General features: G+C 62.4%; 42 protein-coding genes, 1 tRNA gene, 2 rRNA genes and 3 pseudogenes (2 of these 48 running past the window's edge). 19 read left to right on the top strand and 29 right to left on the bottom strand.

Going from position 1 to position 57,671, the window contains the following annotated elements; all coding sequences use genetic code 11:
- The 3 genes in view from AC3ANX_RS02175 to AC3ANX_RS02165 are tightly spaced (each overlapping or abutting the next) and all read right to left on the bottom strand, a layout consistent with a single transcriptional unit that may run on beyond the window.
- On the bottom strand, positions 1-749 hold the 5' portion of the coding sequence (locus AC3ANX_RS02175) for a HupE/UreJ family protein (RefSeq protein ID WP_488335400.1). It extends 448 nt beyond the left edge of the window; 749 of the gene's 1,197 nt are visible here — the first part of the coding sequence; the start codon lies at positions 747-749; its stop codon lies off the left edge, out of view.
- Entirely contained in the window at positions 746-1,615 is an 870-nt protein-coding gene (locus AC3ANX_RS02170; protein WP_488335399.1) for a peptidylprolyl isomerase, read from the bottom strand. The genes AC3ANX_RS02175 and AC3ANX_RS02170 overlap by 4 nt, the downstream gene beginning before the upstream one ends.
- Positions 1,612-2,385, bottom strand: a complete 774-nt coding sequence (locus AC3ANX_RS02165) for a c-type cytochrome (protein WP_488335398.1) — start codon at positions 2,383-2,385, stop codon at positions 1,612-1,614. The genes AC3ANX_RS02170 and AC3ANX_RS02165 overlap by 4 nt, the downstream gene beginning before the upstream one ends.
- A gap of 277 nt (positions 2,386-2,662) precedes the next feature.
- Between AC3ANX_RS02165 and AC3ANX_RS02160 the strand changes: the two genes are divergently transcribed.
- Both AC3ANX_RS02160 and AC3ANX_RS02155 read left to right on the top strand, forming a co-directional pair.
- The gene (locus AC3ANX_RS02160) at positions 2,663-3,142 is read left to right on the top strand and encodes a DUF6644 family protein (RefSeq protein ID WP_488336864.1); all 480 of its coding nucleotides are present in this window, start codon (positions 2,663-2,665) and stop codon (positions 3,140-3,142) included.
- Positions 3,143-3,180: 38 nt separating this feature from the next.
- Positions 3,181-3,669, top strand: a complete 489-nt coding sequence (locus AC3ANX_RS02155; protein ID WP_488335397.1) for a DUF6644 family protein — start codon at positions 3,181-3,183, stop codon at positions 3,667-3,669.
- A gap of 3 nt (positions 3,670-3,672) precedes the next feature.
- Here AC3ANX_RS02155 and AC3ANX_RS02150 read toward each other — a convergent pair whose 3' ends face one another.
- The gene (locus AC3ANX_RS02150; RefSeq protein WP_488335396.1) at positions 3,673-5,064 is read right to left on the bottom strand and encodes a helix-turn-helix domain-containing protein; all 1,392 of its coding nucleotides are present in this window, start codon (positions 5,062-5,064) and stop codon (positions 3,673-3,675) included.
- Positions 5,065-5,084: 20 nt separating this feature from the next.
- On the opposite strand from AC3ANX_RS02150, the gene AC3ANX_RS02145 reads away from it, so the two are divergent.
- Entirely contained in the window at positions 5,085-5,978 is an 894-nt protein-coding gene (locus AC3ANX_RS02145; protein ID WP_488335395.1) for an alpha/beta fold hydrolase, read from the top strand.
- Between the two features lie 9 nt (positions 5,979-5,987).
- Here the strand turns inward: AC3ANX_RS02145 and AC3ANX_RS02140 are convergent, their stop codons facing one another.
- The 4 genes from AC3ANX_RS02140 to AC3ANX_RS02125 all read right to left on the bottom strand — a co-directional run bounded on the left by AC3ANX_RS02140 (position 5,988) and on the right by AC3ANX_RS02125 (position 9,004).
- Positions 5,988-6,686 carry a hypothetical protein gene (locus tag AC3ANX_RS02140; protein ID WP_488335394.1) on the bottom strand — a complete coding sequence of 233 codons (699 nt, stop codon included), beginning with the start codon at positions 6,684-6,686 and terminating at the stop codon, positions 5,988-5,990.
- A gap of 14 nt (positions 6,687-6,700) precedes the next feature.
- A complete protein-coding gene (locus tag AC3ANX_RS02135) occupies positions 6,701-7,507 on the bottom strand; it encodes a hypothetical protein (protein ID WP_488335393.1) in 807 nt (268 codons plus the stop codon).
- A gap of 67 nt (positions 7,508-7,574) precedes the next feature.
- Positions 7,575-7,955, bottom strand: coding sequence for a DUF6152 family protein (locus AC3ANX_RS02130; RefSeq protein WP_488335392.1), 381 nt, complete (start codon positions 7,953-7,955; stop codon positions 7,575-7,577).
- 290 nt (positions 7,956-8,245) lie between these two features.
- Positions 8,246-9,004 carry a nuclear transport factor 2 family protein gene (locus AC3ANX_RS02125; protein ID WP_488335391.1) on the bottom strand — a complete coding sequence of 253 codons (759 nt, stop codon included), beginning with the start codon at positions 9,002-9,004 and terminating at the stop codon, positions 8,246-8,248.
- 418 nt (positions 9,005-9,422) lie between these two features.
- On the opposite strand from AC3ANX_RS02125, the gene AC3ANX_RS02120 reads away from it, so the two are divergent.
- Entirely contained in the window at positions 9,423-10,061 is a 639-nt protein-coding gene (locus AC3ANX_RS02120; RefSeq protein WP_488335390.1) for a phosphatase PAP2 family protein, read from the top strand.
- Positions 10,062-10,073: 12 nt separating this feature from the next.
- Here the strand turns inward: AC3ANX_RS02120 and AC3ANX_RS02115 are convergent, their stop codons facing one another.
- Positions 10,074-10,538, bottom strand: coding sequence for a nuclear transport factor 2 family protein (locus tag AC3ANX_RS02115; protein WP_488335389.1), 465 nt, complete (start codon positions 10,536-10,538; stop codon positions 10,074-10,076).
- A 207-nt stretch (positions 10,539-10,745) separates the two neighbouring features.
- Here AC3ANX_RS02115 and AC3ANX_RS02110 point away from each other — a divergent pair, with 207 nt between their 5' ends.
- Positions 10,746-13,655, top strand: coding sequence for a TonB-dependent receptor domain-containing protein (locus tag AC3ANX_RS02110; protein WP_488335388.1), 2,910 nt, complete (start codon positions 10,746-10,748; stop codon positions 13,653-13,655).
- Between the two features lie 224 nt (positions 13,656-13,879).
- Complete coding sequence (locus AC3ANX_RS02105; protein ID WP_488335387.1) at positions 13,880-15,850, top strand: TonB-dependent receptor; 1,971 nt, start codon at positions 13,880-13,882, stop codon at positions 15,848-15,850.
- Between the two features lie 10 nt (positions 15,851-15,860).
- Here the strand turns inward: AC3ANX_RS02105 and AC3ANX_RS02100 are convergent, their stop codons facing one another.
- Positions 15,861-16,256, bottom strand: coding sequence for a c-type cytochrome (locus AC3ANX_RS02100; RefSeq protein WP_488335386.1), 396 nt, complete (start codon positions 16,254-16,256; stop codon positions 15,861-15,863).
- A gap of 130 nt (positions 16,257-16,386) precedes the next feature.
- Between AC3ANX_RS02100 and AC3ANX_RS02095 the strand changes: the two genes are divergently transcribed.
- Entirely contained in the window at positions 16,387-17,886 is a 1,500-nt protein-coding gene (locus AC3ANX_RS02095) for an FAD-binding oxidoreductase (protein ID WP_488335385.1), read from the top strand.
- A 15-nt stretch (positions 17,887-17,901) separates the two neighbouring features.
- Here the strand turns inward: AC3ANX_RS02095 and AC3ANX_RS02090 are convergent, their stop codons facing one another.
- The 6 genes from AC3ANX_RS02090 to AC3ANX_RS02065 all read right to left on the bottom strand — a co-directional run bounded on the left by AC3ANX_RS02090 (position 17,902) and on the right by AC3ANX_RS02065 (position 23,984).
- On the bottom strand, positions 17,902-19,098 hold the full coding sequence (locus AC3ANX_RS02090; protein WP_488335384.1) for a multidrug effflux MFS transporter: 1,197 nt from the start codon (positions 19,096-19,098) through the stop codon (positions 17,902-17,904).
- Positions 19,099-19,402: 304 nt separating this feature from the next.
- On the bottom strand, positions 19,403-20,611 hold the full coding sequence (gene pcaF, locus AC3ANX_RS02085; protein WP_488335383.1) for a 3-oxoadipyl-CoA thiolase: 1,209 nt from the start codon (positions 20,609-20,611) through the stop codon (positions 19,403-19,405).
- A complete protein-coding gene (locus AC3ANX_RS02080) occupies positions 20,608-21,261 on the bottom strand; it encodes a 3-oxoacid CoA-transferase subunit B (RefSeq protein ID WP_488336863.1) in 654 nt (217 codons plus the stop codon). Before AC3ANX_RS02080 ends, pcaF begins: the two co-directional genes overlap by 4 nt.
- 11 nt (positions 21,262-21,272) lie before the next feature.
- Positions 21,273-21,968, bottom strand: coding sequence for a 3-oxoacid CoA-transferase subunit A (locus AC3ANX_RS02075; RefSeq protein WP_488335382.1), 696 nt, complete (start codon positions 21,966-21,968; stop codon positions 21,273-21,275).
- Positions 21,969-22,079: 111 nt separating this feature from the next.
- Positions 22,080-22,868 (bottom strand): hypothetical protein, encoded by a 789-nt coding sequence (locus AC3ANX_RS02070; protein WP_488335381.1) that lies wholly within the window; start codon positions 22,866-22,868, stop codon positions 22,080-22,082.
- 171 nt (positions 22,869-23,039) lie between these two features.
- Positions 23,040-23,984 carry a LysR family transcriptional regulator gene (locus AC3ANX_RS02065; protein ID WP_488335380.1) on the bottom strand — a complete coding sequence of 315 codons (945 nt, stop codon included), beginning with the start codon at positions 23,982-23,984 and terminating at the stop codon, positions 23,040-23,042.
- Positions 23,985-24,080: 96 nt separating this feature from the next.
- Here AC3ANX_RS02065 and AC3ANX_RS02060 point away from each other — a divergent pair, with 96 nt between their 5' ends.
- On the top strand, positions 24,081-25,091 hold the full coding sequence (locus AC3ANX_RS02060; protein ID WP_488335379.1) for an amidohydrolase family protein: 1,011 nt from the start codon (positions 24,081-24,083) through the stop codon (positions 25,089-25,091).
- Positions 25,092-25,132: 41 nt separating this feature from the next.
- On the opposite strand, the pseudogene AC3ANX_RS02055 reads toward AC3ANX_RS02060, so the two are convergent.
- A pseudogene (locus AC3ANX_RS02055) lies at positions 25,133-25,207 on the bottom strand (hypothetical protein); the annotation flags it as partial.
- A gap of 579 nt (positions 25,208-25,786) precedes the next feature.
- On the opposite strand from AC3ANX_RS02055, the gene AC3ANX_RS02050 reads away from it, so the two are divergent.
- The 3 genes from AC3ANX_RS02050 to AC3ANX_RS02040 all read left to right on the top strand — a co-directional run bounded on the left by AC3ANX_RS02050 (position 25,787) and on the right by AC3ANX_RS02040 (position 28,140).
- Positions 25,787-26,377, top strand: coding sequence for a hypothetical protein (locus AC3ANX_RS02050; RefSeq protein WP_488335378.1), 591 nt, complete (start codon positions 25,787-25,789; stop codon positions 26,375-26,377).
- Positions 26,378-26,500: 123 nt separating this feature from the next.
- On the top strand, positions 26,501-27,529 hold the full coding sequence (locus AC3ANX_RS02045) for an IS110 family RNA-guided transposase (RefSeq protein WP_488335377.1): 1,029 nt from the start codon (positions 26,501-26,503) through the stop codon (positions 27,527-27,529).
- Between the two features lie 323 nt (positions 27,530-27,852).
- Positions 27,853-28,140, top strand: coding sequence for a hypothetical protein (locus AC3ANX_RS02040; RefSeq protein WP_488335376.1), 288 nt, complete (start codon positions 27,853-27,855; stop codon positions 28,138-28,140).
- Here the strand turns inward: AC3ANX_RS02040 and AC3ANX_RS02035 are convergent.
- The 4 genes and pseudogenes from AC3ANX_RS02035 to AC3ANX_RS02020 form a co-directional block, all read right to left on the bottom strand.
- Positions 28,099-28,850: pseudogene (locus AC3ANX_RS02035) on the bottom strand (IS5 family transposase). The gene AC3ANX_RS02040 and the pseudogene AC3ANX_RS02035 sit on opposite strands and share 42 nt — an antisense overlap.
- Before the next feature lie 287 nt (positions 28,851-29,137).
- Positions 29,138-30,084, bottom strand: a protein-coding gene (locus AC3ANX_RS02030) for an IS630 family transposase (protein WP_488334225.1) whose coding sequence is annotated in 2 segments (ribosomal slippage) — positions 29,138-29,748 and positions 29,748-30,084 — 948 coding nt in all. Because the reading frame shifts where the segments join, the coding sequence is not laid out codon by codon here.
- Between the two features lie 370 nt (positions 30,085-30,454).
- Positions 30,455-31,603 carry an AAA family ATPase gene (locus tag AC3ANX_RS02025; RefSeq protein WP_488335375.1) on the bottom strand — a complete coding sequence of 383 codons (1,149 nt, stop codon included), beginning with the start codon at positions 31,601-31,603 and terminating at the stop codon, positions 30,455-30,457.
- The gene (locus AC3ANX_RS02020) at positions 31,600-32,082 is read right to left on the bottom strand and encodes a low molecular weight protein tyrosine phosphatase family protein (protein ID WP_488335374.1); all 483 of its coding nucleotides are present in this window, start codon (positions 32,080-32,082) and stop codon (positions 31,600-31,602) included. The genes AC3ANX_RS02025 and AC3ANX_RS02020 overlap by 4 nt, the downstream gene beginning before the upstream one ends.
- Positions 32,083-32,576: 494 nt before the next feature.
- Here AC3ANX_RS02020 and AC3ANX_RS02015 point away from each other — a divergent pair, with 494 nt between their 5' ends.
- Positions 32,577-35,381 (top strand): type I restriction enzyme HsdR N-terminal domain-containing protein, encoded by a 2,805-nt coding sequence (locus AC3ANX_RS02015; protein ID WP_488335373.1) that lies wholly within the window; start codon positions 32,577-32,579, stop codon positions 35,379-35,381.
- A 1,425-nt stretch (positions 35,382-36,806) separates the two neighbouring features.
- On the opposite strand, the gene AC3ANX_RS02010 is transcribed toward AC3ANX_RS02015, so the two are convergent.
- Together AC3ANX_RS02010 and AC3ANX_RS02005 are read right to left on the bottom strand one after the other, a co-directional pair.
- Positions 36,807-37,472, bottom strand: coding sequence for a hypothetical protein (locus tag AC3ANX_RS02010; protein WP_488335372.1), 666 nt, complete (start codon positions 37,470-37,472; stop codon positions 36,807-36,809).
- A gap of 972 nt (positions 37,473-38,444) precedes the next feature.
- A protein-coding gene (locus AC3ANX_RS02005) for an IS630 family transposase (protein WP_488334225.1) occupies positions 38,445-39,391 on the bottom strand; the annotation gives its coding sequence in 2 pieces (ribosomal slippage) (positions 38,445-39,055 and positions 39,055-39,391; 948 coding nt in all).
- A 564-nt stretch (positions 39,392-39,955) separates the two neighbouring features.
- On the opposite strand from AC3ANX_RS02005, the pseudogene AC3ANX_RS02000 reads away from it, so the two are divergent.
- Positions 39,956-41,419: pseudogene (locus AC3ANX_RS02000) on the top strand (hypothetical protein); the annotation flags it as partial.
- Positions 41,420-41,894: 475 nt separating this feature from the next.
- On the opposite strand, the gene AC3ANX_RS01995 reads toward AC3ANX_RS02000, so the two are convergent.
- Positions 41,895-42,841, bottom strand: a protein-coding gene (locus AC3ANX_RS01995; RefSeq protein ID WP_488334225.1) for an IS630 family transposase whose coding sequence is annotated in 2 segments (ribosomal slippage) — positions 41,895-42,505 and positions 42,505-42,841 — 948 coding nt in all. Because the reading frame shifts where the segments join, the coding sequence is not laid out codon by codon here.
- A gap of 93 nt (positions 42,842-42,934) precedes the next feature.
- Between AC3ANX_RS01995 and AC3ANX_RS01990 the strand changes: the two genes are divergently transcribed.
- From AC3ANX_RS01990 to AC3ANX_RS01970, 5 genes are all read left to right on the top strand, one after another.
- Complete coding sequence (locus AC3ANX_RS01990) at positions 42,935-43,165, top strand: hypothetical protein (RefSeq protein WP_488335371.1); 231 nt, start codon at positions 42,935-42,937, stop codon at positions 43,163-43,165.
- 23 nt (positions 43,166-43,188) lie between these two features.
- A complete protein-coding gene (locus AC3ANX_RS01985) occupies positions 43,189-43,635 on the top strand; it encodes a response regulator (protein ID WP_488335370.1) in 447 nt (148 codons plus the stop codon).
- An 11-nt stretch (positions 43,636-43,646) separates the two neighbouring features.
- Positions 43,647-44,798 carry a phosphorylase family protein gene (locus AC3ANX_RS01980; RefSeq protein WP_488335369.1) on the top strand — a complete coding sequence of 384 codons (1,152 nt, stop codon included), beginning with the start codon at positions 43,647-43,649 and terminating at the stop codon, positions 44,796-44,798.
- A 340-nt stretch (positions 44,799-45,138) separates the two neighbouring features.
- Positions 45,139-46,085 (top strand): IS630 family transposase gene (locus AC3ANX_RS01975; RefSeq protein WP_488333312.1). Its coding sequence is split into 2 segments (ribosomal slippage): positions 45,139-45,475 and positions 45,475-46,085, totalling 948 coding nucleotides; the frame shifts between segments, so codons are not numbered across the junction.
- Between the two features lie 69 nt (positions 46,086-46,154).
- Positions 46,155-50,663, top strand: a complete 4,509-nt coding sequence (locus AC3ANX_RS01970) for a hypothetical protein (protein ID WP_488335368.1) — start codon at positions 46,155-46,157, stop codon at positions 50,661-50,663.
- Positions 50,664-50,834: 171 nt separating this feature from the next.
- Here AC3ANX_RS01970 and AC3ANX_RS01965 read toward each other — a convergent pair whose 3' ends face one another.
- Complete coding sequence (locus AC3ANX_RS01965) at positions 50,835-51,047, bottom strand: hypothetical protein (RefSeq protein ID WP_488335367.1); 213 nt, start codon at positions 51,045-51,047, stop codon at positions 50,835-50,837.
- Between the two features lie 212 nt (positions 51,048-51,259).
- Here AC3ANX_RS01965 and AC3ANX_RS01960 point away from each other — a divergent pair, with 212 nt between their 5' ends.
- Positions 51,260-53,383: an SEC-C domain-containing protein gene (locus AC3ANX_RS01960; protein WP_488335366.1), complete on the top strand. Its 2,124-nt coding sequence runs from the start codon at positions 51,260-51,262 to the stop codon at positions 53,381-53,383.
- A 287-nt stretch (positions 53,384-53,670) separates the two neighbouring features.
- Here AC3ANX_RS01960 and AC3ANX_RS01955 read toward each other — a convergent pair whose 3' ends face one another.
- The 4 genes from AC3ANX_RS01955 to AC3ANX_RS01940 all read right to left on the bottom strand — a co-directional run.
- A complete protein-coding gene (locus tag AC3ANX_RS01955; RefSeq protein WP_488335365.1) occupies positions 53,671-54,918 on the bottom strand; it encodes a tyrosine-type recombinase/integrase in 1,248 nt (415 codons plus the stop codon).
- Positions 54,919-55,104: 186 nt separating this feature from the next.
- A tRNA-Met gene (locus AC3ANX_RS01950) sits at positions 55,105-55,181 on the bottom strand.
- A 75-nt stretch (positions 55,182-55,256) separates the two neighbouring features.
- Positions 55,257-55,371: ribosomal RNA gene (gene rrf, locus AC3ANX_RS01945) — 5S ribosomal RNA — on the bottom strand.
- Positions 55,372-55,517: 146 nt separating this feature from the next.
- Positions 55,518-57,671, bottom strand: a 23S ribosomal RNA gene (locus AC3ANX_RS01940); it runs 667 nt beyond the window's last position.

Genomic DNA, 57,671 nt, shown 5'->3' with positions numbered 1-57,671 from the left:
GCCGCAACCGCGATGTTCTCCGCGCCGATCAGCGCGATGGTGAGCGCAACGAGCGCATCGATGAATTCGGCATGGGGCCGCACCAGCCCGGTTACCGCCAGCGCCAGGGTGAGGCTGTGGCCGATCGTGAAGCCTGTCACGACGAACAGCAGATCCTTGAAGCGTCTCGAGATCAGCACCAAGCCCAGCAGGAACGACATATGGTCGATGCCAGTGAAGATATGCATGATCCCCATGCCGATATACTGGAGAAAGTCGGCATTCTCGAGTCGGTTTGCCGAGCCTCCGCCAGTGATGGCAATGCTGCGCGCTGAGGTCGTGACGAGTTGTTCAAAGAACTCTCCTTTGGCATCCTGAATTTGCGCAAAGGTGACGTGCGTCGGCACCAACTCGAAGAACGCATCGGAGCGCAGGCTCATCTCGCGGGTCGAGGGACAGTTGTAGAGAAACTCCAGCCGGTGGAAACCGCTCGCCGCGAACACTGCGCGTGGCTTCAGACCGAGCGGGCATTTCGTTGCGCCGACATACGCGCCGATGCGACGATCAAGATAGGCGATCAGCGCGCGGTCGCTCGGCTGACTGCCATCACGGGTCAGCCGCTTCGCCTCGACGTTGGAAACGGTGAAATCGAGATGCACGGTCGACCCGTCGATATTCCAACTGCTATGCGTCTCCGACCGGGTATGCGCCGAAGCCGGCGCCAACAGCCCGACCAGCATGGCGACGGTCAGCAACAGGCGCGCGATCACTGAAAGTCGCCTGCAATCTGGATGTCCGCGCGGCGTCGCAGATAGCGTTCGTTGGCGGCCTCCAGCCGCTCCGCTTTGGCCTTTTGAAAGTCGGCAAGTACCTTGTCCTGCACGTCCGCGAAAGGACGCGCGGCGGGCGGCGCGTTGCGGATCATCCGGATCAGATGAACATGACGGTTGGCGACGACGGGCGCGGAAACCTCGCCGTCGCGCAAGCCACGCGCGGCTTGGAACAACCGCGCGCCGAGATGGAGCTTCGCGGCGAACCAATATTCCTCACCATCGGCAAACTGCGTCGTGCGCGCCAGCCCTGCGGGTGTTCCGCCGGTCCGCAAGGCCGCTTGCGCGGGGATGGCGAGCGACGGGTCGAGGACGACGTAATCCTCCGCCAGCATCGTCCCCTCGGTCGCCCAACGCATGCGATTGCGGGCGTAGAAGTCGGCGAGTTCCTGCGGCGCGGGACGTGAGGCGAGGATGTCGGCGGTCGTACTCGCCTCTGTGGATGCGACGAGCGCGGCACGAACATCGATATCGTCGGTCGGGATGCCGAGCTCGAGCCCGCGCTGAACGTAGAGTTCCTCCCGGATCATCGTGTCGAGTACCGCCTTGCGTTGCGCAGGCGTCGCCCGCGCAGGCGGTATCGCGTAGAGCGCGCGGATCTGGTTGTCGAAGTCGACGCGCAGCACGGGCACTGCGTTGACGATCGCAACATCCTCGGGCGGCACGCCAGCGACGCGCGTGCCCTGCGCGGTGAACAGGCCGTAGCCCGCGACCGCCAAGCCCAGAATCGCGCCGGCGCCGCACAATATCAGCGCGCGCCGGCTGCTCTCGACGGCGAAGCGCGACAAAAGGGTATCGAGAGTCATTGCGCTTCCTTCGACGGCGCGAGCGACGCGGTATAGACGGCGACGGCGCGGATATCGGCGGCATCGAGCCGGTCGGCGAAAGCGGGGCTGACACCGGCCCGGCCGGTCGTGATCGAGCGGTGTATGGCCGCGGCATCACCACCGTAGAGCCAGATGTCGTCGCTTAGCGTCGGCGCCCCGATCGACGGATCGCCCCCCGCGTCCGAGCCGTGGCAATCATAACAACCGCCTTTCCCGGCATAGAGCGCCCGTCCCCGCGCAGCGGCGACGGCATCGCCGGCGCGACCCGTGAAGGACAGCAGAAATTGGGTGAGGTCGCTCACCTCGCTCGGGCTGAGCGGACGGATCGCCGCGTCGGTGGCGGACGGTCGCCGCGTTGCGTAGGCAGGCATCGACGCGAGGTTCCAGCCACGGGCGTTGCGGGAGCGGATGCCGTAGCGGACGATCTGCTCGATGTCTGCGACGCTCCCCTCCCCGTATAGGCGATCGCTATCCCGCAGGTCGGGAATCCCTGCGTGCGCATCTCCTGCACCCGCGCCGTGGCAGGCTGCGCAAGCGCGATCGAACACCGCCTTGCCGCGCCGCAATGCACCGGAGGACAGCGCGGCATCGCTCAAAATTGCGTCGAGATCGGCATGCAGCAACGCGGCGCGGGCGGAGTTCGCCTGCACGCGCCAGACGATGACGCCGAGCAGCACAAGTGCCGCTGCGATCATCGACGCGATTCGCAGATTGCCTCCAATCCTCGCCGCGGTTTCCGTCTGCTTCATCCCCTTGCGGTGCCGCGCTCGGTCCGTCGCTGTCCAGTTCGTTACCGTTTACCGACGTTACAGCGCGTTACAGCCGTCGCATCGCGCGAAATGGCTGCGGGGCGTCCATCCAAGCAACACGGAACAATCCCGTTTCACTGGTCCTGGCTACCGTAAATGTCTCTCATATTTCTTGTCTTCGCGAATTATCACTTGCGGGGTTTTCGCGCTCCTGCAAACGTCGTCCGCAATGAAGGCGGCCATAGCCGCGTGAGGCTAAGGAGTGGAACTGGTGGACATGCACCGACTCGTCACCGCAATCGAAGCGACTGCGGCGAGTAGCGCGATCAAGGACACCGTGTGGGTGATCCCCACCGTCCAGAGTATCCATATTCTCGCCATCGCCATCGTCATGTCGTCGGTCGCGATGCTCAACCTTCGCCTCGCCGGGTTGATCGGGCGGGAGCAATCGGTGCGGCAGATGGCGCATCACTTCTTGCCCTGGGTGTGGTGGACGCTGCCTGTGCTGCTCGTGACGGGCATTATCATGATCGTCGGCGAACCCGGCCGCGAACTGCTCAACGCCTTCTTCTGGTACAAGATGACGATGTTGCTGATCGTCGTCCTCCTGACGATCCCGCTGCACCGCGTGCTGGAGGATGCGCCGTTTCGCAGCATGTCGCCCGCGAAGCGCGAGACTGTGCGCATCGTTGCGCTCGCCTCCCTGATCCTGTGGTTCGCGATCATCTTCTGCGGTCGCTGGATCGCGTACGCCTGACGCACGCGTCACCTCACTCTCCGACATAGGAACGCCCGATGGCGCTGATCGACATCTTCACCCGGCTCGAAGCGATGCCGTTCGCCACTGCCATAGCTGAATCGACCTGGCTTTTCCCGGCGCTGGAGGTGGTGCATGTCGCCGCCATCGTGCTGGTGGTAGGATCAATCGCCATGCTCGACCTGCGGCTGCTCGGCGTTTCGCGGCGTGATTACGGCGTTCTCGAACTGGCCAAGGAAACCTTGCCATGGACGTGGATGTGCTTCCTCGTCGCGGTCGTGACCGGCTCGTTGTTGTTCAGCTCGGCAGCGACGCGGTACTGGGGGCTGTTCCCGTTTCGTGCGAAGCTGGTGTTGCTGGTTCTTGCCGGGCTGAACATGGCCGTGTTCCACCTCACCGCCTACCGCAGCGTTCACGACTGGAACCATCGCCTGCCGACACCGGCCGCCGCGCGTATCGCCGGTTGCCTGTCGCTGTGTTTCTGGGTGGGCGTCGTCTTTGCGGGGCGGTGGATCGGGTTCGTCTGAGCCTCAACGCGAAGTGGCCGCCTGCCCGTCATCCGGAAAGACTTGCGGGGTTGTCGAACGCCAGATCTTCCCGGCCTCGATCGGTGCGCTCAACAGCAGGCGTCCCGCAAGGTTCTGGTCACCCAGCGTATCGACCCGCAAGAGCGCCTCGAATGCCTTGGCACCATCCTTGTTCAGGCTGACCGCCGAAGCGCGCTGGGTCGCGTAATCCGCCGCCTGCATCACCGCCGCATCGCGCGTGCCCGCGATCACGACGATGCGGTTGTCGTTCGGCCCTGGAAATGCGGCGATATAGCCATAATCCTGCTGGGGACCGGCACCGCCCGGCGCACTCGTTGTGGCGGTATAGCTATGATGTGAGATGCGATCGATCAGCTCGTCATACGACTGCCCCACCGCAAAACGCGAACCATTGAACACTGGATTGCGCAAAGCACCAAGCCCGCTCAGATAGCCGATATAGACCACGTTGCTGATCCGCAGCATGTCCGGCGTCAGGTCCGAGGCGGGGATTACGCGCGGCATGTGCTCGCGACGCCCGGCAGTCCGTAGCACCGGCATGATGTCGCGCAGCGCGGTGGCGACGCCGATCGGGTAATACCGCAGCCCAAGATCCACATAGCGCCCGTTCAGTTCGGGATTGCGCATGACGTGTTCGTCGAGATCGTAACGCGAGTTGATGGCATATTCGCGCACCAGCCGCTTGACCTGACCGCTCGCGTCGCGCTCACCGAAGATGTAATAGTCACCGAGCACGACGACGATCGGCTTGCCCGGCGTCAGCGTCTCCGCCCAGAGATGCGATTCCCGCACTGCCTGCACGTCCTGATCGGGCTTATCCGGCCCGAGCAGCGTCCCAAAACTCACAAAACAGGCGACGGCCGACACGGCCGCACCTGCAAGCGCCGGAAGCAGCCAGCCGCGCCTCCGCGCCGGTGGAGGAACCGGCATGGGCAGCGCGTCCGGCTCGACGGCCGCCGCGCGTACCACGTCGAGCCGATATTCCCCCCTGCGCATAACGAGCCGCTCGGTCTCTTCGCCGTCGGCGAAAAACGCCTCAAGCTTCTTGCGTAGCCTGTGAACGTAAACGCGTACCGACGCGTCCTGCACGGCGTCGAATTCGCCGCCCCGTGCAAACACCGCCTCGGCCACCTCCAGTTCCTTGGGAGAGCGGCCTTCAGAGGACGTCTGAACCAGATAGTCGAACAATCGCGCCAGCGCCACCGACTTGCCAAGCGCGTTCGAAGCCCGCACCCGCGCCACCTGCCGCTCGAACGCGGCGCGATCTTCCTCAACCATCGCGCCTTCTACCGGCTTTCGCGCGACGATGTCATGTGACTTTTCGCATACCGCATCTCGCATTGACGGATGGTGGCCGGCGCGGAACATCGTCACAAAACGGGAGCGAGAGCGAAATGGCAGACGGAACGACACGCCGCGGCGCGCTGGCCGCGATCGGCAGCGCAACTGTCCTTGTGTCGTCACGCGTGCGCGCCGAACCGGCCGTTTGGCAGCCGCTGCCGCCGCCCTCGCCGCCGATGCTGCGCGAGCGGATGATCGAAGCGCCCGGCGCGCGGCTTTATGTCACCGATACCGGGGGCACAGGGCGGACGATCCTGCTCGCGCATCCCGTCACCGGCAGCGCGTTGGTGTGGGGATATCAGCAGGCGGCTTTCCACGCCGCCGGGCTGCGCGTCGTCGCCTGGTCGCGCCGCGGCCATGCGCGCACCGTCGTCACCGGCGCGGATCCGGGTGCCAACGCCGACATCCTTGCACTCGCGGCGGCGCTGCAACTCGATCGTTTTGATCTGCTCGGCTCGGCGGCCGGCGGCGGAACCGCGCTCGATTTCAGCGTCTCTCATCCCGACCGGGTCCGGAGCTTGATCGTCGCCAACAGCATCGGAACGGTCGATGACGACGCCTTTCGGAAGCGCGCTGCCGATCTCCGCCCCCAACCCTTCGACGCCCTGCCCGCAGAGGTACGCGAACTCGGTCCCTCCTACCGCGCCGCAGATCCCGAGGGCACCGCGCGCTGGGCCGCACTGGAGCGCGCGTCCCGCACCGCCCCGCTTGGGCCGCCGCCGCCCGCCACGCAAAGCTGGCAGGCGATCTCGGGCCTGCGGATGCCGGTATTGTGGCTGACCGGCGATGCGGACCTGTTCGTGCCGCCGCCGCTCCAGACCGAATTGCACCGCCGTCTGCCCGGCAGCGAAACGGCGGTCGTCGCGGGTGCGGGCCATTCCACCTATTGGGAACGGCCCGATCTCTTCAACCGCATCGTGCTCGATTTCCTCAGGCGTCACGCCTGAGCGCGACACTCACTTGCCGGTGTCCGGATCGACCAGCTTGCCGGCGAGGTGTTCGCGATCAAGGCAGATGTCCTCTTTGACGATCAACCCGTTCTGTCGCGCCAGCACGACCTTGGCGTCCCAGGGGCGCGTGAAGGTCTCGGCGTCTTCGATATGGATCGAAACCTCCATCCGGTCGGGACCGAGCGCCCGGAATCGTTCGGTCAGCCGCGCAGTGTCGCCATGCGGCAGGCCCGATCGGTCCAGCGCCACGCCGCCGTGAAGCGCCTGCACATCGACGACCAGCGTCTCACCATCCCACGATCCGGCATTCTGCCCGAAATAGATCGGCCCGATGACATCGCGCGGCGGCCCCATCTCGATCATACGAACGAGCCGGTTCCACTGATAGCCGAACAGGATGCGCGGCTGCGTCACCACGACTGAGAAGGGCGTTGCGGGATCGAGCATCAGACGCGGCTCGCCCGGCGGCTTGCATCGACGCGCGGAATCGACCTGGGGGTCACCCGACAGCCACGCCGCGCGCTTGGCAGCATAGGCTTTTGCGAGTGCGGGCTTGAGCGGGATCGGCTTGCCATCAGTCGGATGGAGCAGCCCGTCTCCCTGCGCCTTCCACGTGCCTTGCAGCCACTGGTGCGGCATACCGTCCGCGGCGTGCGCCGTAGGCGCGACGAGGATGGCGGCGAGCAGCGCCGCGTGCTTCAGCATCGTCTTTCCCCTGCTCATTTGTAGCCCACTCCGAAGGCTTCGCCGAAATCCTCGCATATGTCCTCAACATAGTGGAGGTCCGGCCGCCAGCGCAGCGTGACCTTTTCGATCGGCTGCATCGCGCCATCGGCGGCCACCTTGCTGCGTTCGATCGCGATGTTGCCATCGGGCAGTTTGGTCGCGCGCTCGACATAATGATCGGTGCCACTCTGACCGCGCGTGGCGACCTGCGTGGTGTCGATCACCAGCGTGTTGCCGTCCCAGCGCGCGATGGAATCGCCCGTAAACGACGGTTGCGCAGCCGGATCGTGACTATCGGTGAATCTGGCCCAGCGCAGAACGTGATTTTCCTCCATGAGGAACACCACCTCCATCGGATTCACGAGGATCGTCGTGGAGTAGCTCGTCAGCCCGCCGAAACCGTTGACGACACAGGCGCCGGCCCCAACATTGCTTGCGCGCGGCGCCGTCAACCCGCCCGGCGCCGCCGGCGGAGGGCCGGCGGGTTTGGGCGCGCCGCCCGGCGCACGGGCCGCCGGCGTTCGCAGGAAGTTATACATGCCGTTGAAGTCCCGCGGGTCTTTCGATGGCGGTGGCCCCGAGATGTTCTGGCGCGTCAGTTCCGATGCGTCGGGTTTGATGCGTCCGTTCGACAGACTTTCTTTGAACTGCGGCGGGGCGTCCTTCAAATCATCGTCGGTCGCGCCGGTGACCTGGGCATGAGCCGCTCCGGCCAAACCCGGAGCGACGCCTGTGATCGCCAACCCCAGTATCACGCCTAGAATCCGGCGCACATATCTTGCCTTGGCGCGATCGCTCATCGGCATCCCTCCTCTCTTTGGGTCGTTAGGCCGGTCTTCCCGCCGGCTGCACCGCACGATCGCCAGATCAGACGATGCCGAATTTCAACGTGGTCCCGTCCGCCTTCTTCACGGTGAGGAACTCGCCGCCTTTGGAGCCGTCGCGATTGGGCGCGACGAGCATCTTCAGCTTCTCGCCGGGCGTGATCGACGTCTTCTTCCAACCGTTACGCGCGAGGATCGATACGGATGGCCCTTCAAGCCGCCAATCCTCGGTGCCACCCTTGCCGTCCGGCACCACCACCGTGATCCATGTGTGCGGGTTGGCCCATTCGAACGTCTTGAGCGTCCCGCCTACGACGATGGGTTTCGAACGGTCGAACGCCGCGGCGGAATGATGCGCGTCGGCGAGGATGGGGGTTGCGAGCGCAAGAGCGGCAAGAACGCGTGCCGCAATAGAAAATCTCATGCTTCCACTCCTGGCGCGCCGCTGATCGGCGCTTCGGTTACGCCCCTCATTTCGGGGCTCTTAAGTCTCCCGAATAGCCCTATCTTCAGTATTTCAGCTAGACGGTAATTTTCTCGAACAGTCCCACAACACCGACCGATCAGTTCAGGCGATTGAATTGCTGCGTCGGCAGCGCCGCGAAATGGGTGTGCGATAGGCACTCATCCGGCGTCCGAATGCTTTCCGCTAACGCCGCAGACGGTGGCGGCGGCGAGCGCAAGGCCCGCCGCCGCGATCAGCCGCAGCATCCGCTACTTGGCCGGCGCTGTCGTGCCATAAGCGTGCGCGGGGTCGAAATGGCAGTAGGGCTCAGGAATGTACGGGCCGACCGGAGCCGATTTGCCGTCATAATGCCAAACGTCGGACGGCAGCACATAACCCGGCCGCGCCGACATCGGGTTCGCGCCTGCACGCACCGTATCACGACCGGTCACGCCAGCGATCATGGGCTGTTGCGGCTTGTTGGCCAGGTCGCGCGCGGTCTGGGTGATGGGTGTGTTGAACTTGGTGTTGAACACCGGATAGATCCGCAGGTGCCAGATCTTCCACTTGCCGTCCTCGCGTACGAAATCCATCGCATATTTGATCCACAGCCAGCTCCCGACGTCGTCGGGGCCGTTGATGCTGGGGCCGAAACTGTCCCACACACCCTTGGCCGTCTTGCCATCACCGGCGATTTCGATGACCGGCGAAAACATCGAATGCATATGGAGGATGCCGGGACGACGATCTTCGTCCGGGTCGGCGAAGCGCGCCTTCATGGCGTCGATCCCGACCGGGCCGCCGGGAGTCTGCCAGCTGACGCCTGGCGTCTTCATCGCGAACAACTCTTCCAGAGTTCCCTCGCCGCGCAGTGTTCCGAGATGACCGTAGCGACCGGCGAGGTTGGCAATCTCATTGAGCGCAATCACCTTCTCAGCGGCGGGGAGCGTCGAGCATTGCTCTGAAGCGGCGGCGGCGGGTGCCGAGCCGAAGGCGGCGGTGGTGATTGCCAGCAGCGCCGTGGCCATTGCAGCGACTCGTCTTTTCATGTGCGATCTCCTCTCCTGCGGCCCAGCGGGCCGTCTCGCAGGCGATGCATAGCGCAGGCGCGTCGTTGCGAAACGCTCAACGGCGCAACCGCCAACGAGCCCTGAGATGCCAACAATCTCGCTATTACAATCGCTTAAAGAATCTCGGCGACCGTTCTTCCGGAAATCGCATAGCTGATTAACCGTCGGGTGTTGGGTTCGATCGCTCTAACACACGCACAAACAGCAGGAGGATGCGATGCGGCGGTTCACAACACATACACTCGTTCTCGCAGGCGCAGCGCTGCTCGGGGCGGTTGGCGTACGCGCGGCACAAAACGCTGCCCCGCCGCCTACAGGGCCAGGCCTGCCTCCTGAGTTTCGCGCGTATCTTCCGAGCAGCGGTGTTCATCCAGGCGTGACGATCACTCCACCAGCCGCCGGATCGTCCCGTGATGCCTATGACCGCGCCGTGTTTCGCGACACGCGCGGACTTGCCCACACACCGCGCTGGGCGCTGGCTCAAGCCGATGCGGGAAAGGGTATCCTGAAGGCTTTCAGTTGCGCAGCCGGCGTGACGCTCGGCGCCGACACCGTCCCCGCGCTGGTGAGCCTTCTGTCGCGCTACCGGACGGATATGATCGCGGTGACCAAGCTACCGGCCGCTCACGCGTCGCAACGCCCATACTCACGTGACGCCGGGCCGACCTGCATCGCCGACAAGCCATTGACGATGGCCTCAGGTTCGCCGTCGCTTCAGTCCGGCTGGGGCTGGACGGTGGCGATGATCCTGACGGAAGCGCTTCCTACCCGCGCCGATGCGCTGGCCCGACGCGCGCGTGCGTATGGCGAGAGCGCTGCGGTATGCGGGTTCGCCACCCCGAGCGAGGTGAGCAGCGGACGCGATCTCGCCGGCTCACTCTATGCACGGATGCGTGCTCAACCGGATTTCGCAAGCGATCTCGCCAAGGCGCGCGCGCAGATCGCCGCACTCGCCGGCGGCCCGGCCCCGCAGGGCTGTGCCGCCGAGGAAGCGCTACTGACTCCGCCGTACTGATCCGGTCCGACGTCAGAACATACCATTGGCGTTCTTGGAGGTTGCCGGGTCGGCGACCTCCTGGATCACATCCCAATGCTCGACGATGCGGCCGTTGGCGATCCGAAAGAACTCCGCAATGGCCGTGCCGCGTTGGCCGGGTTCGCGCACTTCATGGACATGCGCAGCGACGATGTCGCCATCGGCTACAATCCGTCGCACGTCGACGTGCATCTGCGGGAACTTGGCGACGAGCCGGGTCAGGCCCGCAGTCCCGGCCTCCGATCCGGAGGGCACGTTGGGGTTATGCTGGATGTAATCCGGCCCGACATATTTCTGAAAGCCTTCGGCGACCTGATGGCGGTTGAACACCGTATCGAGGAAGCCTGAAACGACGCGGGCGTTCGCATCCTCCTGCGCGGTGCGCTTCGCCCAGGCGGGGCTCCCCATCGTCACCGCGAGCAGCCCCGCCACGCTCATTTCCACCAAGATCCGCATGTGCAACTCCCGTTTTGCAAGGAGTGTAAACGTGCTGCCGACGAGGACGGCCGGCAAGCCATCGGGTTCATCGTCTATCAGCTACCTGTTATTCTTCGACGCGACAAAATCTTCGCGGTAACCCTGCCCGTCAACGTGGCGCCTGACCACGCAAACGGTTGCCGTAACGGTTCGCTCACCGCCGACGACCATCACAGGGGAGAGAACATGCGTTCGCATACCATTTTGCTGATGAGCACCACCGCCGCACTCACGATGCTGTTGCCCGCCGCGGCTGCCGCCCAGGACACTGCGCCGACGACCGCCGCGACTTCCGGAGCTAACGCCACCCCCGCCGAACAGGGCGATCAGCCGGACGTTGTCGTGACAGGATCGCGTCTTTCCAACCCGAATTTCACAGCGCCCACGCCAGTGACGACGCTGAATGCCGAGGCGATCGCTCAGCGCGCGCCGACGCAGATCTCCGATGTCGTCAACGAGCTGCCTGCGTTCCGCACCAGCCGGTCAGCCGCCGGCAGCGGCCGCGTGGCGGATCAGCAATCGGGCGTACAGTCGCTGATCGACCTGCGCGGCCTGGGCGACACCCGCACCTTGGTGCTGGTTAACGGCCATCGTCATGTTGGCACCGTCGCGTCCGGTTCGTTCGACACCAATATGATCCCGGTCGGGCTCGTCGAGCGTGTCGAAGTGGTCACGGGCGGCGCTTCGGCGGCCTATGGCTCGGATGCGGTAGCCGGGGTAACCAACTTCATCCTCAAGGATCATCTCACCGGCATTCATATCAGCACACAGACCGGCATCACCGATCGCGGCGACGGTGCGCAATATACGATCAACGCGGCAGGCGGCATGAGCTTTGGCGGCGGCCGTGGACACATCATCGCCGGGCTCGACTGGGCGCGTAGCGAGGGTGTCGGCAACATCTACACGCGCGACAGCAGCGAACCTGGCCTGCTCAGCGTTTCGGCCGCACAGCGCGTCGCGCTCGGCCTGCCGGCGCAGACGTTCGCAAGCGGCGTCGAACTCGCCAACGTGACCCCCGGCGGTCTCATCACCACGCGAACCACCACCGGTCAGCTCTATTCCTTCGACGCGAGCGGTAATCCTTCGGTCTTCAATCAGGGCACGGTTTTCGGCAGCGGCACGACGGCGGTGATGACCGGCAGCACCGCAAATCAGGGTTATAACCCCAATTCCTTCTTTCCCCTGCAAAACAGCACTTCGCGCATCGTCGGCTATGGGCGTGCGGAATTCGCGCTGAGCGACGCCATCACGGTCTATGGCGAAGCGAATTATGCGCATACCAACCTGCCGCCGCAGCTTACCGCCAATTATGCGACCAGCTTCCTCGTGCCACGCAGCAGCCTGCCCGCGTCGCTGCAAGGGCTTTACACCGGGACCAATGTTTCGGTTGGCCGGTTGATGACAGAGAACGGCGGTGGCAACATTACCTATCAGAATCTTGACATGCACAGCTATGTCGGCGGGATCAAGGGCGACTTCGGGAAGTTCAAAGCTGAGGTCTATTACCAGCACGGCTGGACGCATCAGGATTTCAACACCTCGGGTCTCGTTACTTCCGCGCTGTACAAGGCGGTTTACGGGTGTAACGGAACGACGACCAACCCGAACCTCAACGCGCTGCTGATCTCGCAGCTCAACCTCTACGAAGCGACCACGGGCAAGTCTTGCGTTGCGTTCAATCCGTTCGGCGTGAACACCAATCAGGCGGCGCTCAACTACATCTACAACACGCAGCACCAGGACACGGTGATCAGCCAGGACGTCGTTTCGGGCAGCATCTCAGGTTCGCCTTTCTCGTTGTGGGCGGGTGACGTGTCGCTCGCGCTCGGCGCTGAGTGGCGGCAGGACAAGCTGCGCGTGGTCAGCGACGTACTGGGCAATTCGAGCGTTTACTCGCTCGGCAACTTCACGACGTTCGGCGGCAAGAACACCGTGAAAGAGGGCTTCGTCGAAGTCGGCGTGCCGTTGCTGAAGGACATGTCCTTTACCAAGGCGCTCGATCTCAATGCTGCCGTGCGCCGCACCGATTATGCGATCAGTGGCGCGGTGACGACCTGGAAGGTCGGCGGCGTGTGGGAGCCCGTCTCCGGGCTTCGGTTCCGCGCCACCCGTTCGCGTGACATTCGCGCACCGAACCTGAACGAGTTGTATTTCATCGGCGGCGCGCTGCCGACATCGACGACCAACAACATCCCCGGCACCTTCGGTTACGGCGTTACGGGTACAACCAACATCTTCGCCAGTGGAAACCCGAATCTCGTGCCGGAAAAGGCCGACACCTTCACCGGCGGCGGCTCGCTTCAGTTCGATCACGGCGGGCTGCGTGGCTTCCGCGTTGCGGTGGATTATTACAACATCAAGATCAACGGCGCGATTGCCCGTCCCAACTCCGCGCAGACCCAGAGCATCTGTGCAACGCTGATCGCAGGCGGCGCGACGACGTGCCCGGGCGTCGTCTTCAACACGGTGGCGGGCGGCAACGGCATCACCTCGGCGGGCAATCTGTCGGTCAACCTCAACGCGCTCAAATCAGAGGGCATCGACTTCGAGGCGGGATATCGCCTCCCTAATTTCGGCCTGCCCGGCCGTCTCGAAATACATGGCCTTGCCAACTATGCCATGCACTTGCAGCAATTCCTTACGTTGATCCGTCCGCAGCCCTTCGAAACGGCCGGTACGGCGCAGGGTGTGCCACGCTGGACGTACAATGTTACGGTCAGTTACGAGCAGGGCCTGTCGGGTCTGGAGGTACAGCTCCGCGGCTTCAGCGGCGTGAAGTATGACGTGCTTACTGCCTATACGCTGGCGGGTGGCAGCACCAACGGCGCACAAGTGGTCGATCCGACGGATTCGGGGTATCTCAATACAAACGCAAACTCGATCTCGCAAAATCGCTTTCCCGGCGCGCTTTATACAAATCTGTCTGGGCACCTTGGCGTGACGAAGCAGTTCCAACTGTTTGGCGTTGTCAACAATCTCTTCAACGTGAAGCCGCCGACCTACGCGCTGATCGCGATTACAAACGGTACGCGCAACCTGAACTACGATCTGATCGGGCGTTCGTACAAGATCGGCGTCCGCCTAAACTTCTGACGTTTAAGCGAGAGCATGCCTCGATCGGCCGGAGCATCTGCGGATGGTCCGGCCGCTCTGTACGCGTGTTACAGGCGTTACAGCTACCGTTCGTCACTTTTCCGAAGCCCATCTTGCGCTCTACCCCTCGCTGACGAGCCGTACGCCGACACGGCCGCCAGTGAGAGGAACTCCCCCTGTTATCGATCCTGCTGCTGACCGTGCTGGCCAGCGATCCGACTTCGTTGCGTGATCCGTCCGCCCCGGCTCCGGCCGAAACGCCGCCCCCCGCCGACCAGACGGAGGTCATCGTGTTCGGTCGCGGTGCCGCGCGCATCGGCACGGCTGGTGCGGCTAGCGAAGGCACGATCGGCGGCGCGGACCTGCTGGTCCGTCCGCTGCTTCGCACCGCAGAACTGCTCGAAGCGATTCCCGGCATGATCGCCGCGCAACATTCAGGTAGCGGCAAGGCAAATCAGTATTTCCTGCGCGGCTTCAACCTCGATCATGGGTCTGACTTCACCACCTATCTCGATGGCGTGCAGCTCAACCTGCGCACTCACGGACATGGTCAGGGCTACCTCGATCTCAACGGCGTAATCCCCGAGGTGATCGACCGTGAGGATTTCAACAAAGGGCCATATCGTGCCGCCGGCGGCGATTTCGCGCTGGCGGGCGCATCGTACATGCAAACGGTCGACCGCTTCGATACCGCCTGGGCGTCGATTGAGGGCGGCTCCTATGGATGGCGGCGACTAGCGGCCGGCGGAACGATATCCCGGCTCGGCGCGGGCGACCTGACACTCGTCGGCGAGACCAAATCATATGACGGACCGTGGCAGCAGCCCGAGCGGCTGCGGCATTTTTCCGGGTTCGCCAAATACATAACGTCGCTCGCCGGCGATCGGCTGGCACTTTCGCTTCAAGCCTATCAGGCGACTTGGCGGCCGACCGAGCAGATCCCCGAACGCATCATCGGTACGCCGGGCTGCACCGATGTCTTCTGCTCGCCCGATCCAAGCGCGCGCGGCCGCACCGATCGCCTCATCGCCACGGCGGCGCTGACCGGCGACAGCTTCAAAAGCACTGTGTCGGCGCAATACTATGATTGGCGTATGTCGTCCAATCCGACCTACGCCAATGCCGATGGCAGCAGCGCGCAGATCACGCAGTTCGATCGTCGCTGGGTGCTGGAGCTTTCGGCCGAAAAGCGCTGGGAGGTAACACCCGCCTTATCTTTCACGCTCGGAACGCAAGACCGCTGGGACGGCATACCGCGCGTCGGCGTCTATCACACCGACGCGAACCGCTTCGTCCAGTCGCTCGGCGCATACCGCGTCAGCGAGGGATCGGGCGGAGTTTATGGCGAGGCGACGTGGAAACCGCTGAACGGCGTCCGCGTGATCGGCGGCCTGCGTGGCGACGTGTACCGCTATACGGTACGCGCCCGCGATGCCGAGGCGGCCGCGCTAGGCCAGGGCAGCGGTAGCGACGCGATCGTCTCTCCCAAGCTCGCGCTGGCATGGCAGATCGCATCATTCGCCGAACTCTACGCCAATTGGGGCCGTGGCTTCCATTCGAACGACGTGCGCGGCGCGGTGAGCGCCACTCCGGTGCCCGTGCTGGTGCCCGGCACGGGGCGGGAACTCGGCGCACGGTTTCAGCGTGGTGGACTGACGGTGACGGCGACCTATTGGTGGCTCGATCTCGACAGCGAATTGCGCTTTTCAGGAGACTCCAACGCGGTCGAGCCGAGCGGAGCGAGCCGCCGCCACGGTGTCGAACTGGTCGCGTTCTGGCGCCCCGTCACATGGCTAGCGCTGGACGCCAACTATACTGCGAGTCACGCCCGCTACGACAATGGCGATCACGTCCCGAATGCTTTCGAAAATGCTGCATCGGTAGGCATCTCCGCAGTGCGCGGCAGTTGGGAGGCGAGTGTCAGAGTGCGACACCTGGGTCCTTACCCTCTGATCGAGGATAACAGCGTGCGAGACAGGGGCAGCACGGTGATCAACCTGCGTGCCGGGTGGAAGCACCGCCATATCGACGTCTTCGCCGAGTTGCTCAACGTCGCCAACAGCCGTGACAAAGACGTCGCCTACTTTTACGAATCGTATGTACCAGGCTACGACACGGCGCCGACCGACGGGCGGCTGAGCCGCGTTGTCGAGCCTCGCACGGTACGGATCGGCGCCAAATATCACTTCCAGTGAGCGGTGCTGCTCAATTCGATGCGAACGGATTGCTGTTGAGCGACTGGATGGTGGCGACGATCTTGTCCGCCTCGGCCGGTGTCACCTGATGCTGGGGCGGCATGATCGCGGTGCCCCAGCGCCCCTTGCTGCCATTGAGGATACTTTGCTTGAGCTGCGCCGCTCCGGCTGCGCCGTCTCCCGCATGAACCTGGGCTATATCGTGCATCGCCGGTCCAACCCGCGCGTAGCTCGCGCCGTGGCACAGCGCGCAACCGTGCGCAACGAGTTGGCGATCCATCTCCAGATTAGGATCGCGATCCTGCCGATCGAACGGCTGACCGGCTCCGGTCAGGGGATGCGCAAGTGTCAGCGCAGCCACGCCCAGCATCGCGGCCGCAAACCCCACGGCCAGCATCTTGCGCATATCGCCGCCCTCCATCCTCTTCCTCTCCGGTCCCGCCTACGGCGCACCGTCAGCGTCCAGCTAAGCGAAATCGGGCTTACAGTCCACATAATTAGCGCTATAGAGAATATAAAGGCAGAAGGGATTGAGGATGACGAAGGAAAGCAGCGTCGGGCGCCGGACCGTTCTGAAGACGCTCGCCACCACCGGGCTGGTCGTATCGACAAGCCAGTTGCTGGTCGCCTGCAACGGCATGGGCGAGGCGCTGAGCGAGAAGACGAAGTTCGCGCTCAACGAGGCGATTGACGGCCGGGTTTACTGGAAAGGCGACGAGGCCTACGAGGCGGCGCGCGGCTCGACATGTTACCGCATGAACAAGCCGAAGCGCTATCCGCAGGTCATCGTTCAGCCGCTCAACGATGCCGACATCGTGACGGCGGTCAAGTTCGCCAAGGAACACGACCTGAAGGTGACCACGCGCTCAGGCGGGCATAGTTGGTCCTCCGCGCACATCCGCGACGACTGCGTCTTGATCGACATGGCCCGCATGCAGGAGATCAAGATCGATCCTGCCACACAGACCTTATGGGTCAGCCCCAGCATGATCGGGTCGGTCATCAATCGCGAGCTCGACGCACACGATCTGGTGGTGCCGACAGCGCACCACCCCTCGCCCGGGATCGGGGGTTTTTGCATGAACGGTGGGTTCGGCTGGAACTCGCGGCTATGGGGTAACGGCGCACGGCACGTGCTCGCCATCGATGTCGTAAATGCCGACGGCGAGTTGATCCGCGCCGACCGCCACCAGAATAGTGATTTCTGGTGGGCAGCGCGGGGCGGCGGCGCCGGCTTTTTCGGCGTGATCGTGCGGATGCAGTTGCAGGCGCATCCCAAGCCGAAGGTCTGGAAGGCGACGGCTTACGGCTTTGACGATGCTGAAGCCGTCTTCGACGATCTGATGGCCTGGGCGTGCGACCTCGTTCCGAAGATCCCGCCCTATCTCGAATTCATCATGTCCACGACCGCCAACAGCCGTGACACGGGCGAACCGTGCAAAACGCGGATATCGATGGCGGCGCTTGCGCTGACCGATGATGAGAAGCTTGCCGATGCGGCGCTCGACCTTCTCGAAACCTGCCCTGTGAAAGACAAGGCAAACTTCAAAGTCGTCAAGGTGCCGACAACCCTTGAGGAACGCTATCAGAGCGGCTTCAAGGCCGACCCCGCCGGCATGCGCTTCGCCGCCGATAATTTCTACACCGACGCACCAACCGAGAAGCTGGTCCCGCGCCTGCGCAAGGTCTTCCTCGATCTGCCGACGCCCCACACCCACACCTTCTGGTTCGCCTGGGGACCGGTAAAGCCTTTCCCCACCGACATGGCGCTGTCGATGCAGGGGCCGATCTATGTCGGTACCTATACCTTATGGACAGACCCCGCGCAGGACGCCGCGATGGAAGCGTGGCCACCGGCCCGTATGAAGGAGCTGGATGACATTTCGCTTGGCGGGCAACTCAACGACGAGAACATGCTGCACCATCCGCAGCGGTACTTCTCGCCGGAAGCCTGGCGTAAATACGAACAGCTCCGCCGCAAACACGATCCACAAGGTCGCTTCGAAGGGTTCCTCGGCAAGGCTATGCCAGCGTAAGCGGCGGCGCTGGGATCAGGCCGGCACCGCGCTACGCTCACGCAACGCCCACAGCAGCCGCCCGAGCAGGCCACACACGGCGATCGCGATCGCCATTGGCCAGGCGGTGCCGTCCTGAAACAGCGCGACGAGGCTCGACGATACGAAGCCTGCGCCGAACTGCAAAACCCCCAGGAGCGACGAGGCGCTACCCGCATGATCGGGCACGCTCGACACCGCGGCCGCGGCACTGTTGGGCAGGATAAAGCCAAGCATCGCAGTACCGCATAGCAAAGCCGCGAAGATCGCCCCCGGCCCGAACGGTACGGCTGCAAGCAGCGCCAGTCCCGCAAACCCGTGTATGCTCAGCGTCCAACGCAGGATGCGGTCGGGCGGGTAGCGACGCAACAACCAGCGGTTGCCTTGACCGCCCATGATCATCGCGAGAACGATCGTGCTGAACAAGATTGCATAAGCCGGCTTGCCGAGCGCGAAGTGCGTGAGGAACACCAGCGACGATCCCGTGATGAAGGCGAACAGGGCACCAGCAGCCGCACCGGTCGTCAGTGCCGCCAGCGTGAAGCGCCGGTGTCCCAACAGGCCCGCGAAGACGCGCAGCACCGAGGCCGGCCCGATCCGCCGGTTACGTCGCTCTGGCGACAGCGTTTCGGGAAGCGTCATCAACACCGCAAGGAACGCCACCACGCCTAGCGCCAGCAGCAACAAGAAGATGGCGCGCCACCCGGCCAGCAGGATGATGCCGACACCCAAAGACGGAGCGACGATCGGCGCGCCCATACCAACCATCGACAATGTCGAAAACGCGCGGGCAATGTCGCCATCGCGATAGGTATCCCGGAGGATCGCGCGGCTGAGGATGACCCCGCACGACCCGCCCAGCGCCTGAACCGCGCGGAATGCGAGAAAGCTGTGAATATCCTGCGCAAGCACGGTGCCAAGGCTGGCGATGCAGAACAGGCCGGTGCCTGCGAGCAGAAGCGGACGCCTGCCGAACCGATCGCTGAGCGGACCATAGATCAATTGCCCGCCCGCGAGCCCGAAGAGAAAAACCGACAATGTCGCGGCGATGCCGGGCTGATCGGTATGAAGCGCGCGTTGCATCTCCGGAAAAGCTGAAAGATACATGTCAGTCGCAAACGGGCCGAACGAGGTCAGCAGTAGGAGTATCGCAATCATACGCCCCGGCGTAGTCGCTGCGTTCAAGACGATCATGGCAAGCTCCCCACAGGCGACGACGATAGCGTCTGAAGCCATGTGGGACATCACTATGCGGCGTATCTCACCTATACATCGCCCACACGTGCGGATGGTGGACGGCAAGGGCTGCTGCCGTCGTTCCATTGGTCGATGCGCATGCGTTCACCGGTTGCGATACGAGCAACACTGGTCGACATTGAAACGAATAGGCGTGGTAACGAGCGTCCGGACTACAAGCGCATTCGGGCTCAAGCTTGCGGTCCTCAGGCGTGATCGGGTCTGATCGTCGCAGTACAGGCTGGCGCCGCGCGTGCTGCCGTCACACCCGCTCGACCGCGAGCGCAAGGCCGATACCTACCCCTATGCACAACGTCGCAAGCCCGTAACGGCCTCCCGTCTTTTCGAGTTGATGCACCACTGTCATCGCCAGCCGGGCACCCGACATGCCAAGTGGATGACCGAGCGCGATGGCGCCGCCATTGGCATTAACATGATCCGCATCGTCCTCGAGCCCTAGGGCACGCACCACCGCGAGCGACTGGCTGGCGAACGCCTCGTTGAGTTCGATTGCGTCGAAATCTTGAATTGACAGGCCAAGCTTCGCCAACAGCTTCCGCGTAGCAGGCACCGGGCCGATCCCCATAACGCGCGGCGGAACCCCGGCCGAGGCCATACCGAGGATCCGCGCGCGCGGCCTCAGTCCCTGTGCCTGCGCGGCCGAGGCGCTGGCGATCAGCATGGCGGCGGCGCCGTCGTTGATCCCCGAGGCGTTGCCGGCCGTTACCGTGCCGTTGGCACCGAACAGCGGCTTGAGCGCGGCGAGGCTTTCGACGGTGGTATCCGCGCGCGGATGTTCATCGACCGCTACCTCCAGGCTGTCGCCGCGCCGCTTGCCCGGTACGGTCACCGTCACGATTTCTTCGGCAAAATAGCCGTTGCGCTGGGCTACGGCCGTGCGCTGCTGACTGCGAGCCGCGAAGGCATCCTGATCGGCGCGGGTGATGCCGAAATCCTCGGCGACATTTTCACCCGTGCGCGGCATCGTCTCCGCCCCGTATGCAGCGTCGAGCGCCGGGTTCACGAACCGCCAGCCCATCGTGGTGTCTTCCAGCTGCTGCGCCCGCCCGAAAGCCGTATCTGCCTTGCCCATCACGAACGGTGCGCGGGTCATGCTCTCGACACCGCCCGCAATCGCCAGCGCCATCTCGTCCGTACGGATCGCACGGGCCGCAGCTCCGACCGCCTCCAGTCCGGAGGCGCACAGCCGGTTGACCGTAACGCCGGGCACCTCCGGTGGCAGGCCGGCGAGCAACAGACTCATACGCGCGACGTTGCGATTGTCCTCACCCGCCTGATTGGCGCAACCGTAGAACACTTCGTCGATTGCCGCCGGGTTCAGCCCCGGCGCGCGTGCCAGCAACGCCTTCATCGGCACCGCGCCGAGATCGTCTGCGCGGACTTTCGCCAGCGCGCCGCCGTAGCGACCAATCGGCGTTCGTGCTGCGTCGCAGATATAGGCGTCCGTCATGCCTGCCCTTCCTTGGCTTCGGACAGCGGTAGGCCGGTCCGATCGCGCAAGCGCTCGATCGTCAACCCGTCGATCAGTTCGCGGGCGAGGACGCCGTTCTCGCCAATGTCAAAGATGGCAACATCGCTATAGATCCGCGACACACAGCGCAGACCCGTGAGCGGATAGGAGCAGGCTTCCACCAGCTTGCTCTCGCCAGCCTTGGTGAACAGGTCCATCATCACGAACGTCTGCCGCGCGCCAATGGCAAGGTCCATCGCGCCGCCGACCGCCGGGATCGCGTCGGCCGCGCCGGTATGCCAGTTGGCGAGATCGCCTTGTACCGAAACCTGGAACGCGCCCAGCACACAGATGTCGAGATGGCCGCCGCGCATCATCGCGAAGCTGTCGGCGTGATGGAAAAAGCTCCCGCCCGGCAACAAGGTAACCGGCTGTTTGCCGGCATTGATAAGCTCCGGATCTTCCTCCCCGGGCGCGGGCGCCGGCCCCATGCCGAGGAGGCCGTTCTCGCTTTGCAGGAAGATCTCGCGATCGGTAGGCAGGAAGTTGGCGACCATGGTCGGCAGACCGATGCCGAGATTGACATAGGCGCCTTCGGGAATGTCCTGCGCGACCCGTCGCGCCATTTGCTCACGGCTCAGGCGGTTCATCATGGCTCCTCTCAGGCCGCAGCTTGCACGGCCGCAGCCGCTGGAGGCGTGACCGCAACGACGCGCTGTACGAAAATGCCGGGCGTGACGATCGCCTCCGGATCGAGTTCGCCAAGCGGGATGATCCGGGCCACTTGCGCGATGGTACAGGTCGCCGCCATCGCCATGATCGGGCCAAAGTTCCGCGCGGTCTTACGGTAAACGAGATTTCCCCAGCGATCGCCGGCATAGGCCTTGATGAGCGCGACGTCGGCGTGGATCGGATATTCGAGCACGTAATCCTTCCCATCGATCCGCCGCGTTTCCTTCCCCTCCGCGAGTAAAGTGCCGAAGCCGGTCGGCGTGAAGATCGCACCGAGTCCGGCGCCCGCCGCCTGAATACGCGCGGCGAGATTGCCCTGCGGCACCAGTTCCAGTTCGATCTCACCAGCGCGGTAGCGTGCGTCGAAATGATGCGAGTCCGCCTGGCGCGGAAACGAGCAGATGATCTTGCGGACTTGTCCGGCGGCGATCAGAGCGGCCAGACCGGTGTCGCCATTGCCGGCGTTGTTGTTGATGATCGTCAGGTCCTTGGCGCCACGCGCGATCAGGGCATCGATCAACTCGTCGGGCATTCCGGCCGTCCCGAAACCGCCGATCATCACTGATGCACCGTCGCGGATATCGGCAATCGCATCCTTGGGCGTCGCGACGCTTTTGTCGATCATTCTGCGCCTCCATCCTTATCGGAGCTTGCCGCTCCGTTGGGCCGGCACAAACATGCACGGGTAACGGAGGTCAAAGGATACCGGGTATACGCTTGCACGCTCGCAACCAGCCTAACGCAGCCCAGCTTCGCGTTGCGCCCGGATACGATCACCCGAGAGTCGCGAACCAATCGGCTGGTACGTGCGCGCCCAGAGATTGCGCATGTCCGGCCCATGATTGAGACGGGGGACGATCTGGTGGAACGCGGCGGTGACCTTTGCGAAGTCGGACGTCTCGACCGCGAAGAGCGCGATATGGGCCTGTCCCTTGGCGTCGGGAATCATCTGAACCGGGTTGAGGTGGCCGAGTACATACCCTCGAAAGCCCGGCACCTTCAGCATTTCGGGACCGTGCGTGTGAGTGTACCACGATTCAAGCCGCTTGGCTTCGCCCGGCGCCGGATCAGCCAGGACGATATGGAGGAAAGACCTGCTATCACGCATCTCGCGCGGCCAGTGCGATTTCGCGGTGACGCGGTAAGTGATGTTCATGCCGCCGCTATGGGCGATCGCCTGGCTCATGCGCGTCTGCCCATTTCCGGCGCGGCGGTTGACCTCTCGAAAGACGCGCTCGAGATCGTCGGTGACGATCGTGTAAACGACCAGATACTGGGGGGCTAACCCGGAAGCTGCGTTGATTTGCGTGCCGTTCAGCCGATAGCGTTGCGCGCTGACGAAGCCCGGAATGGACACGACGTCGGGCGCATGCTCGGTGTCGTACCAGCGATTGTATTCGGCTTCCTGCCCGGGCGCGGGATTGCTGAACACCAACGCGACATAGGTTTGGCGCACGGCCGCATACACCGGCGAAGCTGGAAGCCCGAAGATCCACAACAAACACGCGACCATCAAACGCTGCACAGGCCGATCCACTTCGTTACCGTGATCACAGGGCGCAGAGAGCCGAAAGCACGCTTAGCCGGAGGCCGGGTGCTGCCAGTCCGACATTGCGCCCTCAGCCTCGGTTCGCTCCTGAAGTGATAGAAGAAGCAGAACGATCAGGTAGCGCTCGATCTGCATATCAGCCTTGCGTCAGCGGTCGCCGATCGTATCTGCCGAGGATGCCAACGCCGCATCCAGAAAGCATTGGGTGGCAGTTGTCGGGAGCTTGTTTCGAGACAGAATCGCGCCGCCCGGCCCGCGTTCGATCGCCACCCCCACGTTGATCTCGGTCATGGCGCCGCGGGCCAGATCTCCCGCTGCCATCATCCTGGGCATGAACGAGACGGCGTCAGAAAAAAGTACCAATTCCCGGACCAGGCCGAGCGTGTTGGCTCGCAAGATGGTCGGCTGACGCAAACCAGCCATTGCGAAGATGTTCAGCAACTCCTGTTCGGGCCCCGTTCCATAGACAGGTAAGATGAAGTGATAGTTCACCAGACAGGCAAGTGTCGGGCTGGCTCGCGCTTCGAGCACCGGGTGTCCCGATCGGGCGACGAACACGAGCCGATCGCGGTAGAGCGTAATCTGCTGGAACAGATCCGGGGAAAGCGCGAGATCGAGTTGGCCGAGCATGATCTGGATTTCGTCGTCTTGCAAGGCAGCGCGCAGCGTTTCCGTGGTGCCTTCCACAATCGTCAGGGCGATATCAGGATGCTGCTGCTGCATCGATATCAGCAACCCGGGCAGAAAACCGACGGCAGCACTCGGGACCGCGCCGACCGACACCTCCGGTGCGGCGCCCTCACGCAAGACCAGCTCAAGCGCGTTGAGCTCCTCCCGAATACGGTAAGCCGCGTCCGCCACATTCCGGCCGACACGCGTCGGCGTGACTCCACGAGGCTGTCGGACGAACAGAGCATCGCCGATGAGGGTTTCCACATCTCGAAGCGTCTTGGTCAATGCGGGCTGGCTGACGTTCAGCATCCGCGACGCGCCAAGCAGGCTTCCTGCACGATCAATGGCGGCGATCGCGCGAAGCTGGCTGAGTTTCAGACGACTTTCAAAGCGACCAGCGCCGCGATCCTTCAGAGGCATTTGCTCTCCCGTTATAATAGGCGATCCAAAAAGTGATTATACCTCCGTTGCCGCTCGATCCAAAACAGCGCCTCTACCGACCTGGAGAGATGGTTCATGGGATCGACTGTTCGCCGCCGTGACGTTTTGATGGGTCTTGCCGCTGCAAGTGCGGCAACGCGGAACATCGTCGCCTTTGCTGCGCCCCGAACAACCACGCGGTTGTTCGATGCGCACATCCACCTGATTTCCGACGACCTCCAGCACTATCCGCGCGTATCGGGCGAGGTGCCGCCAGGAGGCGCGCCGGGCGGGGCAAAGCCGCCCGGCGCGTCGGTTCAAGCTGGCAGACCGCATCCGCTGCCGACGCTGGACAATGTTTTATCCTGGTGGGAGGTCAGCGGCGTTACTGCCGGAGCCGTTGTGCAGAAGAAGGGCACATATGGCTACGACAACAGCTACATCATCGATTCAAGCGATCGCACTCCAGCACGGATGGCGCCGGTCGTCGTCCTTGATGCCAATGACGCAGTTACGAGCAGCAAAGTGGAGTGGCTCGCCCGTGAGCATGGCCTTGCCGGCGTTCGGCTGACCGGCCCAAGCGAGAACCTTGACTGGTTGTCATCGCCCGCCGCGCTGCGAACCTGGGCGGTCGCCGATCACCATGAATTGGTGATCGACCTAATGTATGTCGTTCCCGGGTACTCACCGACAGCGATCGAGGAGATTGCGCGGATGGCCGCACTGTATCCCCGTGTGCGCGTCGTGCTCGATCACGTTGGTTGGCCGAGAGTTGAGGGCGCGCCTGACTATGGCATGGATGTGGACTTCGCGCGCCGTGTCCAAGGCCGCAATCTCCACTTTAAGGTGACGACGATCAATCTGGATATTCTCGACGAAGCAAAGATTTCTACCGCAGGGTTCGTGTCGCGCGCAGTTTCGGTGCTCGGAGCCGATCGCATGATGTGGGGGTCGGATATGGGGAACTCGGCCGGCACATATCCGGAGATGGTAGCCCGCATCCTCGCTGCGACCAGCCGGCTTGACAGAGCCGAGCGCATCAAAGTGTTGCGTGATACTGGCGCGCGGACATTCCGACGCGGCGGCACAATACGCGTACGCATTTGACGGCTGACGTCGAGCGCGCCACGCGCCTCGACGGTACGCACCATCGCCAGCACATCAGCACTGGTAATTGCGCGCAGGTCGCGATCACCGAAGGCGGGAAACGCGTCGCGCTCCAACCGGGCCAAGCGCGGGTGCAGAGTCCCCGCGCGAACTGATCGGCTTTGCTGCCGAGCATTTGATCGACCTGTGGAGACGAGGCAAACGATGGAAAGAAGGCAATAAAAAACCGCCTCGGGGGTATCCTGAGACAGTTTGGTACATGAGGGTATGGTTGCGGGGACAGGACCATTTTCGCTTAGTTCGTCATACTAACGGGCTGAGATCGTGCGGTAATTCAAGGTGCCGAAGACAAAATACCCCAGACAATACCCCAGTCGATGATGAAATGCGACGAGACGCGCCTATTTTGCGGCTACCTGATCGCTTGAGAAACTCCACTGCATCTATTTTCGCTGTCTGGCGATCGCGCTTCCAAATACCGTCGAACTGCGCATCACGGCATAGATGTCTGTCGCTCACGCGCCCTCTAACCAGCCGTCGGCTGTCGACCAGATGACGTCGTTCACTTCATGTCCGGTAAATGTCCGGTCTGGACAGAAGCTGCTGATCCCGGCAGTCAAAGCTGCCCTTCCGCAGTCGCCCAGCAGCAGACGCACCGGAGGCTTTCAGTCGCTCGCGAAGGCTGACATATTCCAATGATGCTCGCCCTAGCCGCCGTCCTCGCCGCTCAAGTAACCAGTCCGATGCTGGATGCCTACGATCAGATAACCCCCAAAGTGGCGGCAGAGCGTATTGTTCGATGTGGCGTAGGTCCCGTGACGGTCAGGACGGACCCGGCGATTAAAGAAGGTGTGCTTGTAGTGGCGGCTAAAAGCGCGATTACCGATGAACAGATTGCCTGTATCGCGAAAGCCGCCAGCTTCTATGACGTCGAGCTGCCGCGCGATGTTCAGCCACGACTGGAAGCTATAACGAGGGCAAAATCTGCGGCGCTCATGAAGGCGGAGGGGGAAAGTTGGCTGACCACGCACCACCTCCTTGGAAAGCTGCCCATGTATAAAGCTGGAGTAACAAACGACGATAGCTTCGCTCGCGACATCGAGGTTCTCTGCGGCGCGGGCAGTGCACTGCATTCGCAATACGGCGTTCACGCACTTAATCCCGAGTGGGCTAGACAGCAGCAAGGTCCCCATAAGGAAGACGGGCCGTTCGCTTGCGTGATCAACGCCGCTTTGGCTTCTGGTTATGAGTTTGGGTTCATCGGCAACGAACGAGTGACGCCGTAGCGGCTCGTCCAAACCATCGCTCTGTTGTCCAAAGCAGATGGGGTGGATGGCTCCCGCTCACGGCATCGAGGTGCCAAGATGTGATTACTGTCAGGCGATCACGAGCAAATAGGAGCCATCCACATGGAGATTACCACCATCGGCCTCGATTTGGCCAAGAGCATTTTCCAGGTTCATGCAGTTGATGCTGCGGGCACCGTCGTCGTCCGCAAGGCATTGCGTCGATCGCAGGTGCTGCCGTTCTTCACGAAGTTGCCGCCGTGCCTGGTTGGCATTGAAGCGTGCGGCACCTCTCATAATTGGGCGCGGACCTTGGCAAAACTCGGGCACGAGGTTCGGCTGATGCCGCCGGCGTACGTGAAGCCGTATGTGAAGCGCGGCAAGACGGACGCGAATGACGCGGAGGCGATCTGCGAGGCGGTGACGCGCCCAACGATGCGGTTCGTGCCCGTGAAGGCGCCGGAACAGCAGGCGGCGCTGGCGCTACACCGGACGCGTGACCTGCTGGTCAAGCAGCGTACTCAGCTCGTAAACATGATCCGCGGCCTGCTCTCAGAGTTTGGCATCGAGATCGTACGTGGGCTGCATCACGCAATCGAACTGGCAGCGCGGATCGCCAGGGGCGATGCGCCCGAGGTTCCTGATCTCGCCGTGCGCGTGATCACAGGCTTGGCTGGACAGATCGGTGACGTGCAGGTCCGGCTTGTGGCGTTGGAGAAGGAGTTGCTCGCTTGGCATCGGTCCAACGAGTTGTCGCAACGCCTCGGTACGATCCCGGGTGTCGGCTTGATCTCCGCGACTGCGCTTGCCGCGTCGGTAACCGACCCGGGACGGTTCCGCTCGGGTCGGCAGTTTGCCGCCTCGCTCGGCCTGACACCACTTCAGAACTCAAGTGGCGGCAAGGAGCGCATGCGTCGGATCTCGCGCATGGGCGATCGATACCTGCGACGCCTGCTGGTTGTCGGCATGACCTCACTGGTGCGCCGCGCCCGGGCCAAACCGGACTCGGTCGATCCGCGCATCGCTGCCATGCTGGCGCGCAAACCAGCAAGGGTCGTAACCGTTGCCGCCGCTAATCGTACGGCGCGGGTCGCCAAGGCGATCATGGCGCGTGGCGGAACGTATCGTGCACCCATTGGCATGGCAGCATGACGGATTAGCAGCTCGACACCGAGCGGCTTCAGGAGGTTGTGAGAGCGAAGAGAAGTGATGGCGTACCGGTCAGACCGGGAGCCGGGACACCCCGCCGTCTGTCCAAGGCATTATAGCCTGCAAAGCAGAGTGGGCCCCAGCTCGCGGATACCATCAGGGCCAGCAGTCACAAAACGGCTGCATCAACAGGCCGGACACAAGACTGCACCCGACCAAAGCGCCAGATCGTCAAACCGTCACTTGCAACGCGGGAGCCATCCACACAGGACGGACTGAAAGCGCCCAGTAGCGGACCGACAGTTTCCTGATTATGACCGCAGGATATGACCGATGCCGACCTGACGGAGAAGATAAAGCGTCTCAAAAAAACCAGCGATCATGCAGAGCGGCATTCGCTCGCGTTAGAACTTGCAGATAATCCAGATCGGCGGATTTTTGACGTTCTGGTAAGGCTTATCCAGCGGTCAGATTTAGAGAACAGGCGCGGCACGCTGATCTATTGCCTTGAGGGCTATGACTGCAAGTCCATCACGGGGTTGCTGGAAGACATTGCTAGGGCTCAGACTCGTTCACAGCCAGAAGGCGATGGCGGTGGCGAGCGCCACGGCTGAGAGGAAGTTGGCGGCGAGCTTGTCGTAGCGCGTGTGTACGCGGCGGAAATCCTTCAGGCGGCAGAAGGCGTTCTCGATAAGATGCCGGCCGCGGTACCGGTCCTTGTCGTAGCGGATGACGCGCTTGCGGTTGCGCCGGCCGGGGATCACCGGGACCGCGCCGGCATCGCGAGCGAGACGGCGTAGCCGGTCAGCATCGTAGCCCTTGTCGCCGAGCAGGTAGCGTATACGGCCTGCGTGTTCGAGAAGCGCGGGCGCGGCCTTCATGTCGCTGACGTTGCCCGGTGTCAGCATCAGCGCATAGGGACGGCCGATGACGTCTGTGAGCGCGTGGATTTTGGTCGTCCAGCCGCCGCGCGAGCGACCGATCGCTTGTGCCGCACGCCCCCCTTTGCTCCGAACGCCGCGCGCTGCGCCTTGATGTAAGTGCTGTCGATTGCGGTGCTTTTCGTCACCGCGCCGGTGTTCACCAGTGCGTCCAGCAGCTTGAGCCAGAAGCCTCGCCGCGACCATCGGTTGAAGCGGTTATAGACCGTCGTAGATGGCCCGTAATCGGCCGGGCAGTCGCACCAGCGGCAGCCCACCTTCAGCACGTGCAAAATGCCCGAAATCACCCGGCGATCATCGACACGTCGGGCACCGGGCTGGTTCCTCGGCAGATGCGGCTCAATTGCCGCCCACGCCTCATCCGACAACCAGAACAGCGCCATGCTCAACCTCCCATGATCCACAGCCATCTTTGAATCAGGAAAGGCTATGCACCTCAAGCTGCTGATTGAGTTTTGACCCTAGGACCGGCAATTTTGAAGCTGGGATGCAGGCCGAAATCATCCTCGACGATCAGGGATTGCGCTAACCGTCGCTCGCCCTCCTACGACCGCTCCCCACCAGCACAAGGTATTCCGACGCTTCCGCGCCCGTCGGATCACCTGATAGCCGACTGACCGCTATAGGGGAGAAAAGCGGACGATCTTGAAGCGCCTAGAGCGGTTTTCGATCAGTCTGCATCGTAGCCGCAGGCGGCGAAGTAGTTGGCACATTCCTGGGGCGAGTAGAGATCGAGGATGCGACCGATGGCGTTCCATAGGCCATGGACGGTCCGCTCGGCCGCTTTTCGCAGGTGCGCCTTCAGCTTGGAGAAGGCCTGCTCGATCGGGTTGAAGTCTGGGCTGTAGGGCGGGAGGAAGAGGAGCGTTGCGCCAACGCTTTCGATGGCGGCTCGCACGGCCGGCGCCTTGTGGCTCGACAGGTTGTCCATCACGACCACGTCACCGCGGCCGAGTTCCGGCACGAGCACGCGCGTGACGTAGGTGAGGAACGCATCGGCGTTCATTGGTCCGTCGAGCACCCAGGGTGCTACCATGCCCGTGCGGCGCAGGCCGGCGACGAAGGTCGTGGTCTTCCAATGTCCGAAGGGGATGCCGGCGCGCAAGCGCTGGCCCCGCCGGCAGCGACCATGGCGCCGCGCCATGTTGGTAGACGCCCAGGTCTCGTCGATGAAGACCAGCTTGTCGGGGTCGAGATCGAGCTGGCCCTCGAACCACTCCTCGCGACGCTTCAGGACGTCGGGACGATCTTGCTCCGTCGCGTGGCCGGTCTTTTTTTGCGCGTGATCCCGTGGCGGGCGAAGAAGCGCCAGAGCGTGGCGATGCTGACGCTCACGCCACGCTCGGCCAGCATCCCACGAAGCTCTGCCAGCGTCGGATCCGGCTGCTGCTCGATCGCCTCCAGAATGAAGGCGGCATGGTCCTCAATCTTGGGACTTCGGCGATCACCGCCCTGCGGCTTGGCCGCCGGCGTGCCATGAGCGAGCACCAGCTGTCGCCAGCGGATCGCGCTTGCCGCGCTGACGCCGAACCGCTCTGCCGCCTGCCGGCAAGACACCCCGCTTTCGACAGCAGCGATGACACGATCCCGAAGATCACGCGATAACGCTCGGCCCATCCATCCCGGCCTCCTTCGCCAGCACGGATCGTGAATCAGAAAACGGGTGCCGTGTGAATCCCCAACGATTCAGCCCCGACGAAAACCGCTCTAGCGCGAACGGTCTCCGATTATCAGAGCCTTGCTAGCGATCATATCAAGACCGAAGTGTGTTTCCGGGGGGGGGTTGGGTCAGCGGACAGCGGTTACACAGCCTGTCGTTCGCTATGGCCTTCGATCAAGGAAACGATGTCGGCGAGCAAAGGGCCCCGGTCCCGGACATTCGCAGTGCCTTTTCGCCTTCCCAACTTCGGCCATCCGTTCAGCTGTCAAACTAATACCTAAACGGCCGATCAAATGGGTTACGACATCCCTAAGCCGCCCCCAAACATCAACGGCCCGGCCATCGCCAATCCGGCATTTCCGTGTCGCGCACGATAGTCTCGCCGAGTTGCTTCTCGAGCGATACGAGCACCGTGCTTGGGTCGCGTCCGAGCGCCTCGACTAGCGGTTGCGCGTGGGAAACGACGACCAACTGGCAGCGCTCGGCGGCCTTCAGCATGAGCCGGGCGAGCGGCGCCAACAGGTCGGGGTGGAGGCTGGCTTCCGGCTCGTTCAGGATCATCAACTCCGGCGGGCGTGGAGAAAGCAATGCCGCGGCAAGAAGCAGATAGCGTAGCGTCCCGTCAGACAGTTCGGCCGCAGCGAGCGGGCGCAGGAGTCCGTGCTGGCGCATCTCAACCTCAAAGCGCTCACCCACACTTAAGGTGGCGCCGTCGAACGCATCCGCCACCGCCTCCGCCAGCGTATCGGCATCTCCGATCTCGATGATTGTCTGGATCGCCGCACCGATATCGGCGCCGTCACCGCTCAGGACAGGTGTGTATGTACCGACCTGCGGCCGCCGTGCAGGTGCGTCACGATCGGTGCGAAGGTCGTCATAGAAGCGCCAGCGGCGCATGCGTTCGCGAAGCAGCAAAAGCTCGAGCCCGTCACCACTATTGGCGCGGTGGGTCATGATACTGTCGAGTGTCGAAAGGCCGATGCTGGTATCGCGCCAACTTCCGGAAACGCCATCGCGCAACCGAGCAGCGGGGCCGCGTCGCTCAGCAAAGACGTTGGCGCGACCCAGCGCCTCGCCCGCCCATACTGCCTCCACCTTGATCTCGGGATCCTGGGTGAAGCGAGATTTGGAAGGCATCGGCAAGCCAAGATCGATGGCGTAGCCGTAATCGTCGGACGCGAAACCAAGCTTGAGGCTGACGGGCTGCGCTCGCACAGTGCCCTGCACGGGCCGAACGCCACTCTTCATCTCGCGGCTGAACTTTTCCGGGCCTGCCCACAGTGTCGAGGACAAGCCACCCTCGGCAGCGAGCGAGGAAATGACTCGCCCCTGCGCCACGTCCGCGAGAAGGCGGAGCGCGCGGTAGAGGCTCGACTTACCGCTGCCGTTCGCACCGGTGACGACGGTCAGTGTACCGAGATCGATCACGACGTTGCGCAACGATCGGTAGCCCGAGATGGCGAGCCGGTTGATCAAGACCGCTCTGCCTGCGTCGCTATGAACAGTGACGGCAGGTGCCTGCTCACTTTTGCCTCGAGCAATTGGACCAGTTCCGGCTGCATGAACTTATAATTGTCTGGTATGTCGAGGCAGACCACCCGTTTCCCCAACAGAGCGGTCCGATAACCGCGCTGCAGCTTGCCTCGATGCGCCTTCTCCATGACGAAGATCACGTCCGCCCACACGACCAGTTCAGCCGTGAGCGGATTTTCGGCGCCGTGGTTCGTCCCGGCAGAATCGACCTCAAGATCCTCCCGGCGCGAAAACACCTGCTCAGCGGTTGGGCTGCGCAATCTATTTTGACTACAGACGAACAGGACCGTCCGGATCCGGGGATGGCTCAAACCGGCACCTTCACACGCCGTGCCAAGGGAGCGGACCAGGCGCCGAATCAGCCGAATAGTCGATTTGGAGAACGCGAAGCCGTCGCGGCGGAGTTGCAGCCAGCGAGGCATGGACGACGGGTATAGTATAGAACCAGATATCGCCGCGCTCGGCGAGGTAGAGCTTTCCATCTGAAGTCACAACCATCCGCTTGATCTCGCCCTCCGATAGCCGGCCGAGCTTATGCGAATCGGGCACGATACGCAGCGGTGCGTTGCTCCTGTCTACCGCGCCCAGGTGCACCCCAACGTGATCGAGTTTGAGGTCAACGACTTGGTTGGTTCTCGCGAGCATGTTGGTCAGGTTAGCCGAGACCGCCGCCACGGTCGACCCGCCGGTCGCTCCGCGACAGTGTCGACCCACATTCGGCCATTCGTAGCGCTCTACGCGCTCGCTAGAAGCGGACGCTTATTCATCTTGACCTCAGATTCTGCTAAGCACCTCACAGCGATCGTTCAGCGACCGAGCTGGCTTTCCCGACAAGCGGCAACTCGATGCTGATGGGCGATGCGAGCGGGTCGCAGCGCTTCCCAATGTTCAGGTCTGACGCTAGTTTCGACGATGAATGACCTCGCAAGCTGCAGCTGAAACATTCTGGAACAGCTTAGACCGGCTCGCGATGCAGCGCGAAGCCGATGTCGAGCAACGCCTGCTTCAGCCACTACTGGCCGCACTCGGTTATGCTTATGACGAAATTACGGCCAAAGCACCGGTCGTTTTTCAGACTGGACGCAAGGGGCGAAAACATGAGGCGGACTTCATCGTTCACCCCGGTGCACCGCTCAGCTTCGATTCCAGCTTGCTGGTGGTCGAGGCCAAGGCGCCGAAGGAGGATCTGGAGGCCGGGCGGCATCAGGCCGAATCCTACGCCCATGCGACGCGAGCGCCGTTTCTGCTGCTTTGCGATGGAACCCAATTTGAAATCTGGCAGATGCAGATCAGCCAGAGCAGCGAGCGCGCTTTTGCCTGCGCCGTCCATGTCCTTCGCCGCCATCGCGGTACTATTGAGCGGCTGATCGCGCGGGGTGCAGCCGTCGCACATTGTCGTGCACTTGGTTACAAGTCTCTCGCTGTCGCGGCAGATGATGTCTCGCAGTACGTCTCACACGAGCTCGCACGGGTGAAGGGTCCGACCGGCGTTGAGCGGCGCTTGCGGACCAGCGGGACAGTGACTGCCGCCTTTCCCGTACTCGAAGGTTTGGATGGCGGCACATTCATCCTTGCTGCGTCCGGGCATGGAAAGACGACGCTGGCCCATGATCTTCACCACCGGTCACTGACGAGGCTCGCCGACGGCGATCCCGTTTCGTTCTATTTGCCATTGCCCGATTTGGCAGCCCTCGATCTGTCTCCAGAGGACTATGCCCGCGGGCGTCTCGCGGCGCGCTGCCCGCATTTTGCGTCAGCTGCCGCCTTTACTGACCTGCTGGAGGCACGCGGCGCACGCTTGATCTGCGACGGCCTCGACCGGATTGACGCCAAGTCCCAGCGCAAATTTCTGGCGCGGGTGGCGATGCTTCTTCGTGACCGACCAAAGGTCCAGTTCCATATCTTCGGGCGAACTCCGGTTTCGAACAGCCTTCCTCTACCGAACTTTGAACTCATGCCCCTAGGCAGCGAAGAGCAACTGGCGATCGCGACGCGAATCGATCCTTGGGGCGGGCATGCAGCGCTGCGAGGCTTTCCTAAGATGCTGGAGCCGTTGCTCGAGCACCCGCTGTTATTGACCCTACTGCTTGAGCATCGCCAGGCTAGCGGAACATTGCCATCGCGGCTCGATGATCTTTTCGAGACCTGGATTGGACGGCTGCTGGAAGTGGATGGCCACAGTCCCACACGGGTTGCGCGGTTGCGCGATCTATTAAAGCGCTTCGCCGTCGCTATCGGCGGGGCCTCGCGAGCGTCGGGGCCAGTGCTGGCAGCCACCGGCACCTACGACGATGTCGATCTTGATGCGCTGATCGCCACCGGAGCGCTCATCCTCGGCGATCAGGTCGAGCTTCAGCATGACGCGCTGGGCGATTATCTCCGTGCCGAAGCGCTGCTAGATCTCACCCCCGACGAAGTCGAGAACCGGCTTCCTGCTACGGTCTTCAGGCCCGGTGCATTATTTCCGGCCCTTCTTATGTCGCGCTGCCGTGACCTCAGGGTTCGCGATGCGATTTGGGCACGCATCGCGGAGGCCGGCCTCGACGTCTATCTGGACGTCACTCGTTTCGGTAGCGACGTAGATCATTTGTCGGCTGGTGGGCCCGATGCAGTCAGCACCAGCTACCTAAGTGATCTGCTGAGCGGCATCGTCGAGCCAACGCAATGGTATTTGGAGCCGCTGGCGCCGGAGTTGATTTCCGAACTTGCCGACGGTCCGGCTGATATTCTGGGCGTGCATGGGCGTATCACCGAGGATCGCTGGGCGAGTTACGGCTTCTTTTCAGCTGAGGAGGACGAGCCCAATCTTCGCTTGGGCGAACCGAAGACTCGCCGTCGGCATGGCGTCGGCTTGGATAAGGTCCTCGGCGCCGCCAACGCGCGCGCGCTAGGTTTCTCGCAATTGCGCGAGGCGCTGGCTACGGTGATCCGGGCCAGGCGCCTCGAAGGTGGACCGTTCTGGTGGAACGAAAGACTGCTGGGCCGCCTTCGGTACGCCGCGCGCAGGTGGAAGGCCGATATCACTTTAGGAAGCGACTTCGGCGCGCTCGATCGCTTATTGATGCCGCGGCAGGACGAGTGGGTTCACTTCGAGGGTCGTGATCGCAGCTTTCATGTGTCCGAGATGCTTGACGATATCGAACGGCTGCGGGAGCATGGCTGGCGCTCACCCGATCCGTGGTGGGAGCGCCTTGGCGGCGAGCCGGTATTGCACGATGCCGATCCCGTCCGGACCGCTCCCTTGCTTGATGAATATGGCCGTCGGTGTCAATGCGTACTCCAGGAGTTGGTTGAGCATAGTGTTCCGCGACTCGCGCAATCTCTCAACTTCTATCAAGCTATGCCGGTTCGTTATGCGCTGCATGTGGAGAACCTCAGCAATTACGGCTTCGGGATGACTGTGAATTGGTTTCCGGTCGCGGACTGGACCCGCGCAGGTGCGGACGTTGTATTTGGTAGTGAGCAGCCCGAGATCCGCCATCGGGAACGATTCGAACAGATCATGGCCGAACTCGGTCGCCTTGGGCGTACGGGATGCACTTCCGTGCAGTTCTTGTCCGGCGCACTGCCGCGCTTCGACGGCAGCCACCGCAACCGGCGATTCGATGGAGAAACAGCCGTCCTGCGCAACGCCCTCGAATTGTTCGTGCAGGATCTTGATGGTCTATTCGATCGGCTGCCGGGCACCTCGATCCGGAGCAAGGCGCTCACCGGCGCCTAGCGTCCCGGAGTCGTCGAGGATAAGCGAGCAGATACATTCGAAGTTGCTTTGTTCAATTTGGGGGTTTGAGCCCGATCGCACAGGGTAGTTGAACAGGCAAACGCCAAACAAGGGCTGCAAGAAGAGGTCGCCATGAGTATGAGTGACCTTCGTTCAGACCTCCGCGGCGGCGCGAATGACCCAATTGCAGTCTTTCGGGGCATTTCGCTCGGTAGCAAAGACCGGACGCCCGTTCAGGATGTATGGTGAAACCGTGCTCCTCGATGTAAGGTGGGCCAAGGACGACTACCGACAGGGTTTACCAGAAATCCGAGGATGCCCGACGAAGATCAAGCGAAGAATGTTGTCTCTCGCGAGGAGGCTGACAACCTCATCTCGAACGGCCAAGGGCAGTATAGCTGGTACTCGGATGAGGTCGAGAAGGCCGAGAGGAAATTGGCGCTAGTAACTGGGCTGGTGTAGTTGCGGGATTGGCTGCGTCAGCGTTAGCAGCGTTGCCGGGTAGTCTTTTGAACGATCAGTGGAATCAGCTTACCCGCTGGATGGTGGCTGTGCTAGCCTTGCTAGTCACCTTATTTTCCGGCACGCTGGCAAGCAAGTACAGGAGGTTAGCCCTCACGCGTGAACGAGGCAGGGTTGCGACCGCGCTCGCGAACAACACTACTCGCGTGCGGCTCGAGTACCATGCTACGAATCGTCGAGAGCGAGGCGACCTGCTCGCAGGATCTGAACGCCGTCTACTCGACATCGAGACACACGACGGTACTATAGATCCGAAGATTGCGGCAGAAAACCACAGTAGCAGTTCCGAAAAGAGCTAATCTCTTAAACGCCCCATACTCAGACACTCAGCCGCGCTTCAGCGCTCCCCGAACCCGGACATTCGTTCATCGCGGCCACAAATGGCTGCAAAGCGCCCCAATAGCGGTCATTCGCTAGCCAGTAGTTGATCTTGGAAGCCGCCATACTTTCGGACGGCGTCCAGTGCCCACAATCTGTGGGCCACGGTCCGTCCGCTTCGTAGCGCCAATCCGCGGGTAGCTGCCATTCCTCACGCATCGCAATGTGACGGCAGTCGACCAGAGTCGGTCGGTCAGGCCTGCGCCGACGAACGTCCAGTCTCGGCAAAAGCTGCCGCTCAGTTCGAAAGAACCGGACTATCGGCAAGGCGCCATTTATCGCCCCTGCCGAACTCCGCGGCGCTCCCTACTTGCTGACCGTCCGCTTCACCCTCGCCGGTGGCACGCCCGACGGCGTCAACATGGTACAAACCTAGTCAGAACGGCAAGTCCGCTATCGCGAGTTGACTTTGTGAGCGGCCTTTTGCTCAAAATGATTGATCAGCCCCGATGGTCAAACCCAGCACAAAACTTAGCGCTGGCCTGCCGATGGTCGACAACCGCGAGCCTGAGCGAGGGGATGCGTTTACTGCGTTCTTAGTGAGGTTCCGTCGCGCAGCCCGTCCTTGGACGCGGGCGGTTTGACATTCGGCGTCGACTGCTGCGACTTCGGCTCGCCAGTTTTTCGAGGAAGCGTGACAGCAGAAGAGGCGGTCTCTGGCGTCGCGGCCGGCCTTCTGACGGGCGGGCCGCCAGAAACTTCCCCGCTAGAACCTTGCCCGTCGTGCGTAGACTTCAGCTTAGACGTGCCCACTCCAATCGTGATCGCGGCGCCGACGATGCCTAGGAGAGCAACGGTTGCAAATAGCAGCCTGAAGGAGCGGCCGAAGGTCCAAGGCGTCGACATGGCTGTCCAGCCGGTATTGTTGGGCAACCCTCGTTCGGCCGTCGTCACGGCGGCGGACTGCAGAAGTCCAGACTCAAGGGCCACCATGGCGTCCTCGGCGTTCTTCACGAGCTGCGCGCCACGCTGATCCAAGCGCCAGAAAACGAACGACAGCGTCGCCGCTCCGACTCCTGCTGCCGTTCCGAGCGGCCATTTCTTCGAACCATCCGCGAGCGTCCACGCCAGGCCGGTTAGTGCGAGCCCCGCCGAGGCCACGAAGAAGTTGAACACCGTCATTCGCTGCTCGGCATGGAGGGCGAAGTAGCGCCAAGCGTGTTCCAAGTCTCGGCTCTCGTCCTCGGTCATCCCAACTCCTCATAAAGGGCCCCGACGACCCACCTGACCTTTTGGCACCTTCGACACGCGATCCGCAGGTCCATTCCGGATCTGGCATGAAAAGGCCAAATGGACTAGAGTGCCGGGTACCTTATGCCTGCGGAGCAACTCCTCGGTGGACAGCATAGCGACCGGCGCCTCTAACGATGGAGCGCCTTGAAGGCGAACAACGCGCCCAGTTTTGAACTTAAGGTATCCGTGCCGTGGTTGTGCTCGGCTTTGCCGGCCACTGCACCGAGCATCAGCAAATAAATGGTCCCATATCTTGCATGAATTCATCTGGCGTCCCGCACTCATACTGCCATAAACTACTTGGACGCGCGTGTGGTAGCTTCTATCCTGCACGCCAACGAGGGCGCGCGTGGGCGCTCCATTCGGGACGTGGATCGCGTCGAGTCCATCTCGGCCAAACAAGGAGGGTGCATGCCATCAAGAAGCTCGAGGAGCGGAAGCTCAGAGCGGTCAAGCTGGAGACCGTGGATGACTGATCGATGCCTTGCTTGGCTCCCCACGATTGAACAAGAGGGCCGCCGCGAAGTGCGGTGGGCCGCGCAGGCGGCTGCGGATTGGCGCCGATGGACATGACGGATCCAAATGACCGGCGCGGAGGTGGCGCAAGAACGGTGCTCGGCGCGCGCGTTCCGCGGGCTGTTGGCTCCATGGCGACGCCTGCCCTGACGCGCATACGGAGCGAGCGTGTCCGCAACCTAGTCCGCGGTGCGCTGGCTCCCGACACGCCAAGGTCGTTCCGGGCAACCATGGAGCGTCTCCATCGCGAGTGCGACGCCGCCGACGCGATAGTGGTGGCCGAGATTTTGGGCGGAAGCCTCTTGGCGCGTTACCGGCCGGTGGGCGAGGCATTCCCCGACAACGCTTCCTCCGATGCTAACGCGCCATACTTCGAAAGTAGTAGTCTCAACGTCGAGCTAGAGCGGTTTTCGATCAGTCTGCATCGTAGCCGCAGGCGGCGAAGTAGTTGGCACATTCCTGGGGCGAGTAGAGATCGAGGATGCGACCGATGGCGTTCCATAGGCCATGGACGGTCCGCTCGGCCGCTTTTCGCAGGTGCGCCTTCAGCTTGGAGAAGGCCTGCTCGATCGGGTTGAAGTCTGGGCTGTAGGGCGGGAGGAAGAGGAGCGTTGCGCCAACGCTTTCGATGGCGGCTCGCACGGCCGGCGCCTTGTGGCTCGACAGGTTGTCCATCACGACCACGTCACCGCGGCCGAGTTCCGGCACGAGCACGCGCGTGACGTAGGTGAGGAACGCATCGGCGTTCATTGGTCCGTCGAGCACCCAGGGTGCTACCATGCCCGTGCGGCGCAGGCCGGCGACGAAGGTCGTGGTCTTCCAATGTCCGAAGGGGATGCCGGCGCGCAAGCGCTGGCCCCGCCGGCAGCGACCATGGCGCCGCGCCATGTTGGTAGACGCCCAGGTCTCGTCGATGAAGACCAGCTTGTCGGGGTCGAGATCGAGCTGGCCCTCGAACCACTCCTCGCGACGCTTCAGGACGTCGGGACGATCTTGCTCCGTCGCGTGGCCGGTCTTTTTTTGCGCGTGATCCCGTGGCGGGCGAAGAAGCGCCAGAGCGTGGCGATGCTGACGCTCACGCCACGCTCGGCCAGCATCCCACGAAGCTCTGCCAGCGTCGGATCCGGCTGCTGCTCGATCGCCTCCAGAATGAAGGCGGCATGGTCCTCAATCTTGGGACTTCGGCGATCACCGCCCTGCGGCTTGGCCGCCGGCGTGCCATGAGCGAGCACCAGCTGTCGCCAGCGGATCGCGCTTGCCGCGCTGACGCCGAACCGCTCTGCCGCCTGCCGGCAAGACACCCCGCTTTCGACAGCAGCGATGACACGATCCCGAAGATCACGCGATAACGCTCGGCCCATCCATCCCGGCCTCCTTCGCCAGCACGGATCGTGAATCAGAAAACGGGTGCCGTGTGAATCCCCAACGATTCAGCCCCGACGAAAACCGCTCTAGAGGCGCAACGGCGCCGGCTCGCGCCTGAGGAGGGACGCATCGTCGAGGCTATCGGCCGTCTCTCCGTCCTGAACGAAGCACTGCTCGTGAACGACCACGAGCGGGCCGATCGCGAGATCCGCTCGTTCGTCGAGGACTTCGGTGCGACGCTGACTCTGGCGTGGAAAACGGCGAGCGCCCGCGGCGCAGGCGACGAGAAGGCCAGAGACTTCGGCCTTCCTGCGCTGGCTCCCTTCTGGTCCCCAAGAAGGAGCGTGCTATCGGCAGCGTTCGAGGACACAACCGACCGCGAGAGGAACTACCTTCAGGTCCGACGCTCATTCGTGAGCTTTGCGCTTCGCGCTGCTCTCGACCCAAACGAGGCGTCGCTTGTGGTGGACCTACTGTCGCCAAGGCTGACCGATGGCTTCGGCTATGCCCAGCGTCTACAAGCATTCGGCCGCCGCGGCGTTGTCGATACAGTGGCGTTCATGTTCCGACTCGACCGAATGCTGCGACGCGAGGGCGCAGCCGCCGAGGCGGAACGTGTACTCGCAGCACTGCCGTCTGGAATCGTCGGGGCGTGGCGAAATTCGTTCGGCGATCTGGCTCCCTCATCACTGCAGGACTTCGTCGGACGCGAAGACCAATTCGCCGATTTGAAGCTGTTCACCCACCTGCCGGCTTGGAGTGAATACGGGAACCTCTTCGATCACCGCCTCGCGATCGAGGAAGCGATCGGCCAGCGCCTCGACGGAATAAAACCCGCGTTGAGGGACCCGTCGGGCTTCGCGGCGCCCCAGTCCGACGCGGCCAAGCTGCTTGGGGTCGCACCGCGCGGGCCTTCTGATGTGGAGGGCGATGGCTTCCACCGTACCGTGGCGCTCGTCGCCTCGGCGTCCGGGGGCACATTGCGGATCAAGGACGGTGAGGAACTGGGCTGTCTTCTTGATCGCACGATCGACGTGCCGCACCTCCTCTCCGCGGAGGAGATCGACCGCTTCCTGCCGCCGCGGCGCACCGACGCCCTCTACGAATACTATCGGCTCGTGCTTCTAAATGATGCTGACCCGAATCCGACGCGCAATCACGCGGTCCGGCGCGCGCTTCAGCGAGTGCTACGAGAGCGGCACGATGGCGACGTCGTCGCCTTTATGCGATCCGTCGACAGCGATCGCGGCCACGTGTCAGATCACCTCTATGAGCTACTTTCCGAGCCGTTCCTGACGTCGCTATACGAGATCTACGCGCACGCCGACGACGTGCTTGAGGCGCAGACGCGCTTGCTCGAGTGGCAGGGCTCACGACGCAACGACGCCGACGCGATAACGCGCGCGCGGTCGCACCGCCTATTGATCAGGCTGCGCCGCGTCCGAGGGGACATCGAGAGCACGCGCATTTACGTCGATCCTCTCCGACTCTTCGAGTGGCTGGTAGATTCACTGTCGGAGGACCTTAAAGCGCTGGCTCCCTTCGCTGAGGACATCATCGCTGACGAGGATAGAAGCACTAGCCTCACGGACGTGGTCCGCACCGCGGTTCAGCCGAGGGCGAGGCTCCTGCGGCTCATCGACCGGGCCTACCGCGAATTCTGCACGAACAAAGTGCACGGCGCTGCTTCCTTCATCGCTCGCCGGATTAGGCACGGCACGCTCCACGGTCATCTGTCGGTCGAGATCGCCCCGTCGGTCGAACAGGCAGCCGCGGAGTTTGCGGAGAGCGCTCCCGAGTTTGCAGCCCATTTGCGCAGCTGGATGCGGCGCTTTGATGCGGCGGTGCAAGCTATAGCGACTGACCGGATGCACGTGCGGTCCAAGGAGAAGCCGCGCGGGCTGATCGTTGCAGCCATCGACGATCCCGACAAGAACCTCGTCGCCAATGCCATAGTGCTAAGGATTGCGACGGTGCTACGCGAGAGCTCGCAGCTCGTCACCCCGATCGCGATCATTCTCGACGATTGCTGGCTGCTTTTTGAGGTGGACCTCAGACGCTCTCGCGAAGCGTTCGAGAGGCTTCGCGCCGACTTCGTGATCGATGTGGGCCAGCGCTTCGCTACGGGACGTCCGGAGATCGACGCCAGGATGAGCCAGACCATTCTCGAACTGAACGGCATGGTCGACCAGCGCTTTGAAACTGCTAAGTCGTGGTTAACTAGGCCAACCAACTTCAGTCCTAGCGCTAGCGTGAGCCTCCTCGTCAATGCTGTGATCGACGAGGTGTCGCACCGGCATCAGCTACGGCCTCCAATCATCGACATCCCCGAGGACGCTGACATCGACTTGATAGGACACCGCTTCCATCTAGTGTACGACGCTCTGTTCGTTCTCGTTGTCAACGCGGCAAAGTATTGTCGGCGCGGCACCCGCGCAAGAATCTCGGCGCGGCGCGAGGACGAGGACGATCGGTACATTGGATTAGAGCGGTTTTCGATCAGTCTGCATCGTAGCCGCAGGCGGCGAAGTAGTTGGCACATTCCTGGGGCGAGTAGAGATCGAGGATGCGACCGATGGCGTTCCATAGGCCATGGACGGTCCGCTCGGCCGCTTTTCGCAGGTGCGCCTTCAGCTTGGAGAAGGCCTGCTCGATCGGGTTGAAGTCTGGGCTGTAGGGCGGGAGGAAGAGGAGCGTTGCGCCAACGCTTTCGATGGCGGCTCGCACGGCCGGCGCCTTGTGGCTCGACAGGTTGTCCATCACGACCACGTCACCGCGGCCGAGTTCCGGCACGAGCACGCGCGTGACGTAGGTGAGGAACGCATCGGCGTTCATTGGTCCGTCGAGCACCCAGGGTGCTACCATGCCCGTGCGGCGCAGGCCGGCGACGAAGGTCGTGGTCTTCCAATGTCCGAAGGGGATGCCGGCGCGCAAGCGCTGGCCCCGCCGGCAGCGACCATGGCGCCGCGCCATGTTGGTAGACGCCCAGGTCTCGTCGATGAAGACCAGCTTGTCGGGGTCGAGATCGAGCTGGCCCTCGAACCACTCCTCGCGACGCTTCAGGACGTCGGGACGATCTTGCTCCGTCGCGTGGCCGGTCTTTTTTTGCGCGTGATCCCGTGGCGGGCGAAGAAGCGCCAGAGCGTGGCGATGCTGACGCTCACGCCACGCTCGGCCAGCATCCCACGAAGCTCTGCCAGCGTCGGATCCGGCTGCTGCTCGATCGCCTCCAGAATGAAGGCGGCATGGTCCTCAATCTTGGGACTTCGGCGATCACCGCCCTGCGGCTTGGCCGCCGGCGTGCCATGAGCGAGCACCAGCTGTCGCCAGCGGATCGCGCTTGCCGCGCTGACGCCGAACCGCTCTGCCGCCTGCCGGCAAGACACCCCGCTTTCGACAGCAGCGATGACACGATCCCGAAGATCACGCGATAACGCTCGGCCCATCCATCCCGGCCTCCTTCGCCAGCACGGATCGTGAATCAGAAAACGGGTGCCGTGTGAATCCCCAACGATTCAGCCCCGACGAAAACCGCTCTAGTGATCGAGATCGCCTCATCGGTTGATCCCTGCGAGGCCGAAGGGCGTTTTCGACGGATTGAAGAGGAAATGACTGCGGACGTGGACAACGCCATGGACATCGACGAGGAGAGCGGCCTTCGGAAGGTCCGATGCATCGTAGAGGAGATCGGTGAGGTGATCGGTTTTGACTGGCGCCGGAACGATGACGGCGTCGTGTTCGCGCTATCTCTGCGCTACTTGCGTTCGTGATTGGCTCGGCATCGGGAGCGTCCGTGGCGTCCGCTATTTTACTGGTCGAGGATGACGCCTTTAAGCAGAAGGAGCTCGAGGGTGCGCTATTCGAGCTGATTCCGGACGCGGAGGTCCGCGTGGGACGATCCGTCCGGCAGGCACTGACGCTCCTCGGCGAGAGGGCCTATGACCTCATCGTCCTCGATATGGCGTTGCCGAGCCACGAGGTTCGACCCGCGGCGGCTCAACCGATGTCGCAGCCGTCCGGCGGCGTAGAACTGTTGCTAGAGCTGTCCTACGAGCAGCGTGGAGATCCCGTGATCATCGTGACCCAATATCCCGAAATAGAATTCGATGGCCGCCTCTTCGCACTATCGCAGTTCGCCCGCGCCTTCGGCAAGAAGGCGTCCGCCAACCTACGCGGCGCGGTCTATTTCAACGTTTTAAACAGCGGCTGGCGGGCCGAGTTGCGGCGGCTCGTCCGATGAGGCGGGTCCGGGTGCTCGTCGTAGAGGACGAGACCGATAAGCGGGACGCCGTTCGGGAGGAGATCCGGTCTTTCTTTGAGGGAAGCGTCGAGATTGAGGAGTGCGCCACCTTCGGGCAGGCGGCGCGGAGCCTGTCTAGGTCGCAGTTCGATCTTGTGGTTACCGACCTCCTCCTTCCGCGTCTCGACGGGCAGGCGCCTACGGACGTGTCTGAGGAGCTAATCGAGCAGTTCGCTGAGAGTGAGTTGAATCGGTCGGCCACGGTGGTCGCGGTCTCAAGGTTTGAGGAGGTCGTGGCGCAACGGGGCGGCGCCTTCACGAGAGCAGGTATTCTGCTCATCGGATATTCGCAGGACGACGCATGGCGTTCGTGCCTACGCGTTTGCATGCAGCGCGTGGCGAGCAGGACGGTCTACGATTTCGTCGTTGTCTGCGCGCTAGAGCTGGAGCGCACCGCCTTCGAGGCAGTCTCGAGAGACGATTTCACCGTCGGCAGCTATGTTAGGTTCGCTGGCCTCGACGGCCGGGAGATGTCGCTCGGTGGCCTCGAGGGCATCTGCATCCTTCAGCCTCAGATGGGACTGGTCGATGCCGGTATCATCGCCAGCCGCGCGCTGAGCGTGTTTTCCCCAAGGTTGATCTGCATGACCGGCGTGTGTGGCGGTTTTGCGGAACAGGCGCCAATCGGGGCATTGGTCGTGTCGGACTTCACCTGGGAGCACCAGGCAGGCAAGCAGCTTCCCGACAGTTTCGAGATCCGAAGCTATCAGGAGAGCATGGGTAACGAGACGCGCATCGTCCTTAGTCAGCTCATCGAGGAGGACCGTTGCCTGTCTCGGCTCGCCTCCAAGCGGCATGAGGTCGCAGTGCCGTCCGTCGAGGCCGTTCTCGCACCATCGGTGAGCGGTTCGGCGGTTATCGCGTCTGAAAGATACGCCGCGCGGATCGCTGAGCAGCACGGAAAGGTGGCGGCGGTAGACATGGAGGTCTTCGGCATCTATCGCGCGGCCGCCCTGCATGGCTCGCCCGTGGTTTGCTTCGCCGCCAAGACGGTCGTCGATCACGCTGATGAAGCAAAAGGCGCGACGCCCCAGCAGCCTGGCGCGATCCTGTCCGCTCGCTTCGCGGTTGAGGCAATTGACCGCCTCCTTACCGGGGGCTGAGATTCGATGCCCGACAATGCGGAGCGGCCCCGCGCAAACGGCCGCTATCGCAGATCGACATCCCGAAAGTTGTCAGTCTTCGATCAGCCAGACTTTAGCGTTCAGGGTGTCGGAAATACATCGCCCTCGAACGTCGGGTTCTGGCGGCAGCCGACTTTCAAATTGCCTCGCGGGAATGTCCCAGTTCACATCGTCCCGGGGACGAAGGGTGCCGAACGATCATGTAGACGCTCAAGAAAGAACGTTCTAGAGCGGTTTTCGTCGGGGCTGAATCGTTGGGGATTCACACGGCACCCGTTTTCTGATTCACGATCCGTGCTGGCGAAGGAGGCCGGGATGGATGGGCCGAGCGTTATCGCGTGATCTTCGGGATCGTGTCATCGCTGCTGTCGAAAGCGGGGTGTCTTGCCGGCAGGCGGCAGAGCGGTTCGGCGTCAGCGCGGCAAGCGCGATCCGCTGGCGACAGCTGGTGCTCGCTCATGGCACGCCGGCGGCCAAGCCGCAGGGCGGTGATCGCCGAAGTCCCAAGATTGAGGACCATGCCGCCTTCATTCTGGAGGCGATCGAGCAGCAGCCGGATCCGACGCTGGCAGAGCTTCGTGGGGTGCTGGCCGAGCGTGGCGTGAGCGTCAGCATCGCCACGCTCTGGCGCTTCTTCGCCCGCCACGGGATCACGCGCAAAAAAAGACCGGCCACGCGACGGAGCAAGATCGTCCCGACGTCCTGAAGCGTCGCGAGGAGTGGTTCGAGGGCCAGCTCGATCTCGACCCCGACAAGCTGGTCTTCATCGACGAGACCTGGGCGTCTACCAACATGGCGCGGCGCCATGGTCGCTGCCGGCGGGGCCAGCGCTTGCGCGCCGGCATCCCCTTCGGACATTGGAAGACCACGACCTTCGTCGCCGGCCTGCGCCGCACGGGCATGGTAGCACCCTGGGTGCTCGACGGACCAATGAACGCCGATGCGTTCCTCACCTACGTCACGCGCGTGCTCGTGCCGGAACTCGGCCGCGGTGACGTGGTCGTGATGGACAACCTGTCGAGCCACAAGGCGCCGGCCGTGCGAGCCGCCATCGAAAGCGTTGGCGCAACGCTCCTCTTCCTCCCGCCCTACAGCCCAGACTTCAACCCGATCGAGCAGGCCTTCTCCAAGCTGAAGGCGCACCTGCGAAAAGCGGCCGAGCGGACCGTCCATGGCCTATGGAACGCCATCGGTCGCATCCTCGATCTCTACTCGCCCCAGGAATGTGCCAACTACTTCGCCGCCTGCGGCTACGATGCAGACTGATCGAAAACCGCTCTAGCCATGTTCCACTTTGAGGTAATGGATGCGACCTGAGCGTCATCGGAGAGAGGGATGCTTGACTTCAGACGCCTGCGTGGGGGTGCCGATGGTCAAAGGGGCTCTTTCGAGCGCCTCCTGCGACATCTTGCGGAGGTAATCCCGCCTACGGGCGCGACCGAGTTCCGGCCAATCGAAGGCGCAGGCGGTGATGGCGGCGTCGAAGCCTATTGGGTGATCGAGGATGGAACCGAAGAGGGCTACCAGGCTAAGTTCCACGAGGAAGCGGGCGACATAAACTGGACGGCCCTCAACAGCTCAATCACGACCGCGATCACCACGCACCCGGCGATGACGCGCATTACCGTCGGCATGCCGTGCGACCTAACCGATGTCAGGAACCAACGTGGCACTTCGGCGCGCGAGAAGTGGAACAAGCGGCTCCAAGGCTGGAAGAAAGCTGCCGAAGAAAGGCCATTCACGGTAGATTTCCTTGGCGGCAGCCAGATTGAGCGCATGCTTACCAACCCGCGTGCAGCGGGTCTGCGCGAATACTGGTTCGCCGAACGCGAGCTGTCGGAATCATGGTTTCGCGAGCACTTCGTGCAAACCGTCGCCGCACTCGATGAGCGCTATCATCCCGAGGACCATGTCGATGTCGAGGCGAGCCAGCTGTTCCAGGCGCTGCGCGGCAGCGCCGGATGGCGCGAAAGCTACCGGCATCCGGTTTCAGCACTAACCGAGCTTTTGCCCGACGATCCCGGCGATGGGACGGTAGACGCAGAATGGTATGGCGCCCTCTCTGTCGCGATGCACGGCCTTGAGACAATTGCTGCGCGGCCACTTCGACAGGAAGAGGCCTTTCCCCTGCAGGACTGGCTGGACGCGTGCGAGGCTGCGGTCGACGCCATCGGGCGAGCCGGCCCCACAATTTACGATGAAAACAGGCCGGATCGGGATAGTTTCGGTCTGCGCAAACTGCGGGAGCGCCTCGACCAGATGGACGAGGCGCTGGTCGATTTGCGAGATCGGTTCGAAGGAATGTTCCAGCAGGCGGACCAGTCGCGGTTTGCGATTATCGAGGGCGAAGCGGGAAGCGGCAAATCCCATCTCATGGCGCGGGAGGTAGGGGCTGCCATTGATGCCGGTGAACCGGCGATCATGCTCCTTGGGACTGACTTCAGGCATGGCGACGAGCCAGGCATTGAGATCGCGCGCCGGCTGGAGCTGCCGGGGATGACAACGGAGATGCTGCTCGGCGCCCTGGAGGCCGCGGCAGCGGCCCGCGGAACGCGCGCCCTTATCTGCATCGACGCGCTCAATGAAGGCGGAGGAGCGAAATATTGGCGTAATCGTCTCTCGGGCTTCGCAGCCAAGGTTCGGGCTAACCCTCGGCTGGCACTCTGCGTCTCCTGTCGAGACGTATATTCCGAGCGCGTGTTCACAGCCTTGTCGAGGGAGCATGCGGCCGAGATCGTTATCGCAGGCTTCGAGACGGAAGAGGAGCGTGAGCGGGCGGCTGTGGTCTATATGGACCGACGTGGCATAACGCGGCCGGCATCCCCTTGGCTTCCCCCGGAGTTCGTCAATCCGCTATTCTTGCGTACCACCTGCGTTGCCCTCCAGCGACAGGGAAAGACCCAGTTCCCATTGGGATTGCGCGGATCGCGCGAGATGCTTCGGTTCTACCTCGATGCCGCAGCTACGACGCTGGGGACAATGTATGACGGCAGCGCGGCACTCGTTGCTCCGCTGACCAGGGGGTTGCTCGACATCGCCAGCGCCATGGCAGACGGTCGGGTTGACTATATCGAGCGCCGAGCAGCCGCCCGCCTACTGGATGCAGCCTTCGCGAGCTACCAAGCGCCGAATGATAAGGGCTGGCTGGACCTTCTCCATCTGCACGGCCTGCTGCGGTACGATCCGCCGCCCTATGACGAAAAGACCGAAGATGATCCGCTCGATGTGCGGGAGGATGTCCTGCGCTTTGCGTTCCAGCGCATCCAAGACCAGCTTGTCGCAAAAAGCCTGACGCAGGGAATATGCGAACCTGGGACACCCTTCGAAGAGGGCGGTCCATTCGCATTCATGCTCGGTCGCTGGGGTATCGAGGATGAATGGCGCGGCGTCTTCGATGCCCTTGGGATCGTGTTCGCCGATGAGTGGCGGATCGAAATTGTCGATCACCTCCCTGGCGGCCAGGAACGGTGGTGGGGGCGCACCTCGATCCAGGAGGCGTTCGTCGAGAGCGTGCGCTGGCGCCAGCACGGTTCCTTTAGTGATCGCACGGTCGAGTTGCTGAACCGGTTAAGCTGGCAAGCAACCCCATTGGAACTCCTGATCGAGCTTTCGGCTGTTGAGGGGCATCCATGGAACGGGGATATGCTGCACCGGAATCTGGCGAAGCGCCCCATGCCCGAGCGGGATGCCTTGTGGACGCAGCGTGTGAACGGCGAGGTCGACCAGCGCGGCGCTGCCCACCGGATCGCCAGTTGGGGGCTGGGTAAAGGGCCGGATACCGCAAGTGACGAGACGGTGAGGCTGGCGCTGTCGACACTTGGCTGGATACTTACCTCCTCGAACAGGACACTACGAGATCGCGCCACGAAGGCGGCAACCGAAATCCTGATGCGCCATCCGGCCGCCGTGGCGCCGTTCGTAGAGCGCCTAGCTGGGGTCGATGATCCTTACGTCGTGGAACGGGTGTTGGCCGCCGTGGCCGGGGCGTGCTTACGCAACCCCGAGGCAAGTCGTGTTGCCACCGCCGCAGACGCGATATGGCGGCATGTCTTTTCCGGAACGTCCATTCCCCTGCACGTCCTCACCCGCGATTATGGTCGGCTGGTGATGGAGCTGGCGTTCGACAGGAATGTGCTGCCTGCCGAGTGCGATATCGCCAGGTGCCGTCCCCCCTACGGCAGCAAAGCGCCGCGCTTCGGGCTGGATAAGGCGAAAGTGGAGGCAGAGGCCGACGCCGTTGGCGATCGCCATATCGTGGATTCGTGCAGCGGCTTCGGAGGTGATTTCGGCGATAAAATCATCAAGTCACGAATCCGCGAGTTCACCAGCATTCCGCTTTCGCGACCAAGGCCGATCCGCCTTTCGGAGGCCTTTGAACTGTTCAAGGCGAGGTGGATCGCCGGGGATGAAATGAAGGAAAATCTCCTTGATCTCGCCGAGCTGACTGCGTCGCATTCCGGAAAGAATGATGACGCTGGCGCCAAATCTGGTGAGGGTGAGACATTCGTGCACGCCGACCGTCATCTGCGCCGGCTGCTCGGAGTCCGAGCGACGAAAGCCTATGAGGAAGATGTCATCCCGCACCTCAAAGGCCGGGAGGGGTGGTCTGGCATTGGCAAGGAACTTCCGCTCGTCGACCATAAGCAGGCGCGGCTATGGATCGCCCGCCGGGCCATCAGGCTAGGCTGGTCGAGCAAACGGTTTCCGCGCGACTATGGCGCCGGGAGCGATACCGCCCCTCATGCCAGGATCGAGCGGATCGGGAAAAAATATCAGTGGATCGCATTCCACGAGCTGCTCGCACGCCTCGCGGACAACGTCTGGCTCGCCCCGGAATGGGGACCGCTCGAAGCCCGCGCATACGACGTGCCGACCGACCTTCCCTTTCTGCGCGATATCGAGCCCACCGTGCGGCCAATCGAAGATGAAGATATAGGCTTCTCTGCAACATCGATCCCGGCCGTCCCCCGCATCGCAATCGACAAGGTCGCGACGGAAGACATGCCCTCCTGGGTTTTCGACGACGCGATCCCGCGTGAACGGCTGTCACTGGGACTGTGCGGGGATGTGTCGGACGGCGACTGGCTCACCCTTTACCGTTACACGGATAGCAAGACGCGCCATCCGGGCGTCGATCGCATGGGCGGCGCGCCGTTCAGATTGAACGACTTCCACTTCCTGATGATGGTCGGCATAGAAGCTGGGCAGGAAGCGCTATTCGCCCGGCGAATGAGCCGCGCCTGGGCCGATTTTCACCACGACTGGATGATGTGGGGCGACCTGACCGATGGTCCCTACGTCTATGAAGCGGGCGCCCGCAGCACCTGGCCCGATACGGAATGGGTTGATTCGGACGGGATTCAATCGGCGGAAGCTCGCTATCTACGGCTCTGCCGGCAGTATCGCTGGGAGCACCATCTTGATGCGACCCTGCCCTCTGGACTTTCCATGCATGTGCCCAGCCCCTGGTTGCTCAAAGAACTCGACGTCGGCGCCGATCCCAACCTCCCCGGGGTGTGGCTCGACGCCGATGGCCAGCAGGTTATCATGTCGAGTACGGGCGACCGGAACTCGTTCTGCCTTGTGCGACGTGGCGCGCTCGAACAAGTGCTCGAGGCACGAGGCGTAACGCCTCTTTGGGTAGGTATCGGAGAGCGCGGCGCGTGGCCCGACGCCAAGAAGAATGCAGGCCCGCAGCGACGCTGGAACGGAGTGTTCTGGCAGAGCGGCAAAGACGTTCTGGTTGAGGCCTGGGCCAAGGATCATCGTCCTGATCGGCCGATGCGGCAGGAGAAAGTCCGCTTGTATAGGGCAACCTCGAATGTTTCGGCCGAAGCAAATTAGACAAAGCCATCTGCTATCGCGTATCAGTTTATGATTTTGCTAGACTCTATGACAAAGCAATCGAACCAGACCGAGCCCTTCATTGCCATTCGCGAGTTCCTAAAGGCCCGCGAAATTCTCGTAGGCTTGGAAAAGCATGGGGTGGGCAATGACCAGCTATACTATCACTGGTTAGGAACAATTTGTCTTGAGCCCTCCCATCGCGACCTCACCGCCTTGCTCGATCGGCTGGAGAAAGAAGATTTCATCGCGACCGGACGAACCGACGGTTTCCGCGTGATCAAAGCCACGCGAGCCGGCATTGAATCCGCACAGTCTCGGGCCGGCGTTGACTGTATCGCCCGTGTAGAGCTCCGGTAGGCTGTAGCGCTTTGCCTTACGCATGCGAAGCGCGTTCGATAGCTCTGGTATCTGTCTGATGAGGCCCGATGTCGCTAGCGACGTTATTCCAGACGAAACCGACATAGTGGTCACGGAGGTCGTCTTGCATTGAGAGGAAGGCAATGACTGAGCCCGGCCCAACGGCGATGCGCCCTGATGACCTAACTAGAGATGGAGGGCGGCCTTCGATCCCCAAGCGGCGGCCTGAGCAGGAGGTGTTCGACGAGATCGCGGAGCTCACCGCCACGTTTGGCTACGCGCATGTGATCGCATTCCTGTGCGTGCGCGACAATTTCATCTGGCATCGCCGCGACGTGATGAAGGCCGAGGACATGCAGCACCTTTATTCGAGGTCGCGGCTGATCCGGACTGAGATGTCCACGCTCATCGGACTGATGGTGCGCGCCGGTGGCGATCTGGCCGCTCCGCCACCCGTCGACGTCGACTCGCTCGTCAAGCGGACTGACGCCCTGATGGAGGAACTGCACCGGAGCATGGGCGCGCCGACGCTCGACGGCATGTTCAAGGCGTTCGAGGCCGGCGAGATCCCGCCCGACCCTTGGGAAAGCGGTGGCGCGATGCGCGAGCCGATCTTCTATGGCGGCGAAGGCGCCTTCTCGTTCCAGAACTGCGACTTCGCGATCGACAAGTATGCGGCCGATCACCCCTGGCTGAAGGAGCATCGGAAGGCCGGAATCGCCGACATGGTCGCCTTCGCCAAGGCCGCCGCCGACATCCAGAACCGCAAGGTCTCTGGCGCGATGGCGGCGGGCGCAAACACGCCAGGCGATCCGCGCCTGCTCGAGGCGTTCACGCTGACCGCCGCCGAGATCGCTCCTGTCGCGGGCCTCGGTGAGAACACCGCGAGCGCCTGCATAGCCGCATTCAGGCTGGCTGCGGGGCGCGGCAATCCGACGTTCGCCTCGATCAGCGACTTCAACGCCGTCAACGGATCGCCGGTGCTGGAGACGGGAGACGGTCGCCACCTGCTCTTCCACTTCAACGCGCTGGCGGAGGCCGTCTACGAGTCGCCCTTCTACTGGATGTGGGACGACAAGCCCTACAGACCGGCGCTATCCGACCATCGCGGCGATTTCACCGAAGCTTTCGCGGTCGATCACCTGTCGCGCGTGTTCGGTCCGGCCCGGGTGCACCGTGGCGTGAACATCGACCGCGCAAAGGGCGACCGCTTCGGCGAGATCGACGTGCTCGTGCTGTTCGCCGACCGAGCGATCGTGCTGCAGGCCAAGTCGAAGCGCCTCACCCTCGCCGCGCGCAAGGGCAACGACCTCCAGTTGCGCGGCGACTTCAAGGCCGCGGTCCAAGACGCCTACGACCAAGCCATGGACTGCTCCGCCGCGCTGTCCGACCGCTCGCTGCGCTTCAGCACCGCCGACGGCACGACGGTCGAGATCCCACCCGAGATCTCGCAGGTATTCCCGGTCTGCCTCCTGTCAGACCATTACCCGGCGCTAGCCTTCCAGACGGAACAGTTCCTTGTGCGGCGGGAGGAGCCCAAGGTCCTAGCCCCGCTCGTCATCGACGTCTTCACGCTGGACGTGATGGCCGAGATGCTCGAGCGGCCGATCCGCTTCCTGAGCTATCTCGAGCTGCGCGCGATCCACGGACCGAAGGTCCTCATCCATCACGAGATCACGCTGCTGTCCTACCACCTGAAATACAATCTGTGGCTGGAGAAGGAGCACGACATGGTCGTGTTCGAGGACGACTTCGCGGCCGACATAGAGATCGCAATGGGCGTGCGGAGGATGGGCCAGCCCGGCGCGCGGACGCCTAAGGGCGTGCTCACCGTCATCGCCGGATCGAGGCTGGACAGGCTCATCCGCGCGATCGAGGCGAACCCGACCGGCACGCTGACCGACACGGTCATGCTCGCCTATCAGCTCGCCGAAGAGGGCATGACGGAACTGCGCGACAACCTCGACAAGGTGGTTGCGAACGCAGGGCGGCGGGGCTCATCAAACTTCGTGCTCGGCTTCGGCGGGTCGGGCATTGCCGTCCATTGCAACGGCGACACCGACGCCAACAGTTTCGCCAAGATCGACGACCACATGCTCGCGCGTAAGTATCGTAGTCGCGTGGACAGCTGGTATGGCATCGTCATCGGACCCAGTGGAACGCTGCGCTTCGGGCACAAGGTCGAGTTTCCCTGGAAGCATGACAGCAAGGCTGAACGCGCCGCCAACAAGCTCATCAAGCGCCCGGTCACAACGCTCGCCGCTCCGCGGCCCGCGCTAGGCGGGCGCAACGAGCCCTGTCACTGCGGAAGCGGCTTGAAGTACAAAAGATGTCATTTGGACATTGATCAACGCGGGTGAATGCCGCCAGCCGGTCCTTGTTGAGTCATTCGGCGACGGCATCCTTGTGAGGCGGAACGTCTGCTCCTTCCAAAAGCCGAAACTCGAGTGGCGAAGCGGGAACGACGGCGTAGTCCCAGACCCTGCCTTCCGAGATATGGTCGCAATGCCGTCGGCTTTCGAGCGATCGGCTAGCGGATCGCAATGACCGATAATAGGGCGCATAGCTGTCGTCGCGGTTCGGCTGAACAAACGTCAGCTTACGCCGGACCGCTACCCGAAAGCGGCCAGTCCGTTCTCCACCAGTTTCACCCCAGTATCGGCCGTTCCGCAATTGCGACACTATCGTCGTTGACAGCAGCTTGCGTTCGCTGCGGCCTTAACATCCGCATGATGTAGACGTCCCAGGCATCGAGCATACGTCGCCTGGGCGTGAGGTAGAGCGCGCTGTTGTAAGCACCACGAACCTCGTCGCGCTCGGCATGGGCGAGCGCCAGCTCGATCCAGTCAGGCCGGTAATGCTCGGCTTCGTTGGCCCAGGTCGACGCGATCCCGCGAAAGCCGTGGACGGTCTGGCGACCACGATAGCCCATCCGGTAGCAGCCGTAGATCATGGTGTTCTGGGAGATCGGCTGACCGAGCTTGTCGCCGGGAAACACAAAGCCTGATTGCCCCGCGGCGCCTAGCCCGGCAAGAATCGCAACGGCGGCTTTTGAGAGCGGCACGAGGTGCTCGCGTCCCATTTTCATCCGCTCGGCGGGTACGCGCCACAATGGCTCGGGACCATCGAGCCCCTCGAACTCATCCCAGGTGGCGAGCCGGGTTTCGTTAGTGCGCGCCCAGGTGAGCAGCGTAAACATCAGCGCGGCGCGGGTGACGGCACGACGCTTGGGGTTTTCCTCGCCATCATAGCTTTCGATGGCGCGGACCAGATCGGGAAGCTCGTCCATGCCAATCCGCGCCATGTGCCGCGTGCGCGGTTTGGGCTTGAGCAGATCAGAGAGATGCGCGGCCGGATCGACATCGGCCCAACCCTGCGGGATGGCGAACCGATAGATCTGGCTGACATGCTGCTTGAGCCGGCGACTGACGTCGAGCGCGCCGCGCGCTTCAACCGTCCGCACCATCGCCAACACGTCAGCGGCGGTAATCGCACGCAGATCACGATCACCGAATGCGGGAAACGCATTGCGCTCGAGCCGCGTCAGCAAGCGCGAGGCATGACCAGGGTCGAGCACCGCTTCACGATTTTTGTGCCACGCCCGCGCAGCCGCTTCAAACGTCGTGACCGGCGCGGGCGCTGCCTTGGCGCCGGGGTCCCTGCCTTGCCCAAGCGCCAGCCTGGCCTCGGCGCGCCGCAGCCGCGCGGCAGCAAGGCTAGTGTCGGGATAGGCACCAAAGGAAAGCAGCTTCTCCTTGCCGTCAAAGCGATACTTGAACCGCCAGAGCTTGGAGCCATTGAGCCGGACGAGGAAGTAGAGCCCCTCGCCATCGGTGAGCTTGTAATCCTTCGAGCGTTTGGTGGCGTAGCGCGCTTCAAGTTCCTTGAGAGCCATGGGGGTACTCCTGCCGAGTTGGCGGGCATTACCCCTGAAAGTACCCCCAAATGCAAATCGACGTCATGGCATCCAGCGACATTCAGCGAGACGCTTGCGAAGCCGGTGAGACGAGGCAAACGATGGAAAGAAGGCAATAAAAAACCGCCTCGGGGGTATCCTGAGACGGTTTGGAATATGGGAGTTTGGTTGCGGGGACAGGATTTGAACCTGTGACCTTCAGGTTATGAGCCTGACGAGCTACCGGGCTGCTCCACCCCGCGCCGGGATCCTCCTTTTGGGGAGGGGACAAGTGAATGGGTTCTTGTATTGTGACACGCACGCGCACGGGCTTCAATGCCTGGCGACGACCTACTCTTCCATCGCTTAAGCGATAGTACCATTGGCGCAGACTGGTTTCACGGCCGAGTTCGGGATGGGATCGGGTGGTTCACAGACGCTATAGCCACCAGGCAATGGAGCCGGTGCGCGTGGGTGTTTGGTTGGTTTAAAATCGGTGCCGTGCATATGTGTGTTGGGTGTTTGTATCAGGCGTTGGCATTTGATCATCTGCCTCGCCGACGTGGCTGGTATCCAGCATTGTCATTGATGGCGGGACTCTCAAGCGCGAATAGAGCAATTAGTATCGGTTAGCTCCATGCGTTACCGCACTTCTACATCCGATCTATCAACGTGATGGTCTTTCACGGCTCTATGAAATCTTATCTCGAGGGAGGCTTCCCGCTTAGATGCTTTCAGCGGTTATCCCGTCCGTACATAGCTACCCTGCTGCGCCGTTGGCACGACGACAGGTACACCAGAGGTACGTTCAACCCGGTCCTCTCGTACTAGGGTCAACTCCTCTCAAATTTCGACGCCCACGGCAGATAGGGACCAAACTGTCTCGCGACGTTCTGAACCCAGCTCACGTACCACTTTAATTGGCGAACAGCCAAACCCTTGGGACCTGCTCCAGCCCCAGGATGTGATGAGCCGACATCGAGGTGCCAAACAACCCCGTCGATATGAGCTCTTGGGGGTTATCAGCCTGTTATCCCCGGCGTACCTTTTATCCGTTGAGCGATGGCCCTTCCACGAGGGACCACCGGATCACTATGACCGACTTTCGTCTCTGCTCGACTTGTCAGTCTCGCAGTCAGGCGGGCTTATGCCATTGCACTCTAACAGACGGTTTCCAACCGTCCTGAGCCCACCATCGCGCGCCTCCGTTACTCTTTAGGAGGCGACCGCCCCAGTCAAACTACCCGCCACAGAGGGTCCCTGATCCAGTTTCATGGATCGAGGTTAGACATCAGAAAACAACAGGGTGGTATTTCACCTATGGCTCCACGTCAGCTGGCGCCAACGCTTCAAAGCCTCCCACCTATGCTACACAGTTCTTTCCTAATGCCACTCTGAAGCTGCAGTAAAGGTGCACGGGGTCTTTCCGTCTAACCGCGGGAACCCCGCATCTTCACGGGGAATTCAATTTCGCTGAGCATGTCCTGGAGACAGTGGGGAAGTCGTTACGCCATTCGTGCAGGTCGGAACTTACCCGACAAGGAATTTCGCTACCTTAGGACCGTTATAGTTACGGCCGCCGTTTACCTGGGCTTCATTTCAGAGCTTGCACTCCTCCACTTAACCTTCAGGCACCGGGCAGGCGTCAGGCCCTATACGTCGTCTTGAAGCCGACTTAGCAGAGCCCTGTGTTTTTGCTAAACAGTCGCTACCCCCTGGCCTGTGCCCCCTCATACTGCTTGCGCAGAGTGAGGGCCTCCTTCTTCCGAAGGTACGGAGGCAATTTGCCGAGTTCCTTCAGGACACTTCTCTCAAGCGCCTTGGTATACTCTACCTGACCACCTGTGTCGGTTTCGGGTACGGTCTATACGGTGGGGCTATTTCCTGGAACCTCTTCGAAGCCCTCCCAATCCAATAAGGGAGAACAACACACGAGATCCGTCACACACCACCAGGCCCACGAATATTAACGTGGTTCCCATCGACTACCCCCTTCGGGCTCGTCTTAGGGGCCGGCTCACCCTGCGCGGATTAGCCTTGCGCAGGAACCCTTGGTCTTTCGGCGAGAGGGCATCTCACCCTCTTTATCGCTACTCATGTCTGCATTCGCACTTCCGATACCTCCACGGCCCATTACCAGACCGCTTCACAGGCGTACGGAACGCTCCGCTACCACGTGGATAAATCCACATCCTAAGCTTCGGTGCATCACTTTAGCCCCGTTACATCTTCGCCGCAGAACCTCTTGTTTAGACCAGTGAGCTGTTACGCTTTCTTTAAAGGATGGCTGCTTCTAAGCCAACCTCCTGGTTGTTTTGGAAGTTCCACATGCTTTCCCACTTAGTGATGACTTGGGGACCTTAGCTGTAGGTCAGGGCTGTTTCCCTTTTGACGACGGACCTTAGCACCCGCCGTCTGTCTCCCGGATATCACTCCTAGGTATTCGGAGTTTGGTTAGAGTTGGTAGGTCTCGCGACCCCCGCATCCATCCAGTGCTCTACCCCCTAGGGTGTCCATCCGAGGCACTACCTCAATAGTTTTCGCGGAGAACCAGCTATTTCCCGGCTTGATTGGCCTTTCACCCCTAAACACAACTCATCCGGTAACTTTTCAACGTTAATCGGTTCGGACCTCCAGTGCGTGTTACCGCACCTTCATCCTGGTCATGCCTAGATCGCCGGGTTTCGGGTCTAATACACCAAACTTAAGTCGCCCTATTCAGACTCGCTTTCGCTGCGCCTACACCTATCGGC

Source organism: Sphingomonas sp. BRN-1R, assembly GCF_057748035.1.
This window is presented reverse-complemented; position numbering and strand designations above follow the sequence as displayed.

Coding starts and splice junctions, on each gene's coding strand:
- AC3ANX_RS02170 (WP_488335399.1), bottom strand. CDS start 1,615: ATGACTCTCGATACCCTTTTGTCGCGCTTCGCCGTCGAGAGCAGCCGG.
- AC3ANX_RS02165 (WP_488335398.1), bottom strand. CDS start 2,385: ATGAAGCAGACGGAAACCGCGGCGAGGATTGGAGGCAATCTGCGAATC.
- AC3ANX_RS02160 (WP_488336864.1), top strand. CDS start 2,663: ATGCACCGACTCGTCACCGCAATCGAAGCGACTGCGGCGAGTAGCGCG.
- AC3ANX_RS02155 (WP_488335397.1), top strand. CDS start 3,181: ATGGCGCTGATCGACATCTTCACCCGGCTCGAAGCGATGCCGTTCGCC.
- AC3ANX_RS02145 (WP_488335395.1), top strand. CDS start 5,085: ATGGCAGACGGAACGACACGCCGCGGCGCGCTGGCCGCGATCGGCAGC.
- AC3ANX_RS02140 (WP_488335394.1), bottom strand. CDS start 6,686: ATGCTGAAGCACGCGGCGCTGCTCGCCGCCATCCTCGTCGCGCCTACG.
- AC3ANX_RS02135 (WP_488335393.1), bottom strand. CDS start 7,507: ATGAGCGATCGCGCCAAGGCAAGATATGTGCGCCGGATTCTAGGCGTG.
- AC3ANX_RS02130 (WP_488335392.1), bottom strand. CDS start 7,955: ATGAGATTTTCTATTGCGGCACGCGTTCTTGCCGCTCTTGCGCTCGCA.
- AC3ANX_RS02125 (WP_488335391.1), bottom strand. CDS start 9,004: ATGGCCACGGCGCTGCTGGCAATCACCACCGCCGCCTTCGGCTCGGCA.
- AC3ANX_RS02115 (WP_488335389.1), bottom strand. CDS start 10,538: ATGCGGATCTTGGTGGAAATGAGCGTGGCGGGGCTGCTCGCGGTGACG.
- AC3ANX_RS02110 (WP_488335388.1), top strand. CDS start 10,746: ATGCGTTCGCATACCATTTTGCTGATGAGCACCACCGCCGCACTCACG.
- AC3ANX_RS02100 (WP_488335386.1), bottom strand. CDS start 16,256: ATGCGCAAGATGCTGGCCGTGGGGTTTGCGGCCGCGATGCTGGGCGTG.
- AC3ANX_RS02095 (WP_488335385.1), top strand. CDS start 16,387: ATGACGAAGGAAAGCAGCGTCGGGCGCCGGACCGTTCTGAAGACGCTC.
- AC3ANX_RS02090 (WP_488335384.1), bottom strand. CDS start 19,098: ATGATCGTCTTGAACGCAGCGACTACGCCGGGGCGTATGATTGCGATA.
- pcaF (WP_488335383.1), bottom strand. CDS start 20,611: ATGACGGACGCCTATATCTGCGACGCAGCACGAACGCCGATTGGTCGC.
- AC3ANX_RS02080 (WP_488336863.1), bottom strand. CDS start 21,261: ATGAACCGCCTGAGCCGTGAGCAAATGGCGCGACGGGTCGCGCAGGAC.
- AC3ANX_RS02075 (WP_488335382.1), bottom strand. CDS start 21,968: ATGATCGACAAAAGCGTCGCGACGCCCAAGGATGCGATTGCCGATATC.
- AC3ANX_RS02065 (WP_488335380.1), bottom strand. CDS start 23,984: ATGCCTCTGAAGGATCGCGGCGCTGGTCGCTTTGAAAGTCGTCTGAAA.
- AC3ANX_RS02060 (WP_488335379.1), top strand. CDS start 24,081: ATGGGATCGACTGTTCGCCGCCGTGACGTTTTGATGGGTCTTGCCGCT.
- AC3ANX_RS02050 (WP_488335378.1), top strand. CDS start 25,787: ATGATGCTCGCCCTAGCCGCCGTCCTCGCCGCTCAAGTAACCAGTCCG.
- AC3ANX_RS02045 (WP_488335377.1), top strand. CDS start 26,501: ATGGAGATTACCACCATCGGCCTCGATTTGGCCAAGAGCATTTTCCAG.
- AC3ANX_RS02040 (WP_488335376.1), top strand. CDS start 27,853: ATGACCGATGCCGACCTGACGGAGAAGATAAAGCGTCTCAAAAAAACC.
- AC3ANX_RS02020 (WP_488335374.1), bottom strand. CDS start 32,082: ATGCCTCGCTGGCTGCAACTCCGCCGCGACGGCTTCGCGTTCTCCAAA.
- AC3ANX_RS02015 (WP_488335373.1), top strand. CDS start 32,577: ATGACCTCGCAAGCTGCAGCTGAAACATTCTGGAACAGCTTAGACCGG.
- AC3ANX_RS02010 (WP_488335372.1), bottom strand. CDS start 37,472: ATGACCGAGGACGAGAGCCGAGACTTGGAACACGCTTGGCGCTACTTC.
- AC3ANX_RS01970 (WP_488335368.1), top strand. CDS start 46,155: ATGCTTGACTTCAGACGCCTGCGTGGGGGTGCCGATGGTCAAAGGGGC.
- AC3ANX_RS01965 (WP_488335367.1), bottom strand. CDS start 51,047: ATGCGTAAGGCAAAGCGCTACAGCCTACCGGAGCTCTACACGGGCGAT.
- AC3ANX_RS01955 (WP_488335365.1), bottom strand. CDS start 54,918: ATGGCTCTCAAGGAACTTGAAGCGCGCTACGCCACCAAACGCTCGAAG.